Annotated in this window: 48 protein-coding genes and 1 pseudogene (1 of these 49 only partly in view); 25 read left to right on the forward strand and 24 right to left on the reverse strand. The window is 71.5% G+C overall.

Annotation, left to right across the window (positions count from 1 at the left end; genetic code table 11):
• Together ACIBEF_RS22855 and trmB are read right to left on the reverse strand one after the other, a co-directional pair.
• Window positions 1–1,925, reverse strand: partial view of a DEAD/DEAH box helicase gene (locus ACIBEF_RS22855; protein WP_396795194.1) — the 5' portion only. Its footprint begins 589 nt before the window's first position; the window shows 1,925 of its 2,514 coding nt (coding positions 1–1,925); its start codon is at window positions 1,923–1,925; the stop codon falls past the left edge of the window.
• Window positions 1,926–2,060: 135 nt separating this feature from the next.
• Window positions 2,061–2,690: a tRNA (guanosine(46)-N7)-methyltransferase TrmB gene (trmB, locus tag ACIBEF_RS22860; RefSeq protein WP_396795228.1), complete on the reverse strand. Its 630-nt coding sequence runs from the start codon at window positions 2,688–2,690 to the stop codon at window positions 2,061–2,063.
• A gap of 208 nt (window positions 2,691–2,898) precedes the next feature.
• On the opposite strand from trmB, the gene ACIBEF_RS22865 reads away from it, so the two are divergent.
• Window positions 2,899–3,486, forward strand: a complete 588-nt coding sequence (locus tag ACIBEF_RS22865; RefSeq protein ID WP_396795229.1) for a hypothetical protein — start codon at window positions 2,899–2,901, stop codon at window positions 3,484–3,486.
• A gap of 235 nt (window positions 3,487–3,721) precedes the next feature.
• Window positions 3,722–4,387: a class F sortase gene (locus ACIBEF_RS22870; RefSeq protein ID WP_357264054.1), complete on the forward strand. Its 666-nt coding sequence runs from the start codon at window positions 3,722–3,724 to the stop codon at window positions 4,385–4,387.
• 177 nt (window positions 4,388–4,564) lie between these two features.
• Here ACIBEF_RS22870 and ACIBEF_RS22875 read toward each other — a convergent pair whose 3' ends face one another.
• From ACIBEF_RS22875 to ACIBEF_RS22890, 4 genes are all read right to left on the reverse strand, one after another.
• Window positions 4,565–5,572, reverse strand: a complete 1,008-nt coding sequence (locus ACIBEF_RS22875) for an alpha/beta fold hydrolase (RefSeq protein WP_396795195.1) — start codon at window positions 5,570–5,572, stop codon at window positions 4,565–4,567.
• A 116-nt stretch (window positions 5,573–5,688) separates the two neighbouring features.
• Window positions 5,689–6,006 (reverse strand): antibiotic biosynthesis monooxygenase family protein, encoded by a 318-nt coding sequence (locus tag ACIBEF_RS22880; protein ID WP_396795196.1) that lies wholly within the window; start codon window positions 6,004–6,006, stop codon window positions 5,689–5,691.
• Between the two features lie 19 nt (window positions 6,007–6,025).
• A complete protein-coding gene (locus ACIBEF_RS22885) occupies window positions 6,026–6,823 on the reverse strand; it encodes an exodeoxyribonuclease III (RefSeq protein ID WP_396795197.1) in 798 nt (265 codons plus the stop codon).
• A 37-nt stretch (window positions 6,824–6,860) separates the two neighbouring features.
• Window positions 6,861–7,781, reverse strand: coding sequence for a proteasome assembly chaperone family protein (locus ACIBEF_RS22890; protein ID WP_396795198.1), 921 nt, complete (start codon window positions 7,779–7,781; stop codon window positions 6,861–6,863).
• A gap of 420 nt (window positions 7,782–8,201) precedes the next feature.
• Between ACIBEF_RS22890 and ACIBEF_RS22895 the strand changes: the two genes are divergently transcribed.
• The 3 genes from ACIBEF_RS22895 (at window position 8,202) to ACIBEF_RS22905 (ending at window position 10,120) form a co-directional block, all read left to right on the forward strand.
• Complete coding sequence (locus tag ACIBEF_RS22895; RefSeq protein WP_396795199.1) at window positions 8,202–9,062, forward strand: peptidase M23; 861 nt, start codon at window positions 8,202–8,204, stop codon at window positions 9,060–9,062.
• A 106-nt stretch (window positions 9,063–9,168) separates the two neighbouring features.
• Window positions 9,169–9,315 carry a hypothetical protein gene (locus ACIBEF_RS22900; protein ID WP_167457721.1) on the forward strand — a complete coding sequence of 49 codons (147 nt, stop codon included), beginning with the start codon at window positions 9,169–9,171 and terminating at the stop codon, window positions 9,313–9,315.
• Between the two features lie 49 nt (window positions 9,316–9,364).
• Complete coding sequence (locus ACIBEF_RS22905) at window positions 9,365–10,120, forward strand: EcsC family protein (protein WP_396795200.1); 756 nt, start codon at window positions 9,365–9,367, stop codon at window positions 10,118–10,120.
• A gap of 17 nt (window positions 10,121–10,137) precedes the next feature.
• On the opposite strand, the gene ACIBEF_RS22910 is transcribed toward ACIBEF_RS22905, so the two are convergent.
• The gene (locus ACIBEF_RS22910) at window positions 10,138–10,989 is read right to left on the reverse strand and encodes a GDSL-type esterase/lipase family protein (RefSeq protein WP_396795201.1); all 852 of its coding nucleotides are present in this window, start codon (window positions 10,987–10,989) and stop codon (window positions 10,138–10,140) included.
• A gap of 120 nt (window positions 10,990–11,109) precedes the next feature.
• On the reverse strand, window positions 11,110–11,703 hold the full coding sequence (locus tag ACIBEF_RS22915) for an antibiotic biosynthesis monooxygenase (RefSeq protein ID WP_355007186.1): 594 nt from the start codon (window positions 11,701–11,703) through the stop codon (window positions 11,110–11,112).
• Between the two features lie 123 nt (window positions 11,704–11,826).
• On the opposite strand from ACIBEF_RS22915, the gene ACIBEF_RS22920 reads away from it, so the two are divergent.
• The 5 genes from ACIBEF_RS22920 to ACIBEF_RS22940 are packed head-to-tail and all read left to right on the forward strand — an operon-like array spanning window position 11,827 to window position 16,389.
• Window positions 11,827–12,090 (forward strand): DUF6343 family protein, encoded by a 264-nt coding sequence (locus ACIBEF_RS22920; RefSeq protein ID WP_091401582.1) that lies wholly within the window; start codon window positions 11,827–11,829, stop codon window positions 12,088–12,090.
• A 12-nt stretch (window positions 12,091–12,102) separates the two neighbouring features.
• Window positions 12,103–13,518, forward strand: a complete 1,416-nt coding sequence (locus tag ACIBEF_RS22925) for an NADP-dependent succinic semialdehyde dehydrogenase (RefSeq protein WP_396795202.1) — start codon at window positions 12,103–12,105, stop codon at window positions 13,516–13,518.
• A gap of 42 nt (window positions 13,519–13,560) precedes the next feature.
• Window positions 13,561–14,526, forward strand: coding sequence for a TIGR03885 family FMN-dependent LLM class oxidoreductase (locus tag ACIBEF_RS22930; RefSeq protein ID WP_396795203.1), 966 nt, complete (start codon window positions 13,561–13,563; stop codon window positions 14,524–14,526).
• A gap of 37 nt (window positions 14,527–14,563) precedes the next feature.
• Window positions 14,564–16,135, forward strand: coding sequence for a Na+/H+ antiporter (locus tag ACIBEF_RS22935; RefSeq protein WP_396795204.1), 1,572 nt, complete (start codon window positions 14,564–14,566; stop codon window positions 16,133–16,135).
• Window positions 16,132–16,389 carry a UBP-type zinc finger domain-containing protein gene (locus ACIBEF_RS22940; protein WP_091401591.1) on the forward strand — a complete coding sequence of 86 codons (258 nt, stop codon included), beginning with the start codon at window positions 16,132–16,134 and terminating at the stop codon, window positions 16,387–16,389. Before ACIBEF_RS22935 ends, ACIBEF_RS22940 begins: the two co-directional genes overlap by 4 nt.
• A 58-nt stretch (window positions 16,390–16,447) precedes the next feature.
• Here the strand turns inward: ACIBEF_RS22940 and ACIBEF_RS22945 are convergent, their stop codons facing one another.
• Window positions 16,448–17,422 (reverse strand): hypothetical protein, encoded by a 975-nt coding sequence (locus tag ACIBEF_RS22945; RefSeq protein ID WP_396795205.1) that lies wholly within the window; start codon window positions 17,420–17,422, stop codon window positions 16,448–16,450.
• A gap of 244 nt (window positions 17,423–17,666) precedes the next feature.
• Between ACIBEF_RS22945 and ACIBEF_RS22950 the strand changes: the two genes are divergently transcribed.
• Window positions 17,667–18,323, forward strand: coding sequence for an HAD family hydrolase (locus ACIBEF_RS22950; protein ID WP_396795206.1), 657 nt, complete (start codon window positions 17,667–17,669; stop codon window positions 18,321–18,323).
• A 28-nt stretch (window positions 18,324–18,351) separates the two neighbouring features.
• Here ACIBEF_RS22950 and ACIBEF_RS22955 read toward each other — a convergent pair whose 3' ends face one another.
• Complete coding sequence (locus ACIBEF_RS22955) at window positions 18,352–20,961, reverse strand: glycoside hydrolase family 9 protein (RefSeq protein ID WP_396795207.1); 2,610 nt, start codon at window positions 20,959–20,961, stop codon at window positions 18,352–18,354.
• Window positions 20,962–21,232: 271 nt separating this feature from the next.
• Here ACIBEF_RS22955 and ACIBEF_RS22960 point away from each other — a divergent pair, with 271 nt between their 5' ends.
• Window positions 21,233–21,958 carry a protein phosphatase 2C domain-containing protein gene (locus ACIBEF_RS22960; protein WP_357207008.1) on the forward strand — a complete coding sequence of 242 codons (726 nt, stop codon included), beginning with the start codon at window positions 21,233–21,235 and terminating at the stop codon, window positions 21,956–21,958.
• An 8-nt stretch (window positions 21,959–21,966) separates the two neighbouring features.
• Here the strand turns inward: ACIBEF_RS22960 and hrpB are convergent, their stop codons facing one another.
• The 3 genes from hrpB to ACIBEF_RS22975 are packed head-to-tail and all read right to left on the reverse strand — an operon-like array spanning window position 21,967 to window position 25,593.
• Complete coding sequence (gene hrpB / locus ACIBEF_RS22965) at window positions 21,967–24,498, reverse strand: ATP-dependent helicase HrpB (protein ID WP_396795208.1); 2,532 nt, start codon at window positions 24,496–24,498, stop codon at window positions 21,967–21,969.
• A 28-nt stretch (window positions 24,499–24,526) separates the two neighbouring features.
• Window positions 24,527–24,727, reverse strand: a complete 201-nt coding sequence (locus tag ACIBEF_RS22970) for a DUF397 domain-containing protein (protein WP_355007195.1) — start codon at window positions 24,725–24,727, stop codon at window positions 24,527–24,529.
• A gap of 41 nt (window positions 24,728–24,768) precedes the next feature.
• A complete protein-coding gene (locus ACIBEF_RS22975; RefSeq protein ID WP_396795209.1) occupies window positions 24,769–25,593 on the reverse strand; it encodes a helix-turn-helix domain-containing protein in 825 nt (274 codons plus the stop codon).
• Window positions 25,594–25,775: 182 nt separating this feature from the next.
• On the opposite strand from ACIBEF_RS22975, the gene ACIBEF_RS22980 reads away from it, so the two are divergent.
• From ACIBEF_RS22980 to ACIBEF_RS22990, 3 genes are all read left to right on the forward strand, one after another.
• Window positions 25,776–26,402, forward strand: a complete 627-nt coding sequence (locus tag ACIBEF_RS22980; protein ID WP_355007196.1) for a GPP34 family phosphoprotein — start codon at window positions 25,776–25,778, stop codon at window positions 26,400–26,402.
• A gap of 63 nt (window positions 26,403–26,465) precedes the next feature.
• Window positions 26,466–27,977 carry an APC family permease gene (locus ACIBEF_RS22985; RefSeq protein WP_396795210.1) on the forward strand — a complete coding sequence of 504 codons (1,512 nt, stop codon included), beginning with the start codon at window positions 26,466–26,468 and terminating at the stop codon, window positions 27,975–27,977.
• Window positions 27,974–28,564, forward strand: a complete 591-nt coding sequence (locus ACIBEF_RS22990; protein WP_396795211.1) for a GNAT family N-acetyltransferase — start codon at window positions 27,974–27,976, stop codon at window positions 28,562–28,564. The genes ACIBEF_RS22985 and ACIBEF_RS22990 overlap by 4 nt, the downstream gene beginning before the upstream one ends.
• Before the next feature lie 131 nt (window positions 28,565–28,695).
• On the opposite strand, the gene ACIBEF_RS22995 is transcribed toward ACIBEF_RS22990, so the two are convergent.
• A complete protein-coding gene (locus ACIBEF_RS22995) occupies window positions 28,696–29,520 on the reverse strand; it encodes a SigB/SigF/SigG family RNA polymerase sigma factor (RefSeq protein WP_396795212.1) in 825 nt (274 codons plus the stop codon).
• A 377-nt stretch (window positions 29,521–29,897) separates the two neighbouring features.
• Here ACIBEF_RS22995 and ACIBEF_RS23000 point away from each other — a divergent pair, with 377 nt between their 5' ends.
• The gene (locus ACIBEF_RS23000; protein ID WP_396795213.1) at window positions 29,898–30,647 is read left to right on the forward strand and encodes a hypothetical protein; all 750 of its coding nucleotides are present in this window, start codon (window positions 29,898–29,900) and stop codon (window positions 30,645–30,647) included.
• Here ACIBEF_RS23000 and ACIBEF_RS23005 read toward each other — a convergent pair.
• Complete coding sequence (locus ACIBEF_RS23005; protein WP_396795214.1) at window positions 30,596–32,185, reverse strand: phospholipase D family protein; 1,590 nt, start codon at window positions 32,183–32,185, stop codon at window positions 30,596–30,598. The two genes, ACIBEF_RS23000 and ACIBEF_RS23005, sit on opposite strands and share 52 nt — an antisense overlap.
• A 134-nt stretch (window positions 32,186–32,319) precedes the next feature.
• Here ACIBEF_RS23005 and ACIBEF_RS23010 point away from each other — a divergent pair, with 134 nt between their 5' ends.
• Window positions 32,320–32,448 carry a hypothetical protein gene (locus tag ACIBEF_RS23010; protein ID WP_256441970.1) on the forward strand — a complete coding sequence of 43 codons (129 nt, stop codon included), beginning with the start codon at window positions 32,320–32,322 and terminating at the stop codon, window positions 32,446–32,448.
• 64 nt (window positions 32,449–32,512) lie between these two features.
• Here the strand turns inward: ACIBEF_RS23010 and ACIBEF_RS23015 are convergent, their stop codons facing one another.
• Together ACIBEF_RS23015 and ACIBEF_RS23020 are read right to left on the reverse strand one after the other, a co-directional pair.
• Window positions 32,513–33,499: a pirin family protein gene (locus ACIBEF_RS23015; RefSeq protein ID WP_355007202.1), complete on the reverse strand. Its 987-nt coding sequence runs from the start codon at window positions 33,497–33,499 to the stop codon at window positions 32,513–32,515.
• Window positions 33,500–33,509: 10 nt separating this feature from the next.
• Window positions 33,510–33,992: a MarR family winged helix-turn-helix transcriptional regulator gene (locus tag ACIBEF_RS23020; protein ID WP_396795215.1), complete on the reverse strand. Its 483-nt coding sequence runs from the start codon at window positions 33,990–33,992 to the stop codon at window positions 33,510–33,512.
• Between the two features lie 158 nt (window positions 33,993–34,150).
• On the opposite strand from ACIBEF_RS23020, the gene ACIBEF_RS23025 reads away from it, so the two are divergent.
• A complete protein-coding gene (locus ACIBEF_RS23025; protein WP_396795216.1) occupies window positions 34,151–34,684 on the forward strand; it encodes a GNAT family N-acetyltransferase in 534 nt (177 codons plus the stop codon).
• A gap of 62 nt (window positions 34,685–34,746) precedes the next feature.
• On the opposite strand, the gene ACIBEF_RS23030 is transcribed toward ACIBEF_RS23025, so the two are convergent.
• Window positions 34,747–35,235 (reverse strand): FBP domain-containing protein, encoded by a 489-nt coding sequence (locus tag ACIBEF_RS23030; protein ID WP_396795217.1) that lies wholly within the window; start codon window positions 35,233–35,235, stop codon window positions 34,747–34,749.
• Window positions 35,236–35,295: 60 nt separating this feature from the next.
• On the opposite strand from ACIBEF_RS23030, the gene ACIBEF_RS23035 reads away from it, so the two are divergent.
• Window positions 35,296–35,865, forward strand: a complete 570-nt coding sequence (locus tag ACIBEF_RS23035) for a TetR/AcrR family transcriptional regulator (protein ID WP_396795218.1) — start codon at window positions 35,296–35,298, stop codon at window positions 35,863–35,865.
• Window positions 35,866–35,876: 11 nt separating this feature from the next.
• Here the strand turns inward: ACIBEF_RS23035 and ACIBEF_RS23040 are convergent, their stop codons facing one another.
• On the reverse strand, window positions 35,877–36,884 hold the full coding sequence (locus ACIBEF_RS23040; protein ID WP_396795219.1) for a hypothetical protein: 1,008 nt from the start codon (window positions 36,882–36,884) through the stop codon (window positions 35,877–35,879).
• Window positions 36,885–36,912: 28 nt separating this feature from the next.
• Here ACIBEF_RS23040 and ACIBEF_RS23045 point away from each other — a divergent pair, with 28 nt between their 5' ends.
• Window positions 36,913–37,383, forward strand: a complete 471-nt coding sequence (locus tag ACIBEF_RS23045; RefSeq protein ID WP_396795220.1) for a winged helix-turn-helix transcriptional regulator — start codon at window positions 36,913–36,915, stop codon at window positions 37,381–37,383.
• Window positions 37,380–37,967, forward strand: a complete 588-nt coding sequence (locus tag ACIBEF_RS23050; RefSeq protein ID WP_396795230.1) for a DUF1684 domain-containing protein — start codon at window positions 37,380–37,382, stop codon at window positions 37,965–37,967. The genes ACIBEF_RS23045 and ACIBEF_RS23050 overlap by 4 nt, the downstream gene beginning before the upstream one ends.
• Window positions 37,968–38,018: 51 nt before the next feature.
• Here the strand turns inward: ACIBEF_RS23050 and ACIBEF_RS23055 are convergent, their stop codons facing one another.
• Complete coding sequence (locus ACIBEF_RS23055) at window positions 38,019–38,606, reverse strand: general stress protein (protein ID WP_396795221.1); 588 nt, start codon at window positions 38,604–38,606, stop codon at window positions 38,019–38,021.
• A 111-nt stretch (window positions 38,607–38,717) separates the two neighbouring features.
• Between ACIBEF_RS23055 and ACIBEF_RS23060 the strand changes: the two genes are divergently transcribed.
• The 3 genes from ACIBEF_RS23060 (at window position 38,718) to ACIBEF_RS23070 (ending at window position 44,208) form a co-directional block, all read left to right on the forward strand.
• Entirely contained in the window at window positions 38,718–40,547 is a 1,830-nt protein-coding gene (locus ACIBEF_RS23060; RefSeq protein WP_396795222.1) for a glycoside hydrolase family 15 protein, read from the forward strand.
• Between the two features lie 152 nt (window positions 40,548–40,699).
• A complete protein-coding gene (locus ACIBEF_RS23065; protein ID WP_396795223.1) occupies window positions 40,700–43,576 on the forward strand; it encodes a ricin-type beta-trefoil lectin domain protein in 2,877 nt (958 codons plus the stop codon).
• A gap of 131 nt (window positions 43,577–43,707) precedes the next feature.
• Window positions 43,708–44,208: a metallophosphoesterase family protein gene (locus ACIBEF_RS23070; protein WP_396795224.1), complete on the forward strand. Its 501-nt coding sequence runs from the start codon at window positions 43,708–43,710 to the stop codon at window positions 44,206–44,208.
• Between the two features lie 381 nt (window positions 44,209–44,589).
• Here the strand turns inward: ACIBEF_RS23070 and ACIBEF_RS23075 are convergent, their stop codons facing one another.
• On the reverse strand, window positions 44,590–44,820 hold the full coding sequence (locus tag ACIBEF_RS23075; protein ID WP_396795231.1) for a DUF3072 domain-containing protein: 231 nt from the start codon (window positions 44,818–44,820) through the stop codon (window positions 44,590–44,592).
• 105 nt (window positions 44,821–44,925) lie between these two features.
• Here ACIBEF_RS23075 and ACIBEF_RS23080 point away from each other — a divergent pair, with 105 nt between their 5' ends.
• Window positions 44,926–45,864, forward strand: a complete 939-nt coding sequence (locus tag ACIBEF_RS23080; RefSeq protein WP_396795232.1) for an NAD(P)/FAD-dependent oxidoreductase — start codon at window positions 44,926–44,928, stop codon at window positions 45,862–45,864.
• A gap of 10 nt (window positions 45,865–45,874) precedes the next feature.
• Here the strand turns inward: ACIBEF_RS23080 and ACIBEF_RS23085 are convergent, their stop codons facing one another.
• From ACIBEF_RS23085 to ACIBEF_RS23095, 3 genes and pseudogenes are all read right to left on the reverse strand, one after another.
• Window positions 45,875–47,170: a cation:proton antiporter gene (locus tag ACIBEF_RS23085; protein ID WP_396795225.1), complete on the reverse strand. Its 1,296-nt coding sequence runs from the start codon at window positions 47,168–47,170 to the stop codon at window positions 45,875–45,877.
• Window positions 47,171–47,277: 107 nt separating this feature from the next.
• Entirely contained in the window at window positions 47,278–47,955 is a 678-nt protein-coding gene (locus ACIBEF_RS23090) for an HAD family hydrolase (RefSeq protein ID WP_396795226.1), read from the reverse strand.
• A 25-nt stretch (window positions 47,956–47,980) separates the two neighbouring features.
• Window positions 47,981–48,349 (reverse strand): annotated as a pseudogene (locus tag ACIBEF_RS23095) (ATP-binding protein); the annotation flags it as partial.
• Window positions 48,350–48,449: the final 100 nt, after the last annotated feature.

Consider the following 48,449-nt stretch of genomic DNA (forward strand, 5'->3'; position numbering starts at 1 on the left):
CCTTCCGAGCGGGTCAGCCCGTAGAACTGCACGTACTCGGTGAAGGTCATGGCCCGCTCGTACATGTCGCGGACGACGGCCTTGGGGGAGAGCTGGTGATCGGCAACCCACGGGTGCCCCTGCCGGTACATCTCGTACGCGGCCTCCAGCAGCTCGGCCAGGGGCTTCGGGTGGGTCACCTCGTCGAGCAGTTCGAGGCGCGCCTCGTACTCGATGCCCTCGGCCTTCATGGCGGCGACCGCCTCGCCGCGTGCCTTGAACTGCTGCGCGGAGAGGATCTGCCGCGGGTCGTCGAGGATCGACTCGATGACGCTCAGCACGTCGAGCGCGTACGACGGGGACTCGGCGTCGAGCAGCTCGATGGTGGCCAGCGCGAGGGGGGAGAGCGGCTGGTTGAGAGCGAAGTCGAGCTGAAGGTCGACGGTGAGCCGGATCCGCCGGCCGGTCTCGTCGGGCTCGGGCAGCTCCTCGACGACACCGCCGGCCCGCAGCGCCCGGTAGATGGCGATGGCGCGGCGGATGTGCCGGCGCTGCGCGGCGGGCTCCTCGTGGTTGTCGGTGAGCAGGTGCCGCATCGCGGTGAACGCGTCTCCGGGCCGGCCGATGACGTTGAGCAGCATCGAGTGGCTGACCTGGAAGCTGGAGGTCAGCGGCTCCGGCTCCGCGTCGACGAGGCGGTCGAAGGTGGGTTGGCCCCAGCCGATCGAGCCCTCCGGCGGCTTCTTGCGGACCACCTTGCGTCGCTTCTTCGGGTCGTCGCCGGCCTTGGCGAGGGCCTTCTCGTTGTCGATGACGTGCTCGGGGGCCTGCACGACGACCCGGCCGATGGTGTCGTAGCCGGCCCGGCCGGCCCGCCCGGCGATCTGGTGGAACTCCCGGTTCTTCAACAGCCGGGTACGGACCCCGTCGTACTTGGACAGGCCGGTGAACAGCACGGTGCGGATCGGCACGTTGATGCCGACGCCGAGGGTGTCGGTGCCGCAGATGACCTTCAGCAGGCCGGCCTGGGCGAGGGTCTCCACCAGGCGGCGGTACTTGGGCAGCATGCCGGCGTGGTGCACGCCGATGCCGTGCCGGACCAGGCGGGACAGCGTCTTGCCGAAGCCGGCGGTGAACCGGAAACCACCGATCGCCTCCGCGATCATGTCCTTCTCGGCGCGGGTGCAGACGTTGACGCTGGTCAGCGCCTGGGCGCGTTCCAGCGCGGCGGCCTGGGTGAAGTGCACGACGTACACCGGGGCCTGCTTGGTCTCCAGCAGTTCCTCGAGCGTCTCGTGCAGCGGCGTCATCGCGTACGAGAAGATGAGCGGGACCGGCCGCTCCGCCGAGCGCACGACGGCGGTGGGTCGCCCGGTGCGCCGGGTCAGGTCGTCGACGAAGCGGGTGGTGTCTCCGAGCGTGGCGGACATCAGGATGAACTGGGCCTGTGGCAGCTCGATGATCGGCACCTGCCACGCCCAGCCTCGGTCGGGCTCGGCGTAGAAGTGGAACTCATCCATGATCACCTGGCCGACGTCGGCCTTGGTGCCCTCGCGCAGCGCCAGGTTCGCCAGGATCTCCGCGGTGCAGCAGATGATCGGGGCGTCCGCGTTGACACTGGCGTCGCCGGTGAGCATGCCGACGTTCTCGGCGCCGAAGACCTCGCAGAGCGCGAAGAACTTCTCCGACACCAACGCCTTGATCGGCGCGGTGTAGAAGGTCGTCCGGCTGTCGGCGAGGGCCGCGAAGTGCGCGGCGACCGCCACCAGGCTCTTACCCGAGCCGGTGGGCGTGTTCATGATCAGGTTGGCGCCGGAGACGATCTCGATGACCGCCTCTTCCTGATGGGGGTAGAGGTCGAGGCCGCGCTCCTTCGCCCAGCCGGCGAACGCGTCGAAGAGGGTGTCGGGGTCGGCGCTTCTCGGCAGCGCGGCGGTGAGCGTCATAGCCTGTCCATGGTGCCTGGATCATGCCCCGGTACGCCAACCCGGTCCGCACCGGACCCCCGTCCGGGCATCCCGAACGCCCCGCCCCGTTCCGGTTCGGGCGTTTCGTCGGTCACCGTCGGCGCGTTTCGTCGGTCACCGTCGGCGGTACAACAGGTCGGCGACCGGCCGACCGGCAGTGATCGCCCGACGTTCGAACTTCGTCACCGGTCGGTGCGCCGGCCGTGGCGCGAAGCCGCCGTACGCGTCGACCAGCTCCGCGTCCGCGTCGAGGGTCACCCGCATCGCCTCGGCGTACTCGGCCCAGTCGGTCGCGCAGTGCAGCATCCCGCCGGGGCGCAGCCGGGACCGCAGCAGCGCCACGTGCGTCGGCTGGATGATCCGCCGCTTGTGGTGGCGGGACTTCGGCCACGGGTCCGGGAAGAAGACGTGCACGGCGTCCAACACACCCTCGGGCAAGCCGTTGACCAGGGACAACGCGTCGCCCTCCGCCACCCGCACGTTGCGCAGGCCACCGCGCTCCACCAGGTGCAGCAGGTTGGCGATTCCCGGCGTGTGCACCTCGACCGCCAGATAATCTCGATCCGGGTCGGCGGCAGCCATCGCAGCGGTGGTGTCGCCCATGCCCGAGCCGATCTCCAGCACCACGGGCGCCCGGCGACCGAACAGGTCGGCCAGGTCGACGGGCAGCACAGGTCCGTCCGGCACATCCAGGCCGTACGTGGGCCAGAGCCGGCTCAGCGCGTCGGTCTGCCGGTCGCTCATCCGACCCCGGCGGGGGTGGAACGTGCGGATCGTCCGGCTCGCGGGCGGGACGGCGGGGTCATGGTCGATGGCGGTCACAGCGAGACGAGCGTACGCGACGCCGCCAGCGGATCGGATGTGATGTGCGACCGGAAATGAGAGGATCCAACTGGTACGGCAGGTCGGATGCTCCGCTGCCCGACACGGCCGCACGGCGTCGAGAGGGGGCATCGTGACAGTGACCCACGGCGTCATGACGCTGTCGCTGGTGACCGTGCTGGCCGGCCCCCTGCTCGCCGCCGCTCCCGCCCTCGCCGCGCCCGAGCGGGCGGTTGCCGTCGCGCCAGCGCCGCAGCCCGGGGGGCCGCCCGGCGGAGCTCCCCAACCGACTCCGGCGGTGGACATCTTCGTCGAGGTGAGCCCCAGCACGGTGCAGCCCGGATACCTGGTCGGCATCCGGGCCAGTTGTCGGGACAACTCGGTGGGCGCCACCGTGGTCTCCGACGCCTTCGGGGCGGTCGGCGTGCAGCCGCAGCGTGGGGTGCTCACCGCCGCGCCGATGGTCCGCGAGCGCACCCGCCCCGGCAACTACCGGGTCAAGCTGGAGTGCCGCGACGGCGAGACCGCCTCGACCATGCTCCAGGTGGTCAAGAAGGTCCCCGTTCAGCCGAGTCGGGGTCCGGCGACCGGGTTCGGTGGGAGCAGCGGCGGGATCACCGGCAAGCTGCTGCTGCCCGGCGGCGCGGCACTGATCATCACCGGGCTGGTCCTCGCCGTGATGGCCCTGCGTCGTCCCCGAGCCGCCGTGCGTCGCTGAGGCTGCCATGACGATCTTCCGCCCCACGCCGCCACCGGCCGGTTCACGCCCGCCGTCGCCTGGTCGTCCTGCCTCCCCGCCGGCCGCTGCCCGCCAGCCGTTCGCCGGCCGCCCCGCCTCGCCGCCCGATGACGTCCGGCTGCCGTTGGACGACGGTTGGCCGGGCTCCGACCGCCCGCCAGGTCCCGAGCGCTCGTCGCGGCCCCAGCGCCCGCCAGACCCCGACCGCCCGTCGGTGGCCGCGCGTCCGCCGACCGCCGTCGCCCCGCGTCGTAGTCGGCCGTCCGGGCGCAGCCCCTGGTCCATACCGTTGGCTGTGGTGTTGGTGTTGGCCGGCGTCTTCGCCACCGGGGCGGGGCTGGGCCGTTCGGTCGGCCCGTTCGACCTGGCCCCGACCGGCGGTGACCGACCGGCCCGCAGTGAGTCGGTCGGGCTGTCGGCCAGTCGCCCGGTGCGCCTCTCGGTGCCGGCGATCAAGGTGACCGCGCCGGTGGCGCCCGTCGGGCAGGCGCGGGACGGTTCGATCGCCGTACCGCCGTTGGAACGGCACAACGAGACCGGCTGGTACGACCGAGGCCCCACGCCCGGTGAGCCTGGCCCTGCGGTGATCGTCGGGCACGTGGACACGAAGAGCGGCCCGTCGGTCTTCTACGACCTGGGCAAGCTCAAGCCGGGCGACCTGGTCGAGGTCGCCCGTGCGGACCGGTCGACGGTGATCTTCAAAGTCGACACCGTGGAGCACTTCCCGAAGGACCAGTTGCCCGCCGAGCGGATCTACGGCCACGACGGCCCCGCCGGGCTGCGGTTGATCACCTGCGGCGGCCAGTTCATCGGTGGACGCACCGGCTACGCCGACAACGTGATCGCCTTCGCCACCCTCCAGTCCTCCCGCAAGCCCTGAGACGCCCCGGCCAGGGCCGCACGCCCGTGCGCCCCGCCGTGCCGGACGCCCGCGCGGCCACCTGCTCGTGATCGACTCGGGATCATTGACGTCGGGGTGTCGGACCAGCCCGGACACCCCGGTTTCGCTGGACCCAGTTGGATCAAGCCGACGGCGGCGCCCCAGATCAGGCTGGGGTCAGCTCAGGAAGGCCAGGAGCTGGCGGCTGGTCTCGTCGGGGGCTTCCTCCGGGATGAAGTGCCCGACCGGGACCGGCTCGCCGCGTACGTCGTCGGCCCACTCCCGCCAGATCGCGAGCGGGTCGTCGTAGAGCTTCGCGACCTGGCCGTGTCGGCTCCAGAGAAACAGCACCGGGCAGGTGATCCGCCGGTTGCCGCGATCCGCCTCGTCCTGCTGGTAGTCGAGCGTCGCGGCGGCGCGGAACTCCTCGCAGATCGCGTGCACCGTCGCGGGGTCGCTGAACTGCTTGACGTACGCCGCCCGCACCTCGGGCGGGAAGGCGTCCTTCACCTCGGGCCAGGTGTCGAGCATGAAATCGACGAGCACCGTGGGCGCCGCGGCGATGAACCGCTCGGGCACCGGCGCCGGCGCGGCCAGGAAGGACCAGACCCAGTAGGACAGGCTGAACGTCCGGTCGGCGCGGTCGTAGACGTCCCCGATGGGCACCACGTCCATGACGGCCAGTCGGGTGACGACGTCCGGTTCGTCAAGCGCGAGCCGGTACGCGCAGCGGGCCCCCCGATCGTGACCGACGAGCCGGAACCGCTCGTGGCCCAGGCTCCGCATCACCTCGACCTGGTCGCGGGCGATCGAGCGCATGCTGTACGGCTCGTGATCCGCTGTGCTCGGCGGTTTGCCGCTGTCGCCCCAGCCCCGCAGAGAGCGACCGGGAGAGGCGGGACCGTGGCGAATCACAGCAGGTATAGGTCGAAGCGACGAACGCCCCGACTGTGGAGGTCGAACGGGGGTCACGGTGCCGATCGATGAGCCGGTCTCCAAGGCAACCGAGTTGTTCATGGTGCAGCGGATACTCGACGCGCACTGGACTCGGGCACGTGACCAGCTGTGGCGGGTGGGCGGGTGTCTGGAGTGCCGAGGCCGCAATAGCTGTCCGCGGCTTGACTGGGCGATCGAGCTGACCGCGGAAGTGGTTTCAGTCATGTTCCAGAAGCGGTGACTGTCCATCCAGAGCTGTTGCCCGCGGGCTTGATCGACACGGGATCGTTGAAACCGGGGTGTCCCACTGACTCGGACACCCCGATTTCCTTGAAACCGAGTGGATCAAGCGCTGCGAGGGTCGCTCAGGGCTGGGGGACGTGCAGCGCCACCTCGAACTCCAGCAGGCTGGCACCGGTGGAGACCGGGGGACGAGGCTTGTCGCCGGGGGCGGCGGCGTGGGCGGCGCGCGACGGGCCGGCGGCCCACGCCTGGAACGCTTCTTCGCTCTCCCACTTCGTGTAGACGAAGTAGAGGGTCTCGCCGGCCACCGGGCGGAGGAGTTCGAAGCCGAGGAAGCCGGGGGAGTTCTCCACAGCTCCGGCCCGCGCGGCGAACCGCTTCTCCAACTCCGCGCCGCCACCGGGCGGGACGTCGATCGCGTTGATCTTCACGACTGCCATCTGCCCACCCTAGCCAAACTCAGAACGTCTCGACCGCGGGCACCAGATCAGCGTCGACCACGATCGGGGCGTGGTCGGAGGGACCCTTGCCCTTGCGGGCCTCCCGGTCCACGTACGCGGAGCGGACCGCTCGGGCGAACGGCGCGGACGCGTACACCAGGTCGATCCTCATGCCCTTGTTCTGGTGGAACATGCCGGCCCGGTAGTCCCAGTAGGTGTAGGGGTGCGGGCCCTTCATCGGGGTGGGCACGACGTCGCTGAGGCCCAGGTCGCGCAGCGCCGCGAGGGCGGTCCGCTCGGCCGGGGTGACGTGCGTGGAGTGGGTGAAGACCGCCGGGTCCCAGACGTCGGCGTCGGTCGGGGCGACGTTGAAGTCGCCGCAGACAGCCAGCGGCAGCCCGCCGGCCAGCTCGCCGTCCAGCGCGTCGCGTAGTGCCGCGAACCAGGCCAACTTGTACGCGTAGTGCGGGTCTTCCGGCGTCCGGCCGTTGGGCACGTACACCGACCAGACCCGCACCCCGTCGCAGGTGGCCGAGATGGCCCGGGCCTCGGGCTCGGGGAAGCCGGGCTCGTCGGCGAACCCGACCCGGACGTCGTCCAGCCCGACCCGGGACAGGATGGCCACCCCGTTCCACCGGCCGTCGCTGTGGCTGGCCACGGTGTAGCCCAGCGCGCCGACCTCGGCGACCGGGAAGGCGCCGTCGGGGCATTTCGTCTCCTGAAGGCAGACGACGTCCGGCCCGGTGTCGGCCAGCCACTCCAGCAGCCGGGGTAGGCGGGCCTTCACCGAGTTGACGTTCCAGGTCGCCAGGCGCATGCCCCCAGCCTGCCGCATTCGCCGCCGCGACGCCGGGTCAGCCAGTCGGGGTGTCGCCGGGACGGGTCTGTTCGGCCAGGAACCGTTCCAGTTCGGCGCCGAGTTCGTCGGCGGTGGGCAGTGGGCCGGCATCAGGGGCGAGCAGGCTCTTCTCGCCCCGACCTCGGGCGAACGCGTCGTACTGCTCCTCCAGCGCCTGGACCAGGGCTGCGGCGTCCTCGGTCTGCGCCACCTGCCTGTCGATCTCCACCCGGACCACCTCGGCGGCCGAGCGCAGCCCGTCGCCGGGCAGCAGCAGCCCGGTGCTGCGCGACACGGAGGTGAGCAGCACCTCGGCGGCTGCCGGGTATTCGGTCTGCGCTACGTAGTGCGGCACGTGGGCGGCGAAGCCCAGCGCGTCGCGGCCCTGTTCGCCGAGGCGGAACTCCAGCAGGTGACCGACGCTGCCGGGCACCTGGACGCGTTGCAACCACGGCTCGTAGCCGGCGATCAGCTCGGGGCGGGTGGCGTGCGCTGTCACCCCGGTCGGCCGGGTGTGCGGGACCGCCATCGGGATCGAGTTGAGCCCCACTGTGAGCCGGACGTCCAGCCGGGCGGCGAGCCCGGCGACGGCGGCCACGAAACGCTCCCACTGCAGGTCCGGTTCGGGGCCGGTGAGCAGCAGGAACGGGGTCTCGTCGTCGTCCTGCAGCAGGTGCAGCTCCAGCTTGGGCGCGTCGACGCTCTCCCAGTGGTCCTCGACGAAGGTCATCACCGGTCGTCGCGACCGGTAGTCGAAGAGCTGGTCGACGTCGAAGGTGGCGATCGGCCGACCCTCCAGCGAGGTGAGTAGCTGCTCACGCGCCAGTCGGCTGGCGTTTCCGGCGTCCACGAACCCGGTGAGGGCCTGGATCAGGACCGGCTGCCCGAGGTCGGGCAGATCGTCGGTGAGCTGGTAGAGCTCGTGTGGGTCGAGCACCGGTGCGGACCTCCCTGAAATGTGCCTGCGGGGTGCCGTCACGACGGAGGGCACCCGTTCGGGCAACGTACCCGCCATCCTGGCGCATTCCTGCGTCGGGCGATCCGTTGGCCGGGTGGTGGGCGTGACCGGACTAATCGGCTGTTTACGCCACCAGGCCGAGCCTCGTGGCCGATCGGCCGAGGGACGGTTCGGCCCAAAGGCCGAGTTTGTCGATCATGTCAGGCTCAGGGGTGGAATGTTCGCTCCCGTCCTGGCCCGTGCCGGTCCGCGTGCGGCGCCAGCTTCATCCGGTACGCGAGGTCCGTTCCCTGGGCGGGTCACCCCGCCCGGGTCGTCCACCAGTACGGCTCCGATCTGTGTCGAGCGCCACGTGATCACCGTGCGTGATCGGGGTTTCCACCTGCCTAGCCTCGGTTGATGCGTGACGACGGCACCCTCGACGACCCGTGCGCCCCGAGCAGCCCCACTACCGATACGGAGGATGGCACCTCAACCGAACGGACAACCGCCGCGACCCGGCTCCGGGCGTACGCCCGGGACCTGACCGGTCGACGCCGGGCACAGCTGGCGCTGGCCACCGGTGTGGTGTGCTGCCTCGGTCTGACCGCCGTCGTCCAGGTTCGTAACGAGGACGCCGACGCGGCGACCCGGAGTGCATCGCTCTCCAGCTCCGAGCTGGCGCAACGCGCCGAGCAGCAGCGCGCGTCCCGTTCCCTCGACCGCACGGTCGCCCCGAGCGTGTCCGCCTCCGCCCAGCCCGCCCCGGCGAGCCCCGCCGATCCGGACACCAGCGCGCCGGCCCGCAAGGTCGCCCCGGCTCGCCCGACCGACCCGGCGCCGGTCGCCGGGCTGGACGAGGACCAGATGGAGAACGCCGAGGCGATCGTCCGTGCCGGCCGCAAGATGGGGGTGCCGCGCCGGGGTCTGGTGATCGCGGTGGCCACCGCCATGCAGGAGAGCAACCTCTACAACGTGGCCAGTGGCGTGCTGCCCGAGTCGCAGGACTATCCCCACCAGGGCGTCGGCTGGGACCACGACTCGGTCGGGTTGTTCCAGCAGCGTTCCAGCAGCGGCTGGGGCCCGGTGGGGCAGCTGATGGACCCCGAGTTCGCCACCCGGCAGTTCCTCAGCGCGCTGGAGCAGGTGCCCGGCTGGCAGCGGATGCGGCTCACCGACGCCGCCCAGGCGGTGCAGGTCTCCGCGTACCCCGAGCACTACCAGCAGCACGAGTGGCGGGCCACCCGGGTCGTTGACGCCATCGTGCCGGCGGGGCGGTAACCTACCGCCCACTATGGACGGTCAGGGTTGAGGCTGTCGCATCCCGGGTACATGTGTTGCAGGTTCGGGGTACACATGACTACGGGACCATCGACAGGAGGACGCCATGTCACTGATGCAGCGGATCACCACGTTCCTGAGATCGCCGAAGGGGCAGCAGTTGGTGGAGCGAGGTCGTCGGGAGATGGCCAAGCCGGGCAACCAGCAGAAGCTGAAGGGGTTGGCGGCCCGGCTGTCCAACCGCCGCCGCTGACCGTTCCATCGGCCGCCCTGTCCACCGTTTCCACCCCTGGGGAGACCTGGTGACCGACACCCCGCCCGTCGGCGGTCAGCCCGCCGTCCCTACTCCGCAGCCGTCCGTCGACCTGCCGGCCGGGCCGGTGGACGCCCCCGAGGGTCCGCCGGCCCGGCTCTGGGACCGGATGCGTGACGACCCGCAGTACGCGCCGGAGCACCTTGCCCTGGAGGCGGTGCGCCGCCTGGGGCCGGAGGCCGCGCAGTGGGCCGCCCGGGCCCGTGCCGAGCAGCCCGGCGTTTCCGCCGACGCCCTGGCCGACCAGGCGGCCCGCAAGTTCGTCAACCTGGCCCGACTGTCCGGCGCGGTCTCCGGCGCGGCCGGGCTGCCCGGCGCGGTGATCGACGTGGGCGTGCTGGCCTGGACCCAGGCGCGGATGGCCCTGCACATCGCCGCCGCGTACGGCGTCGACCCCCTGCACAGCGACCGGGCCACCGACCTGTTGGTGCTCCAGCGGGTGCACAAGGTCGCCGAGAGCGCCAGGCTGGCGCTCGGCGTGGCCGCCGGGCGGGAACGCGCCGACGCGCTCTTCGGCCTGGGCGGCCAGCGTCCGCTGGGTCGGGTCATGCTGCAACTCGGCGTCCGGCTAGCCCAGATGGCCGGCGTTCGGGCCGCGAAACGGATGGTAGCCAAGATCGTCCCCGGTGCCGCGATCGTGCTCGGCACCTGGGCCAATTCGTCGGCCACGAAGGATCTCGCCCAGCGGTCGCGGACTCTCTACGGCTCCCGCGGCAACGGCGTCCCGGAGCCGCGCCAACCCTGACGGCCCATCCGGGGTCGTCAGCTGGCCAGGCCGGAGGAGCGCCAGGTCACCTCGGCGATCCGGCCCTGGCCGGTGGCGTTGGGGTGGAACCAGTCCAGCGGGTTGAGCAGGTCCAGGGTGAACCGGACCTTGTGCAACGCGCCGCCGTCGTGCCGGCACCGTGATCCGTACGCCCGGCAGGCCGCCTTCAACTCGGCGTTGTAGGCGTCGATCCGGTCCCGGACGGCGGCCCGGCGCGCCCGGTCGGCGGGCGCGGTCGAGGTCGCCTCGGCGAGCAGGGCCGGGCAGATGCCCCGCCGCCACGCGCGGGTGGCCCGTTCGTCGTCGTGCCCGACCTCCCAGAGCCGGTACAGGTCGGGGATGCTCACCACCAGCACCCGGGCCTTGGGCCGGCCGGTCCGCAGGACCTGCAGCCCTTTGTCGACGTCGGCCCGGAACTGCGCCACCGGTGTCATCGCGTCCACCCCGCCCCGACAGACGTCGTTGGCGCCGATCAGCACGGTGACGTAGTCGGCGCGGTCGCGTACCGCCGCCTGGGCCTGACCGACGAGGGCGTCCGCGCGGGCGCCGGGACGGGCATGGTTGTACGTCCGGTCGCGGATCGCCGAATTCTGTTCGAGCAGCCGCCGGTAGTGGCTCTGCACCCGCAGCCCGTCCCCGGTCGACCAGGAGTTGCGCTCGCAGGAGGTGAGCACCAGGCAGGAGGCGAAGCCGGTGCTGATCGAGTCGCCGAGGGCGGCGATGCCGCCGGGCCCGCTCGTCGGCCTGGCGCTCGTGGTGGGGCGGGGTTCCGCGGAGTTGCCGCCCTCGCAGGCCAGTGCGACCAGCGCCGCGAGACAGGCCAGTGCGGCGACCCAGCGTCGAGGCATGACGTCTCCCGTTCCCGCAGCACAGAGCGACAGCGCGGTAACTCTATGCGCAGGATGTGGTTGGCCGGGAAGTTGCTGTCGGGTATGCGGCAGAGTGCCGACGCGGAAGCCGTCGAGGTGCTATGCGTCCCGCCACGGTGCCCGTTGACCGTGCAGCCACCAGTGCAACGCCCGGGTGATCCGAGGCAGCACCAGATAGGTCATCAGCGGGGTCAGGCAGAGCGTCATCAGCAGCACCCGGGCCGCCAGCGGCACCGCGTCGAGGAAGCGGCTCGTCAGCAGGGTGGCGGTCAGGCTCAGGGGGAAGAACGCCAGCCAGATGGTCACCGCCTGCTTCCAGCGGGGCGGCGACGGGGGCGGGGCCAACTCCACCGGGTCCACCGAGTGCTCCAGCGGCCTGTCGAACCAGCCCTCGATCCCGGTACGCCGCTCCACCCGGGTGTGCTCGACGATGCCCTGCGCCGAGCTGAGCCACCAGTGCCGCTGCGGCGACTCCTCCCACCGGCGCAGCGTCTCGGCGTCGGCGAAGCGGTAGAGCATGTGCCACTCCGGCGAACCGGGCCCGCTCTGCACCCAGCCGGCGCCGAGAAACCCGGGGAACGCCTCGGCCAGCGCCGTGCCGGCCCGCATCCAGGCCACCATCTCGCTGGCCCGGCCGGGATCGACGCGGCGGGCGATGGAGACGGTCACCGGCACGGCGAGGGTCATTGACATACGCCCATCCTGCGGTCGACCGGGGCCGCGGCGCGAACGGATGTGCCGCAGCACACCGGCGGGCGCGGGTGTGCAGGCGCGCGGGACAGGTTAATCCGGCCGATCGGGGGTAGCTCCCTGAGCATGACGAGATCGCAGCCCCGGCGCGCCCGTGGCACGGTCGGCCATGCGAACAGCGCGTTGAACCTTCGGCTCACCCTCGCCAGCTTCGGGTTGGTGATCATGGTGCTCTTCGCGGTGCTGGCGTTCTGGGCCGGCATCGCCTGGCTCGGCGTACTCTGCGCGATCTTCGCCGTGGTCGCCGTGGTCGACCTGGTCGTGATCCAGCGCCGCCGCGCCGCCCGCCGCCGCGAGGAGCCGGGCGTACGACACTCGTTGTTCGAGTGACAGGAGGACGGAATGCCCCACATCGCCACCACCAACCCCGCCACCGGACAGGTGCTCAAGACCTATGAGGCGATGTCCACCGAGCAACTCGACGACGCCATCGAGCGCACCGACCTCGCGTTCCACCAGCTGCGGTCGACGACAGTCGACCAGCGCGCCCAGTGGATGAACGCCGCGGCCGACCTGCTGGACGCCGAGCGCGACGAGATCGCCCGGATCATGACCACGGAGATGGGCAAGACGTACGTCGCGGCGCAGGCCGAGGTGACCAAGTGCGCCACCGCCGCCCGCTTCTACGCCGACAAGGCCCCCGCGTTCCTCGCCGACGAGCCGGCCGACGCCGACGCCGTGAAGGCCACCCGGGCGTTCATCCGCTACCAGCCGATCGGCGTGGTGCTCGCGGTGATGCCGTGGAACTTCCCGCTCTGGCAGGTGATGCGCTTCGCCGCCCCGGCGCTGATGGCCGGCAACACCGGCCTGCTCAAGCACGCCTCGAACGTGCCGCAGACCGCGCTGCTGCTGGAGGACGTGTTCCGGCGAGCAGGCTTTCCCGAGGGGGCCTTCACCACGGTGCTGGTCGACTCGGAGGCCGTCGACCACATCCTCAGCGACCCCCGGGTACGCGCCGCGACGCTCACCGGCAGCGAGCCCGCCGGCCGGTCCATCGCCCAGATCGCCGGACGGGAGCTGAAGAAGACCGTCCTCGAACTCGGCGGCAGCGACCCCTTCGTGGTGATGCCCTCGGCCGACGTGGACCGGGCCGCCGAGGTCGCCACCACCGCCCGCTGCCAGAACAACGGCCAGTCCTGCATCGCCGCGAAGCGGTTCATCGTGCACACCGACGTGTTCGACGCCTTCGCCGAGAAGTTCGCCGCCAACATGGCAGCGCTGCGCGTCGGAGACCCGATGGACCCGAACACCGACGTCGGGCCGCTGGCCAGCGAGCGTGGCCGCGACGAGGTGCACGCCCAGGTCAGCGACGCGGTCGACAACGGCGCGACGGTGCTCTGCGGCGGCGAGCGGCCGAACGGCGACGGCTGGTTCTACCCGCCGACGGTGGTCACCGACCTCACCCCGCAGATGCGGATGTGGTCCGAGGAGGTCTTCGGCCCGGTCGCCGGCCTGTTCCGGGTCTCGTCGTACGAGGAGGCGATCGAGGTCGCCAACGGCACCAGCTTCGGGCTCGGCTCGAACGCCTGGACCCGGGACCCGGCCGAGCAGGAGCGCTTCGCCACCGACCTGGACGCCGGCAACGTCTTCATCAACGGGATGACCACCTCGTACCCCGAGTTGCCGTTCGGCGGTGTGAAGAACTCCGGGTACGGGCGGGAGCTGTCGGCGCTGGGCATGCGGGAGTTCTGCAACACCAAGACGGTCTGGGTGGGCGAGGGCGCCGCCTCGGCCGGCGCGGGGGCACACGCGGAATAGGGCACGCATCAGGCGACGCGGACGTGGGTAGGAGGTGTGCCCATGACGTCGTTCGGCTTTCACGCCTCGCATGAGCAGATCGGTCCACGCGCCCTGTTGGAGGCGGTGATGCACGCCGAGCGGGCCGGCTTCGACGCCGCCATGTGCTCCGACCACTTCTCCCCGTGGAGCGCCCGGCAGGGCGAGTCCGGCTTCGCCTGGTCCTGGCTGGGCTCGGCGTTGCAGGCCACCGGCATGCCGTTCGGCGTGGTCAACGCGCCCGGCCAGCGGTACCACCCGGCGATCATCGCGCAGGCCATCGGCACCCTCGGCGCGATGTACCCGGGACGGTTCTGGGCGGCCCTGGGCACCGGCGAGGCCAGCAACGAGCACATCACCGGAGACCCGTGGCCCCGCAAGGACGTGCGCGCCGCCCGGCTGCGGGAGTGCGTCGACGTGATCCGGGCCCTGCTGGCCGGCGAGGAGGTCAGCCACGACGGCCTGGTCCGGGTGGACCGCGCCAAGCTGTGGACCCGCCCCGAGCAGCCGCCCGCGCTGGTCGGCGCCGCCGTCAGCGTGGCCACCGCCCGCTGGTGCGCCGAATGGGCGGACGGGCTGATCACCGTGAACGCCCCGGTGGAGCACCTGCGCGAGATGATCGACGCGTACCGGGACGCGGGTGGGCGGGGGCCGCTGCACCTCCAGGTGCACGTCTCCTGGGCGCCCGAGCAGGCCCAGGCCGAGGCGCTCGCGCACGACCAGTGGCGCAGCAACGTCTTCGCCCCGCCGGTCTGCTGGGACCTGGAGACCGTCGAACACTTCGACGTGGTCTCCGCCGACGTGCCGCCGCAGCGGGTCGCCGAGGTGGTGAACGTGTCGGCGGACCTGGGTCGGCACGTCGGCTGGCTGGAGGAGTACGCGCAGCTCGGCTTCGACCAGATCGCCCTGCACCACGTCGGGCAGGAGCAGCGGGGCTTCATCGACGCGTTCGGCGCGGAGGTACTGCCGAAGTTGCGCCCGGGCGGCTGATCGAGGCCGGAACGGCGTACCCCTAGGCTCGTACCCCATGGAAAGCCTGTTTCCGGTCGTCGTCTTCCTGGCGATCGCCACCCTGGGCGCCGCGTTGGCCCGCCGGCTCGGTCTGCTCGCGCCGATCGTGCTGGTCGTCCTCGGCCTGACGCTCTCGTTCGTGCCGGGCTTCCCGCAGGTGCACCTCGAGCCGGAGTTGGTGCTGGTCGGCATCCTGCCTCCGCTGCTCTACGTGGCCGCGCTGGAGACCTCGGTGCCGGCGTTCAAAAACAACATCCGGCCGATCCTGCTGCTCGCGGTCGGCCTGGTGTTGTTCACCGCGTTCGTGGTCGGGTTGGTGCTGCACCTGCTGTTGCCGCAGCTGCCGTTCGCGATCTGCCTCGCCCTCGGCGCGGTGGTCGCCCCACCGGACGCCGTGGCCGCCACGGCCGTCGCCCGTCGGGTCGGGCTGCCCCGCCAGGTCGTCACCATTCTGGAGGGCGAGAGCCTGGTCAACGACGCGACAGCGCTCGTGCTGCTGCGGGTCGCGACGATGGCCACCATCGGCTCGGCCGTCGGCGCCGACAAGATCGCCATCGAGGTGCTGCGGTCCACCGGCGGCGGCATCCTGATCGGGGCGCTCGGGGCGCTGGTGTTCGGCTTCCTGCACCGGCGGATCACCGACCCGCTGCTGGACAACGCGCTGTCGTTGATCATCCCGTTCGCTGTGGTGTTCACCGCCGAACACCTGCACGCCTCCGGTGTGGTCGCCGTTGTCGTCACCGGCCTGGTGCTCGGGCACAAGCTGCCCCAGTTGCTGTCGGCGGCGTCCCGGTTGCAGATCGGCGCGTTCTGGCGGCTGGTCCGTTTCCTGCTGGAGGGCCTGGTCTTCCTCCTGGTCGGGCTGCAACTGCGGGAGGTGTTGCACGACCTCGACGAGCCGATCGGCTCGCTCATCCTGATCACCTTCGCGGTGCTCGCCACCGTCTTCCTGAGCCGGTTCGTCTGGCTCTTCCCGGCCACCTACCTGGCCCGGTTGGTCCCCCGGGTGCGCCGCCGTGACGCCCGGCCGTCACCGAAGTTCCCGATCATCATCGGCTGGGCCGGCATGCGGGGCGTGGTGACACTGGCCGCCGCGCTGGCCCTGCCGCTGACCCTGGCCGACGACAAGCCGTACCCCAGGGCGTTGTTGATCTGGCTGGCCTTTGCCGTGATCGTCTTCACCCTGGTCGGCCAGGGCGCCACCCTGCCGCTGGTCGCCCGCCGGTTGAAGCTGCCACCGGACGACGCGGTGCAGGACGCGCTCTCCGCGGCCGCCGTGCAGCAGCAGGCCAGCAAGGCCGCTCAGGACCGCCTCGACGAGTTGGCCGACGGCGCACCGGATGCGGTCGTGGACCGGCTACGCCGAGCGGTGGCGGACCGCACCAACATGGCGTGGGAACGACTCGGCGGCGACGAGCGGGAGACCCCGTCGCAGGCGTACGGTCGGCTGCGGCAGGAGATGATCGACGCCGAGCGGGACGTGTTCCGGGCGGCCCGGGACTCCGGTCGGATTCCTGAGGAAGTGTTGGTGCAGGCCTACCGTGACCTGGACCTGGAAGAGTCGCTGCTGCGAGAGGTTGAGAAGTGAGCTGTCAGCACCTGACCGAGGCCGGTGCCGCCGAGCCGCGTACCCCCGACGAGTGCGCGGACTGCGTCGCCATCGGCGACACCTACTGGGTGCACCTGCGCACCTGCCTGAGCTGCGGGCAGGTCGGCTGCTGTGACTCGTCGCCGAACCAGCACGCGAGCAAGCACTTCGCGTCCACCGGCCACCCGGTGATCCGCTCGGCGCAACCGGGTGAGGCCTGGCGCTGGTGCTTCGTCGACGAGGAGATCGGCTGATCGTTCGCCGTCGGCCGGGTTGGGCACGGTGGGCGGGGCGGTCGTCGTCAGGCCCGGTTCAGCGGCTGATGACGTCGACGAGACGTTCGGTGGCGAGGCAGGAGACGAGGCAGCGTTCCTTCGCGTCACCGCTCAGCCGGGCGGTCCAGTCGGTGAGGCCGCCGTCGCCGATCTCCAGGCTGCCGTCCAGGACGGTGATCCGCAGGGCGCAGCCCGTGTAGTAGCCGCGACCGCGAGACCGTTCCGGTTCGTCCACGAGCGGCACCACACCCGCGTCGACTGCCGGTCGGACCGTATCGGCCAGCCGCTCCCCGACGGTCTCGTTGTCGAACGTGGTGACGTGCAGGTGAGGCGCGGCGGCCGGTGCCAGCTCGGCGAGGACGGTCTGCCAGTAGGTGAGGTGCCGGACCAGCAGCCGGGCCTGCGTGTCGCCCGAGCCGGTGTCCCGGGCGCTGGACACCAGGGCGAAGAGCCGGAAGTGCGCCGACGTGGCGCTGCCGAAATCCTGCGCCCGCAGCACCCGGTGGGCGGCGGCGAGGTGCACCTCGCTCTGTCGGCGGCGACGTACGGCCGCCTCGATGGCGAGGGCGTTCGTGGGATCGCTCAGCACTTCGCTGGCGCGCATCGTGGTGACGATCCTGTTCTGGCTGACCGGCGCGACAGCCGAGCAGGCGCCGACCGGTACGACCGGCGACAGCTCCACCCCGGCGACATCGGCGGGCAGCAGTTGCCACATCCGGGCCTCCACCCGCGCGAGCGCGCGCGGGTCGACGTGGGCCGGGCGGACGAAGCGGTCCTCGCGCCACCGTCGTACCACTTCGGACGGGCGCGCTGTCGCCGCCCGGTCGCGGGCCACGCTCAACAGCAGACTGCGCAGGTCCGCGCCGGAGAGCCCGGACAATGCGCTGCGGGACCCGGCCGGCATCGCGGCCCACACCCGACGCTCCGCGCCAGTCAGATCACCGCCGGCCAGATCACCACCGGTCGATCCACCGCCAGCCAGATCATCGTCAACCAGACCGCTGCCATCCATGGCGTCACCATGGCTCACTCGGCGCGTCCGATCCACCGGTTTTGCCGCGTGCCGGTGATTCGTCCAGGTCATCAGCTCGACAGCGCCGGCCGCAGACACCCTGCCGGCGTGCCCCGAACTGTCCTGTGGAGCGCCACACCGCCACCGCTGTGCGGCCACCCATCAAGTGATCATCCAAGCCTGCCGGCTGCGCGTACCCCCGCCTATGCTTCACCGACGGTGTGAGCGTCGACGGGGGACGGACATGATTGACACTGTCATCTTCGATGTGGGTGGGACGATTCTCGACGAGTCCCACGAGTTCGCTGCCTGGGCCGACTGGCTCGGCGTGCCCCGGCACACCTTCTCGGCGGTCTTCGGTGCGGTGATCGCCCGGGGTCTGGACTATCAGGAGACGTTCCGGGTCTTCCGGCCCGACTTCGATCTCGCCATCGAGCTGGAGCGTCGGGCGGCGGCCGGCCAGCCGGAGTCGTTCGCCGAGGAGGATCTCTACCCGGACGCGCGGGGATGCCTGGAGTCCTTGAAGGACCAGGGCCTGTTCGTGGGCCTGGCCGGTAACCAGCCGGCTCACGCGGAGGCGACCCTGCGCGATCTCGAGCTTCCGGTGGACGTGATCGGCACGTCGCACGGGTGGGGTGTGGCGAAGCCGTCACCGGTGTTCTTCGAGCGGGTCGTCGCCGCGGGCGGTGGTGTCGCGTCGTCGATCCTGTACGTCGGCGACCGGCCCGACAACGACGTGCTCCCGGCTTTGGAGGCGGGCATGAAGACGTGCCTGATCCGACGCGGTCCGTGGGGGCACATCCTCGACGCCTCCACGGTGGCCGAGCGGTGCCTGTTCCGGATCGACTCGCTCGACGAACTCCCGAGCCTGGTGACCGAGCACAACGCGGCCGGCGGATGACCCGCCGGCCGCGCGAGACGTGCGTCGGTCAGGTCAGCGAGCAGGCCGCCCCGTTGACGGTCACCAGGCCGGGGCTCGGGTTGGCGCCCCCGGTGGTCGTCGCGTTGAAGCCGAACATCACTGAGCCACCCGGTGCGATCTTGGCGTTGTGCGACTCGTTGCGCGCGGTCACCGTCGCGCCGGACTGAGTGACCTTCGCCAGCCACGCCTCGCGGACCCGCTGGTCACCGGTGAACGCGAAGCGCACGCTCCAGCCGTTGACGGCGGTGGTGCCCGTGTTCTGGATGGTCAGCTGCCCGGTGAACCCGGTGCCGCCCTGCCAGGCGCCGTAGTTGGTGTAGCGCGCCGTGCAGGTGGTGGCCGGCACCGCGCCGGCGTCACCCTGGTCGGCCAGGAACGAGGCGATCCAGGTCAGCGCCGAGTTCCAGTTGATCGCCACCTCGTTCGTCGAGTACGAGTTGATGTCGTCGACGTAGCAGAACATCGGCTCGCAGCCGGCCAGCAACTGTGCCACGAACGGGTCCTGCAGGGCCGCGTTCGGGCCACCGGCGAGGGAGCCGGCGGGCGGTCGGGGAAGGCTCGGGTTGAGCTGGTGGCCGAAGATCCGACTGTGCTGGTTCTCCGCGGCGTGCTCTCCCCACCCGGTGACGTAGGAGATGTTCAGGGCGTTGCGACCGAGGATGTAGTCCATCGCCTGCACGGCACCGTCACGGTAGGCGACGTTGCGGGTCAGGTCGAAGGCCGTGGCCAGCACCACCGCGTTGTTGATGACGTTGCTGTTGCCGCCCCAGAAGTAGCTGTTGGCGTCTCCGGGCATCGGCAGCCCGTACGCCTGCCGGCGCAGCTCGGCGAGGTACGTGTCGGCGGCGGCGGTGACCGAGGCGCGGACCCGGGCCAGATCGGCGGCGGGCAGTCCGTTCGGCACGGTGGCCAGGTCGAGGCGGCCCAGTGCGGCCACGCTCTGCCAGCCGAAGCCCCGGGCGTCGAACACGTTCCCGGTGTGGTGCGGTGAGGCGGTCAGGTCGGCCAGGTAGTTCTGCGCCCCGGTGGTCAGGTACAGCTCGGCCGCCGCCCAGTAGAACTCGTCGGTGACGAAGCTGTCGTCGTACGCGCCGCCGCCGGTGCCGTCGGTCGGGCTGGCGTACACCGCCGGGTGGGCCTTGGCCGCGGCGTAGGCGGTCTTCGCGGCAGTGCCGCAGCGGGTCGCGAACGCCGCGTCGTAGGGGGCGAAGAGTCGGGCGCATTGGGCCGCGGTGGCGGCCATGTTGAGGGTGGCCGCGGTCGACGGCGGGTGCAGCTCGCGAGGCTGCGGGTCGTCCTGCGGGGACAGCGGCAGCCCGGTCCAGTTCTGATCGTGGATCTTGTGGTGGACCATGCCGGCGAGCGGCTTGCCGGCGGGCACCTGCATGCGCAGCAGGAACTCCAGCTCCCAGCGGGCCTCGTCGAGGATGTCCGGCACGGCGTTGCCGCGTTCGGGCACCCGCAGCGTGCTGTCGGCGAGTTCGGCGCCGCCGTTGGCGGTGGCCGCCGTCTTGGTCCGCTCGAAGGTGTTCAACAACTGGTAGGTGGCGATGCCGCCGTTGACCACGTACTTGCCGTGGTCGCCGGCGTCGTACCAGCCGCCGCGCACGTCCAGGGAGTAGTCGCAGACACCCGGCTGGCAGGGCACGTTGGTGTCGCCCTGGTTGGGTGCGACGCCGAGGTGGCCGGCGGGGCGGGCGTACTCGTCGCCGATCAGGTCACCGTCGATGGCGATGCCGCTGCGCTGGGCGTAGAAGAACTGCAGCGAGTCGGAGCGCAGCTGGTCGTAGAGGGCGCCGGAGATGTCGAACGGGTGGCTGGTCTCGCCGTCGACGGTGAGCGTGAGCCCGGTGCCGGGGGTGCGGTAGCTGGAGAAGTCGACGGTCTGCACGTTCTGCCCGGAGGCGGCGTCGACGCCGCGGGCGGTGGTGGTGCCACTGGCCACGACGGTTCCGGTGGCGTTGCGCAGCTGCCAGGGCAGCGCCGTGGTGGCCTCGGTGACGACAGTGGCGTTCTTCGGGCCACCGGGCAGGTAGCCGACCTGGTTGACGCGGACCCGTGGCCCGGTGTCCGGCACGTACGGCTCGGGCGGCTCGCCGCCGCGCAGCGAGACGTCGTCCAGGCAGATGGTCTGCGCCTGGGCGGCGCCACCGACCTGGAAGATCAGTTGAGCGTTGGGGTTGTCGTCCGGGACGGTGAAGGTCTGCTCGACCCGCTGGAGGGTGCCGGTGGCGGTGGCGTCCACGGCCGCGTACGTGGTGTACGGGGCGCTGCCGAGCTGCAACACGGCCTTGACCGCGGCGCCGGGAGTGGCGGAGACCGCGAAGCCGAGGGTGTATTCGGCGCCGGCGATCAGCGGCACGCCGTCCTGGCCGATGCCGGCGTCCCACGGGTTGGCAAGCCCGCCCGCGACAGTGGTGCAGAGCTGGCCGTCGGTGACCGCCAGCGCTCCGGTGCCGAAGGAGAACCAGGGGCTCACACCCTCGCTGAAGTCGCCGTTGTCGATCTGCTCGGGGGCGTCCGGTGGTGGGTCGGCGTGGGCCGCGCCGGCGCCCGCGCCGGTGAGGGCCAGAGAGGTCGCCGCAGCCAGCAGGAGGCGGCGTCGGGATGGCGTCACGGGAGTCCTTCCGGGACGGGAAGTGGGACAGTGGTGGTGGCACGGAGCTGAGAAATCTCTGGGAGCGCTCCCAGGTGTCTGCTCGATGTTTCCAGTGCCAGCACGCCCTGTCAATTGATCTGGTTGGATGGGTTTCGGTGTCCGACGAGGGCGACCAGCCCGAGCGGCGTCCCCGACGCGCCACCACCCGGACGTGAGATTGGCCGCGCCACGCGCCGTCGTCCTGATCTCCTAGAGACAACTGCGCCCTTCGCCTGGCAGGCTGCCACCCATGACCCTGAAGCTGCGTTCCGTGGGAACGAGCGACCGTGGGCTGATCCGCAGCGGAAACCAGGACGCCCTGCACGCCGGCACCTGGCTCGTCGCCGTCGCCGACGGCATGGGCGGAATGGCCGCCGGCGACCTGGCCAGCGCCCTCACCATCGACGCGGTCGCCCCGCTGGACCTGGAGACACCCGAGGACGCCCTGGTGGCCGCGCTCGAGGGCGGCATCGCGCTGGCCACCTCCCGGATCCGACAGGCGGTCGCCGAGGATCCCGAGCGCCAGGGGATGGGCACCACGCTGACCGCCCTGCTCTTCGCCCGTACCGGCAGCTGCCTGGCGCTCGCGCACGTCGGCGACTCCCGGGCCTACCTGTTCCGCGAGGGCGTGCTCAAGCAGGTCACCCGGGACGACACCTTCGTCCAGATGCTGGTGGATCAGGGCGTGATCACCGCCGACCAGGCCAGCAGCCACCCGCGTCGGGCCGTGGTCACCCAGGCGTTACAGGGTGACGAGGTCTCCCCGTCGTACGCGACGATGGTGCCCCGGGCCGGCGACCGGTGGCTGCTGTGCAGCGACGGCCTCTCCAACGTGGTTCGCCCGGACACCCTCACCGAGGTGCTCAGCGGCTATCCGGACCGGGACGCCTGCGCCGCCAAGCTGATCGACCTGGCCCTGCACGCCGGCGCGCCGGACAACGTCACAGTCGTGGTGGCCGACGTCGTCGAGGAGTAGACCGCCGCTCAGCGCCGACGCGGCGTGGCGTGCCGGGTGGGTTTCGCCGTTCCCGGATCCTCCGGCCACGGGTGCCGGGGATAGCGCCCGCGCAGCTCGGAGCGGACCTGCGGATAGCCGGTACGCCAGAACGACGCCAGGTCGGCGGTGACCGCCACCGGCCGGCCGGCGGGGGAGAGCAGGTGCAGCAGCACCGGCACCCGACCGTCGGCGATGCGGGGGGCCGCCGGCCAGCCGAACGTCTCCTGGAGCTTCACGGCGAGCACCGGCGCGGCGGGGTCGCCGTAGTCCAGCCGGATTCGAGAACCACTCGGCACCTCGATCCGCTCCGGGGCCAGCTCGTCGAGTCGGGCGGCCTGCGCCCAGGGCAGCAGTCGACGCAGCGCCGACGGTAGGTCCACTCGTGCCAGGTCGGTCCGCCGTCGCGCGGCGGCCAGCTCCGGGCCCAGCCAGGTCGGCGCGGCGTCGAGCAACGAGTCGTCGCCAACCTCCGGCCACGGCTCGCCCAGGTGGTGCCGGAGGAACGCGAGTCGCTCGCGCAGCGCCCGAGCCGCCGGCGTCCAGGGCAACAGCCCCAGCCCGTCCTGGCGCAGACCGGTCAGCAGCGCGGCGGCCACCTCCGCCCGGTCCGGCCGGTCCAACCGCCGCTGGACCAGCTCGATCGCGCCCAGCCGGGTCACCTCCCGGGCCACCACGTCCCCGTCCGACCAGCCGACCTCGCGGCCGGTGCGCAGCAGCGGACCGGCCGCCTCCCGCGCCGTCGCCTCGTCCACCGGGGAGGCCCGGCGGATGCGGGCCGACGGCGCGCCGGGCGTGCGGTCCGCGACCGCCACCGCCAGCCAGTCGGACCCGGCCAGCCCCGAGCCGGCGGCCAGCTCCGCGGCGGTCCCGCCGGTCATCAGGTACGCCGAGCCGCCCGGCCGCCGCACCCGGGCCAACCGTTCCGGGTACGCCAGACCGACGAGCAGCCCGGCGGCGAGATCGTCGCTCAGTCCACCCCGGCCGGTGGCGTTGGCGCGACCCTTCGCCGGGGAGTCGGCAGGCAGCGCGGCCCGCAGCCGGCGTACCTCGGTGCGCCAACGGGCGGTCGCGCCCGCGTCCACGCCGGCGCGCAGCCGACGCCAACCGGCGACCAGATCGTCACCGGGGCCGGCCGCGCCCTCCTCGGCGAGGAGGGCGACCACCTCGGCGGCCCGGTCGGCGCCGACCCGGCCGGCGCCGTCCAGGAGCGCCCGGGCCAGTCGTGGGTGCGCCCCGGCGGCGGCGATCGACCGCCCCCGCGTCGTGATCCGACCGTCGACGTCGACAGCGCCCAGGGTCTCCAGGGTGTCCCGGGCCACCGTCATCGCGGCGGCCGGCGGCGGGTCGGGCAACGCGAGCCCGACACCGTCCGGTCGGCCCCAGGCGGCCAGCTCCAGCGCGAAGCCGGTCAGGTCGGCGGTGGCGATCTCCGGCTCGGCGCGGGCGGGCAGCCGCTCGTGGGTCGCCGCCGACCAGCAGCGGTAGACGTACCCGGGGGCCTCCCGGCCGGCCCGCCCGGCGCGCTGGGTGGCGGCGGCGCGGGAGACCGGCACGGTGACCAGTGCGCCCAGCCCACGGGCCAGGTCGATCCGGGGTACCCGGGACAGTCCGGCGTCCACCACGATCCGCACACCCGGGACGGTCAGACTGGTCTCGGCCAGCGCGGTGGCCAGCACCACCCGCCGCCGGTCCCCGCGACGCAGCGCGGCGTCCTGCTCGGCGCCGCGTTGACGGCCGTGCAGCGGCAGCAGCGCGACAGCGTCCCGTAGGTCGGCCAGCCGGCCGGTGACCGCGGCGATCTCGCCGGCCCCGGGCAGGAAGACGAGCACGTCGCCGTCGTGCTCGCGCAGCGCCCGCCGGACGGTGACGGCCACGTGGTCGAGCAGGGCCCGGTCCACCGGCCCGGCCCCGGGCGGGGCGATCGGGCGCGCCGGGGGCACCCAGATCCGTTCTACCGGGTGCAACGCCGAGTCGGCCCGCACCACAGGTGCCGGGGTGGGCCCGCCCAGCAGCGCGGCGAACCGGTCGGTGTCCGGGGTCGCCGACATCGCCAGCAGCCACAGGTCCGGCCGGAGGGTGGCGCGCGCCTCGACTGTGAAGGCCAGCGCGAGGTCGGCGTCGAGTTGGCGTTCGTGGCACTCGTCGAGCAGCACGGCACCCGTGCCGGGCAGCTCCGGGTCGTGGTGCAGCCGGCGGACCAGCAGGCCGGTGGTGACCACCTCGATCCGGGTGGCCGGGCCGACCCGGCGCTCGCCGCGTACCGCGTAGCCGACCCGCTCACCGACCCGCTCGCCGAGCAGCTCGGCCATGCGCCGGGCAGCGGCACGGGCCGCCACCCGGCGGGGTTGGGCGATCACCACCCGACCGTTCACCCGGTCGGCCACGGCCAGCGGCGCGAGCGTGGTCTTGCCGGTGCCCGGTGGAGCCACGAGCACACCGGCGCCGGCCGCGTCGAGTGCCGCGACCAGCGCCGGCAGCACCGGGCGGACCGGCAGGTCAAGGGTTACGTCGGAGAGCACGGCCCAGTCTCGCACCGGGACGGGTGCGTCAGGAGCGACGGACCTCGCCGACGCCGAGCACGAAGGCCCGCCAGGCGGTCGCGCCGAAGGCGAGCACCGGGCCGGAGCGGTCCTTGCTGTCCCGGACGGCGACCTGACCCGCGACTGTCGCGACCTCCACGCAGTTGCCGTTGCCGCTGCTGCGCGTGCTGGTGCGCCAGTCCGCTCGGGTCAGGTCGTACGCCGTCATCCGCGGTACCTCTCGTCTGCGTCGGCGTGCCGCAGACGCGGTCACGCAAAGTTACGAGAAGCATGCTCAAGACGGGTCAACGACGCCGTCGGATCGAGCGCCATCCGGCACAGCTCCTCGTGCAGAAGGCTATACCCGAGCACATGATCGGCTTCTTCCAGAGCCAGCCCCATCGTGAGGTTATCCAGGTAAACCACTGACGCGTCGGCGGCATCGGCGAAGTTGAGGATCACGTACGGGGTGCTCATCGCGGGATGCCCGCCAGCGGTGAAGGGCAGTACCTGGATTGTCACGTTGGGTAGCTGCGCGATCCGGCTCATGTGGACCAGTTGCTCGGCCATCACCGCGGTTCCGCCGACCGGGCGCAGGAGCACCGCCTCGTTGAGGACCACCGACAGGACGACCGGGTCCTCGCGGCGCAGCACTTCCTGCCGGCGCAGCCGGGCGGCGACCTTGCGCTCCAGACCGTCCTCGCCAGCGGTGCGCCGGAAGATCTCCCGGGCGTACGCCTCGGTCTGCAGCAGTCCGGGCACCGATTCGGCTTCGTACGTGCGCAGCGCCGCCGCCTCGGCCTCCAGCCCGACGTAGAACTCGAACCACTCGGGGAGCACGTCGCTGTAGTTCTGCCACCAGCCGCGCTGCTGTGCCCCCCGGGCGATCTCGATCAGCGCCTCGGCATCCGAACCGGTCACCTGGTACAGCGCGAGAGCGGCCCGGACGTCGCGCGGTTTGATGCCGATCTGCGCGGTCTCGATCCGGGAGAGGTTGCTCTTCGACATGTCGAGCTGACGGGCGGCCACATCGAGGGTCATGCCCGCGCGTTCCCGTAGCTGGCGGAGCTCCCGGGCGATGCGGCGACGCCGCACGGTCGGGCTGGCGGCGGGTCGGACGGTGGGGGTGGCGGTCACCGTCCGAGTCTGCCACGACAAGATCCGCAGGTCGCAGATGCACGGAGTGCAACTTTCAAATCTGGGAGTTGCGTTGCAGTAGCTGTCGGTGCATCCTTTCCCGGTTGCGAACACTGTGGACACACCTGTCGGGAGGATCGTTGCTCATCGCCGACGAGTTTTTCCTGATCGCCCACAACGACAGTCGTGGTAAGGCGAAACTGCACCCGGCGGCGACCGGGCTCGGGCTGGCCGGCGGGCTCCTCGGCGAACTGATCCTCTACGGACACATAACGGTCGTGGCCGGCCAGGTCACCGTCATCGACAGGCGTCCGCCAGCCGACGCCCTGGCGCACACGGTGCTGGACCAGTTGATCGGCGAGTCCCAGCACCGGGAGTTGCGCACCTGGCTGAGTTTCCTCGCGCAGAGCGCCACGGCGTCGGTGGGAGAACGGCTGGCCCGCGCCGGGGTGCTGCGCCGCCAGGAGAGCCGCCGACTGCTGCGTACCACGGTCAGCTACCTGCCGATCGACCTCAACGCGGTGGCCTGGCCGGCCACCCGCCTCCGGGCCCTGCTGGACCGGCCGGAGCCACCGGGCGTGCCGGACGCCCTGCTTCTCGGCCTGGTCGTGGCCGCCGGGCTGACCCGCGAGGTGCTGTGGAGCGCCGGCCCGCGGGCGCACCACCGGCTGAACGTCCTCATCCCCGCGCTGCCGGCCCCGCTCAAGGAACTCGTCGGGCACACCGAGGCCGCCGTCGGCGCCGCCGTGCTGCGCGGCATCCCCTGATCCGCATCCCCTGGTCCCCCTCCGGTAACCCCCAACCCTCCCCTCGACCATCGGAGTAGTCGTATGCCCCCGACAGCGACAGTCGAACGACCCAGCAACGTCTCCGAAGCCCTGGCCCGAGGTCGCCTCGGCATCCCGTCGGTCATCTTCTTCGTCCTCTCCGCCGCCGCGCCGTTGACCGTGGTGGCAGGCGTCGTCACCACCGGCTACGGCGTCATCGGGGTGACCGGAATCCCGCTGGCCTTCCTGCTGATCGCCGCGGTCCTCGCCCTCTTCTCGGTGGGCTACGTGGCGATGTCCCGCCGGGTGGAGAACGCGGGCGCCTTCTACGCCTACATCTCCCGGGGGCTCGGCCGACCGGCCGGCGTCGGCGCGGCCTGGGTCGCGCTGATCGCGTACAACGCGCTCCAGGTCGGGCTGTACGGCACCATCGGTGCGGCGGCCCAGCCGGTGCTCGACCGGCTCTTCGGCGGACACCCCCACTGGGCCGTCGTGGCCCTGGTGGCGTGGGCGTTGGTCGGCGTGCTCGGCCTGCTCCGGGTCGACCTCAACGGCATGGTCCTGGCCGCGCTGCTGGTCGCCGAGGTCGTGGTGGTCCTCGTCTTCGACCTGGGGCAGCTCGGCAACCCGGCCGACGGTCAGGTCAGCTTCGCCTCGTTCTCGCCGGACAACCTCTTCGTGCCGGGCCTCGGCGCGGTGCTGGTGCTGGCCGTCCTCGGCTTCGTCGGTTTCGAGTCGGCGGTGGTCTTCAGCGAGGAGAGCAAGGACCCGAAGCGGACGGTGCCGCTGGCCACCTACCTCTCGGTGGCGATCATCGCCGGGCTGTACGCGCTGTCGTCCTGGACCATGACGGTCGCCGTCGGGCAGGACAAGATCGTGGCCGAGGCCGGCGCGCAGGGCGTCGAGCTGATCTTCAACCTGGCCGGCGCGCAGCTCGGCGACACGATGGTCACCATCGGGCAGGTGCTCTTCCTGACCTCGGTACTGGCCGCGATGATCTCGTTCCACAACACCACGGCCCGGTACACGTTCGCGCTCGGTCGGGAGCGGGTGCTGCCGGCGGTGTTCGGGAAGACCTCGGCCCGTACCGGGGCGCCGCGGGCCGCCTCGGTGGCGCAGAGCGTCCTCGGGCTGTTCGTCATCGCGCTGTACGCGGTCAACGGCTGGGAGCCGGTGGTGCAGCTGTTCTTCTGGGTCGGCACCACGGGCGGCTTCGGCGTCCTGCTGCTGATCGCCACCACCTCGGTGGCGGTGATCGCCTACTTCGCCCGCTCCGCCAGCGGCGAGAACCTCTGGCGACGGGCCATCGCGCCCGGCCTGGCCACCATCGCGCTCTTCGTGATCATCTGGTTGGCCGTGTCGAACTTCGCCAACCTGCTCGGCGTCGCGCCGGACTCCCCGTTGCGGTGGGCGCTGCCCGGCGCGTACCCGGTGGCTGCCCTGCTGGGCATCGGTTGGGCCCTGCTGCTGCGCAGCAGCCGCCCGGACACGTACGCCCGGATCGGCCTGGGCGCGGCGAGCGCCGCCGTCGTCACCAGGCTGGAGGCGCCGGCCGCCGTGGAGGTGACCCGATGAGCGTGGTCATCGAGCGGCTCGGGCCGGAGGAGACGTCTCTCGTGGCGGCCCGGATCGCCGAGGCGTTCACCGTCCTGGAGGTGACGTACTGGCTGGTCCCCGACGCGAGCAAGCGGGAGGCCGTGCTGGCCGGGGACTTCGAGATCCTGGTCGAGCACGCGATGCGGCACGGCATGGTCCACGCCAGCGAGGACCGGGCCTCGGTAGCGGTCTGGTTTCCGTCGGTCGGTGAGCCGGTGCCGCCGCCGGCGGAGTACGACGCCCGACTGGCCGCCGCCTGCGGCGAGTGGACCGACCGGTTCCAGCACCTCGACGAGCTGTTCGCGGCGAACCACCCGCATCCGGACCATCACCACCTCGCCTTCCTGGCGACCCGGCCCGACCGGCAGGGGCAGGGGTTGGGGAGCGCGCTGATGCGTCACCACCACGCCTGGCTGGACGCCAACGGCATGCCGGCGTACCTGGAGGCGAGCAGCCCGCGCAGCCGGGACCTGTACGCGAAGCACGGCTATCTGGCCGGTGAGCCGTTCCGGGTGCCCGACGGCACGCCGTTCTGGCCGATGTGGCGGGAGCCGGCCGGGCAGTGAGCCGGTCGGGTACCGAGCTGGTCAGGTCGACGTGACCAGCACGTCCCGTGGTCGTGCTGTCACGCTCGCGTGACAGCACGGACAAAACGGAGGGCCGGGTCCCAGGACCCGGCCCTCCGCTCGTCAACCGGTCAGTAGGTGCCGTCGAGCTGGCCGCGCAGCTTGGTCAGCGCCCGGGTCAGCAGCCGCGAGACATGCATCTGCGAGACACCGATCTGGTCGGCGATCTGCGACTGGGTCAGGTTGCCGTAGAAGCGCAGCGTGAGGATCTTCTGCTCGCGCTCGTCGAGGGTGGCCAGCGCCGGGCCGAGGGCGACCCGCAGCTCCGCCAGCTCGAACTCGTTGTCCTCGCCGCCGAGCATGTCGCCCAGCTCGGTGGCGCGCTCGCCGTCACCGGTGGGGGTGGACAGCGACACCGCGTTGTACGCGCGGGCGCCTTCCAGGCCCTCCAGCACCTCTTCCTCGGTGAGCTTGAGGTGCGCGGCGATGTCGGCGACCGTCGGCGAGCGGCCGAGGGTCTGCAGGAGCGAGCTGTTGGCGTCGGAGATGGCCAGCCGCAGCTCCTGGAGCCGGCGAGGCACCCGGATGTCCCAGGTGCGGTCCCGGAAGTGCCGCTTGAGCTCGCCGATGATGGTGGGGATCGCGTAACCGGCGAAGTCGACACCGCGCTCGGGGTCGAACTTGTCGATGGCCTTGATCAGGCCGATCGCGGCGGTCTGCGCCAGGTCGTCGTTCGGCTCGCCGCGCCCGCTGTAGCGGTGGGCCAGGTGGTTGGCGAGCGGCAGCCAGGCCTCGATCGCCCGGTCCCGCAGCGCGGCGCGCGACGGGTGGTTGGCGGGCAGCGCCGCCATCGCGTTGAGCAGGTCGGCAGCGCTGTCGGTGAGAGCGCGCGGGTCGAGCTTGGTGGTGGTCTTGACGGCGGCGCTCGGCTGCTCGGTGATCGTTGGCGCGGTCATGGGTGGTCCTCCCTGCACCTCGTCCGCGGACAAAAAGGTGTGACGCTTTGGTTTAGCTTCCAATAGGCCGTTCGGGAGTCACCTTAACCTGATCGTCTCCCGGAAATCTAGCCGAAAGGTTGATGTACTTAAGGTGTGTCCAATGACAAAGCCGGCAAATGACGCGGAAGTCAGGGTGCTGGTGGTGGATCCTTACCCGTTGCTGTGGCTGTCGACCGCTGACCGGTCGGCCGATCGGTCCGGCCGATCGGCCCACGGGTCGCGTCGACTGGTCAACATGAAATCCGACAAGTTGCCAGGAGTGTCGACTATCTGTCGTTGTTCCGCTGACGGGACCGGCCGTAGCGTCGCGTGTACACACCCGGTTCGGAGGCACCGTGCTCGATCCAGCCGCTCCCCAGCTTGTCGTGAACAGTCGCACCCTCTACTTCAGCTGGCTGCCGGCCGATCCTGACGCGGTCGCCGCGCTGGTCCCTCCGGGGCTTAGTCCCCGCCCCGACCGGCAGGTCTTCCTCAACCAGTACGTCGTCGACGACGAGACACAGACCTCCGGCTTCGGCGCCTACTCGCTGACCTACCTCGGCGTCTCGCTGCTGGGCGTCGACGCCCCCGGCGGCCTCAACGCCGGCGGCTGGTGGACCCACTACGTGGCCTCCAGCCGGCGGGTCCGCGAGTACGCCGTCGCTCGCGGCGCCCCGGTGCTCGCCGGGCGCACCCACATCGACGTGAACGGCGAGGACCTGCTCTCCGAGACGGAGATCGACGGCACGCCGTTGATCCGGGCCCGGTGTCGGGTGGGGGAGACCGGGCACGCGATCAGCAGCGGGCACCACCGCTACTTCACCCGGCGCGACGGCCAGCTGGTCAGCTCGGCCTACCCGTTCGTCGCCGAGCCGGTCGCCCCGTTCGAGATCGAGTCGGTGGAGTTCCTCCAGCCCGGCCACCCGATGTACGCGCTGCGCCCGGACAACCCACTGACCATCGGCTTCGGCTACTACTCACCACGCTCGTCGTTCGCCTACCCGGGCGGGCTGCACGTGCACGCGGTGGCCGCGCCGGAGCCGGCCCGACCGTTTCACCAGGTGCCGGCCAACCTCGCCCGCAGCGGCCTGCCGTCCGGGTCGTAGACCAGCCGGTACACCGGCAGCGCCCAGGCCCGCGTGTACCACGGCAGCCGCTCGGGGCGGTGCGGGCGCAGCCGACCCGGTGGGCGTTCGCCGACCTGGCCGTCGTCGTACCACCGTTGCAGCGCATCGGCGGCTCCCGTGACGGCCGCGACGGCGTCCGCCGGGTCGAGCAGGTCGGCGTCGTCCGCGCCATCCGGGTCACGGTCCAGGTGCTCGCGCCACAACCGCAGTCGCAGGTCCCGGGCGAAGCTGCGCGCGCCGTCACCCCGCCCGGCCGGGTCGGTGGGCTCCCGTTCGTCCGGTGTCTCGTCGAGCACCGCGCAGGACAACTCGCTGTCGTGCGTCCAGGACCGCCGGTTGAAGTTGTCGCTGCCCACGCTGGCCCAGACGTCGTCGACCACACAGACCTTGGCGTGCACGTAGACCGGGCCACCGGCGTGGTTCTCCACGTCGAAGACGTGCACCCGGTCCGGTGCGGCCCGCTCACACAGTGACAGCGCCTGCTCGCGCCCCACCATGTTCGGCGGCAACGCCAGCTTGCCGTCCACGTCCGGGTGGCGGGGGACGACGGCGACCAGGTGCAGGTCCGGGTTGTCCCGCAGCGCGTGCGCGAACAGGTCAGCGACCTCGGCCGACCAGAGGTACTGGTCCTCCAGGTAGATCAGCCGGCGGGCCCGGCGTACCGCCTTGGTGTAACCCCGGGCCACGGTCCGCTCCCCGTCCGGTGCGAACGAGTAGCGCGGACGGACGGCGGGGTAGGTGCGTAGCACCTGGATCTGGTGCGGACCACAGGGCGGCGGATCGGCCGGTTGCTCGGGCAGCGGGTCGGGGCGCAGGTCCGAGCCGCGCAGCCGGTCCCGCAGGTAGGCCATCGGGTTCTCCGAGTCCAGCGGCATCGGGTCGGTCCAGCGTTCCCGGAACAGGGTGTCCAACGCGCCGACCACCGGACCGCGCACCGCGAGCTGTACGTCGTGCCAGGGCGGATTGGGTCCGTACCGGGGGGACATCTGCACCGGTTGCGGATCGCCGTGGTGCGCGGCGTCGTCGCGGCGGCTGTGGCACAGGTCGATCCCGCCGGCAAAGGCGACGTCCCGCTCGGGTGCGTCCAGGTGCCGCAGCACCACGAGCTTCTGGTGGTGCGAGCCGCCGCGCCGGACCCGTTGGTCCAGCAGCACCTCGCCACCGGCGGCCGAGATCGTCTCGCTGAGGTCGCGGTTCTCCGCCTCGCTGTACGCCAGCACGTCGAGGTGCGAGCGCCAGATCAACCCCTTGACCACCACACCGCGCTGCGCGGCCTGCGCGAAGAGCTGGGCGACTGTCGGACCGTCCGGTCGCAGCCGCTGGTCCGGGTCACCCCGCCAGTCGGTGAAGAACAGGTGGTCGCCGGCGCCCAGGGCCTCGACCTCGTCGACCAGTCGGTCGAAGTACGCCGCACCGTGAATCAACGGCTCGGCGAGGTTTCCCGTGGTCCACACGGGTATGCCAGAGACCGGGTTGGCGCGTTCCTCAGCAGTGAGAAACCAGTCCTGCAACGGCACCGTCCAGCCCCCCTGGAGGTCGGCAACGTCCTCACCGTAGGACCCCCGACGCGGGTCCGCACGTCAGGCACCCGGACCGGTGACCTGGCCAACGCCATCGACAGCGACGCGACAACAGCCGAGGAGGCCACACCATGCCCCGCGACACGACGAATCCCGTGACCGAGAACCGCGAGCCGGCGGTGGAGAGCGAGCGGGGCGCGCTGGTAGCGGTGTTGGTGATGGTGATTCTGGGCGTTGCCGGGATATTTGCGGTCTCCTGAGGTGGCGCCGACGCCCCCGGGCTGAACCGGAGGCGTCGGCGCCGACCTCAGCGGTCGACGGTGGTCAGGGTCGGGTGCCCTGGCCGCCGGTGTGCGGGAGCCGCTCGGTGGGGATCACGCCGAGGCGGCCGGCCTGGAAGTCCTCGAACGCCTTGAGCAGTTCGTCCCGGGTGTTCATCACGAACGGGCCGTACTGTGCCACCGGCTCCCGGATCGGCTGGCCACCCATGATGTAGAGGTCCAGTGCCGGCGTGTTGCTGTCCTGCGAGGTGTCGGCGCTGAACCGCAGCGCGTCACCCGGGCCGTGCACCGCGAGCTGGCCGGTACGCACCGGCCGCCGGTCGGTGCCGACCGTGCCGCGACCGCCCAGCACGTACACCAGGGCGTTGAAGTCGGGCCGCCAGGGCAGGTCGACCTGCGCGCCCGGCTGCACGGTGACGTGCGTGATGGTGATCGGGGTGAAGGTCGAACCCGGGCCGCGGTGCCCGGCGACCTCGCCGGCGATGACCCGGATCAGCGCGCCGCCGTCGGGCGTGGTGAGCAGCGCCGACTCCCGACCCCGGATGTCCTGGTAGCGGGGCGGGTTCATCTTGGCCGAGCGGGGCAGGTTGACCCACAGCTGGGTGCCGTGGAAGAGCCCGCCGCTCACCACCAGGTGCTCCGGCGGCGCCTCGATGTGCAGCAGGCCGCTGCCCGCCGTCATCCACTGGGTGTCGCCGTCGGTGATGGTGCCGCCACCGCCGTTGGAGTCCTGGTGGTCGAAGACGCCGTCGATGATGTACGTGACGGTCTCGAAGCCGCGGTGCGGGTGCCACGGGGTGCCCTTGGGCTCGCCCGGCGCGTAGTCGACCTCGCCCATCTGGTCGAGGTGGATGAACGGGTCCAGGTCGGTGGTCGACACCCCGGCGAAGGCGCGACGGACCGGGAAGCCCTCACCTTCGAAGCCGCTGGGCGCCGTGGTCACCGTGCGGACCGGGCGGATCGTGGTGGCCTCGTCGAGCTGGGGCAGGCGGGGAAGGACGAGGACGTTGTCGACGGTGATCGCGGGCATGTCGAGGCTCCTAGCGTGAGGCGGGGGTGGTCGAGCTGGCCCGGGATGCCCGCAGGCGCTCGCCGAGCCGGTCGAAGACCCGGGTGAGGCAGGCGACCTCGGCATCGTCGAGGTCGTCCATGAGATGGGTACGCACCGACGCCAGATGGTGGGGTGCGGCTTCTCGCAGGGCGAGCAGCCCGGCGGCGGTGAGGACCGCCTCGCTGCCGCGCCGGTCGTCCGGGCAGGGTTCCTTGCTGACCAGGCCGCGACGCTGCATGGAGGAGACCTGGTAGGTGAGGCGGCTGGGCGAGAAGATCAACCGGCCGGCCAGCTCGCCCATCCGTAGCCGCTGCCCGGGTGCCTCGGAGAGCAGGACCAGCACGTGGTAGTCGGCGAAGCTGAGATCGCTGGCGACCCGCAGATCCTCTTCCAACTGTGTGTAGAGACGCTGGCTGGCCTCGATGTAGGCGCGCCAGGCGGCCTCTCGGGTGCTGTCCAGGCTCTCGGTCATGCCCACGACGGTAGCACTCTTTCAAAATTTAAATAACTCCGTTTGAGCGTTGCATCGGTCACTTCCGTAGCCGCCGACCGTCAGTTCGTGCAGCTTTGAAATAAACCCGTGTGAAACGAGCGGCGCCCAGGCCGTGGGTTGTGCCAGACTCCGGCCTCGTGGAACACGTGGAACTCTCCGCCGCCGACCTGTTGCTACGCCCGTGGCGGGACGATGACGCCCCGGCGGTGCGCGACGCCCTCCGTGATCCGGCGATCGCCCAGTGGAACCCGCAGGGTGGCGGCCCGATCGACGACGAGGTCGCGCTGCTCTGGGTGCGTCGCCGAGCCGACTGGTCCACCGGCGGCCACGCCTCGATGGCGGTCACCGCGGCGGCCGGCGGCGAACTGCTCGGCTCGGTGTCGCTGCACAATATCCGCGACGGCGACGCGTCCATCGGTTACTGGACGATGCCCGCGGCGCGGGGGCGTCGGGTGGCGGCGCGCGCCGTCGTCCGGCTCACCGAGTGGGCGTTCGCGGATCTCGGACTGCACCGGGTGGAGTTGTGTCACGCGGTGGCCAACCCGGCGTCCTGCCGGGTCGCCGAGCGCGCCGGCTACCCGGCCGAGGGCACCCTGCGCGAGTCCTACCGCTACGGCGACGGCCGCCGCTACGACGAGCACCTGCACGCCCGCCTGGCCACCGACCGCTGACCGCAGGCGGGGCCGGGGTCCGAACACGCCTCAGCCCCGACCGCGCCGTTCGCCTCGATCCGTCACTCGGTGACCTTGCGGAGGAACGTCGCGAGGGCGCTCCTGACGCGGTCGATCCTCTCCGGCAGGGGCAGCGGCTCGGGCGCGGGAGGTCCGGCGTGCTTCTTGCCCCGCAGGTAGAGCGAGCAGGCCAGGTCGGAGCACAGGTAGGTGCCCACGGAGTCGCCCTGCCGCCCGCTCGGGCCGGCCTTGGGGGCGGTCATCAACGAGACGCCTCCGCCCAGGTGCGTGGTCAGGCAGAACGAGCACATGCTGTGCCGCACGCGCCCCGTCTGGTGCGTCGCGGCCCGCAGCACCACCCCGGCCAGCTTGCCGTCAATTTCGGCGACCAGGTAGGCCCGCTGTGGCGCGGACGGGTCCCGCCAGCCGAGGAAGTCGAGGTCGTCCCACGGACGCATTTCAAGATCGTTGGGTACGGTCAGCCGCTTCGCCTCGCCACGACTGCAATTGACGAAGGACGCGCGGATGACGGATTCGGTCAGGGCCAACATAGGTAGTAGCCTAGCTCTCCTAGGCAAGTGATTATTTGAGATAGGTTGGGAGTGTGCTGCATGGCACGTGCCGGGGTGACCGCCGAACGTCTGACGCTGGCCGCGGCCGAGCTGGCCGACGAGGTGGGCCTGGAGAACGTCACAGTCGCCGCCCTCGCACGCCACTTCGGGGTGAAGGACGCCAGCCTGTACTTCCACCTCAGGAACGCGCACGAACTACGGGTCAGGATGGCCCTGCTGGCGCTGGCGGAGCTGGCCGACCGGGTCGCCGCCGCGCTCGCCGGCCGGGCCGGCAAGGACGCGCTCGTCGCGTTCGCCAACGCGTACCGCGACTACGCGCGAGAGCACCCGGGCCGATACGCGGCCATGCAGATCGACCTCGACCCGGAGACGGCCGCCGCGAGCGCGGGCGTCCGGCACGCCGAGATGACCCGGGCGATCCTGCGCGGCTACCAGCTCTCCGAACCGGACCAGACCGACGCGGTGCGGATGATGCACAGCACGTTCCACGGGTTCGTCAGCCTGGAGAAGACCGGCGGCTTCCGGCACACCCCGCGCCCCACCGACGACTCCTGGTCGCGCACCCTGGACGCCCTCGACGCCGTCCTCACCAACTGGCCGTCGCGCTGACGGCCGAGCGGTCACCGTCCCACCTCGGCGCCGAGCGGGCGGCGTGTGACGGTCCGCTGCCGGAGCAGGACGAACCCGAGGCCCGCCAGGAACCAGGTGGCGAGGATGGCGAGGGGTGCCACGGTGTGAGCGCCGTCGAAGTAGCCGAAGTTGTTGACGGCCCGTACGGCCGCGCCCGGCGGGAGTTTCGCCGAGATGGCCTGCGCCCACGCCGGCAGTAGGTCGATCCCGATCGTCGCTCCGCTCGTGGCGTTGCCGATTGTGGTGAGGGTGAGGACGGCCAGGGCGATTCCGGCCGGGCCGAGCCAGGCCCCCAGGGCCTTCGTCGTGAAGGCGCTGGCGGCGGAAAGGAGGATGAGTGAGAGCGCGAGCAGCGGGAATGGAGCCGTCAGTGACCCGTAGATCGGGCCGGCGACGGTTGCCGCGATCACACCGATCGCGACGGCGAAGCCGCCCATCGCGTAGAGCCGGTGGCGGAGGCGAACCTTCGCGGTCGCCGCGGTGAGCCCCTGCGCGAGGACGAACGACGAGAGGGTGACGCCGAACACCACGTAGAAGGCGGACAGTCCTCGGCTGTCATAGATCGCCAGCGGGACGATGTCGTTCTCCTGAATGGTCGCCCCGGCCTTCTCGGCGAAACCGGCAGCGAGCTGACGTGCCGCTCCGCTCTCGCTGAATCCGCTCGCGCCGGCGTAGTCGAGTGTCAGCGTGCTAGGGGAGGTCGCGCCGAGCACGGCGACCGCGTCGCCGTGTCGCACCATCCTCTCGCCGTCCGTGATGCTCGCGACCTCGGTGACGGCCACGGAGTTGCCGAACCCGGCCTGCGCGGTGTTCGCCAGTCGCTCGCTGACCACGGCGATCGGCAGTCGGCTCGGCTGCGGGCTGCGTTGGAGCCCGACATAGACCGCGATGAAGGCCGTGCCGATGATCAACCCGGTGATGACGAGTGTCGTCCAGGCTCGGCGCTGGGTGACGGCAGGCGATGCTGCGTCGGTACGTGGAGCGGACGGTGATGTCATGAGTGATTCCTCGGGTAGGGTGGTTTGAATGTCCAACCAGCCGAACCGTAGCACTGACGGTTTGAAAACCAAACCGCAGCAGGATTCTCTCGCTGTGGCGCTCGACGCAGTCAACGACAGGTGGTCGCTGCACATCGTGCGGGCGCTCGCATTCGGCGCTTCCCGGTACACCGAGATCCTCCGGGCCGTCGGTGCGCCAAGGGACGTCCTCGCCGCCCGACTGCGCAAACTCACCGAAACCGGCATCCTTCAAGCCCGTGACACCGAGAACGGCAAGGTCGCGGGCTACGAACTCACCCAGAAGGGCAAGGACCTCGGGCAGGTGATCCTCGTGCTCAAGCGCTGGGGTGACACCTACAGCGAGGACGACGTGCCCAGGGTCGACTTCATCCACAACGTCTGCGGCCAGGTCTTTGTCGCCGACGTGCGCTGCCAGGCGTGTGGCAGGCCCGCCCGGTCCGGCGAGTTCTCCTTCGATCAGGAGTCCCCGGCATGCTGAGCGATCTGGAGTTGGCCGACTGGCGGGAGCGGGTGGCCCGGCTGTACCTGTCCGACGTCGACCTGGCCGGCTTCCGCGCCGGCCGCGACGCACTCTTCGCCAACCACCCGCAGAGCCCGATCCCGGTGGCGGAGCGACCCGACTTCGCCGGGGTGCGCTACTTCCCGCCCAATCCCGAGGCCATTGTCGAAGCGCCCCTGCGCTCGGCCAGCGGTGAGCTGCGCATCGACACCGGGGGCCCGGACGGGGTGGTCGCGTACCGGCGGGTCGCGGTGGCCGAGACGCCGTGGGGGCCGCTGACCCTGTGGTGGATCGAGGCGTACGGGGGCGGGCTGTTCGTTCCGCTGCGCGACGGCACCTGCGGGCGGGACAGCTACGGGGGAGGGCGGTACCTCACCGACACGGTGAAGGGCACCTTCGGTCGGGGCGTCGAGGTGCTGCCCGGTAATCGGGTCCGGTTGGACGCCAACTACCTCTACAACCCGAGCTGCGCGTACGACGACCGCTGGGCCTGCCCGCTGGCACCTCCGGAGAACCGGGTCGACGTGCCGCTGCGGGCCGGCGAGCTGGCGTACCACGACTGAACGACGAAACGGCCGTCCCGGTGTGTGCCGGGACGGCCGATCGAACGTCACTCAATGGGCGTTCGTCGCCGAGCTGGGCATCTGCATCCGACCGAGGAGTTGTCGCGCCTGGTCGGCGAGCTGCGCGTCGACGGTCACGGCGTACTGCCCGGCGCGCAGTGAGCTTGCCGAGGTGAAGTCGCGCTGCCCGCCCGTCATGGCGTGCGCCACCGCGCCGAAGACGGCACCCCAGATCGCGCCGATGACCAGCCCGACCAGGATCACCGCCAGCCAGTTGCCGACCGTGAAGATGCCGAACAACAGGCCGATGAAGAGCCCGAACCAGGCGCCGGTACCGGCGCCGAGCAGGCCGGCTCGACCGGTGGTCATTCGCCCGAGCACCGTCTCCACCAGGGTGAGGTTGGTGCCGACGATGGCGCTGTGCTCCACCGGGAAGCGGTTGTCGGCCAGGTAGTCGACGACCCGTTGCGCGGTCGGATAGTCCGGGTACGAGCCGATTGTCACGGTTGGCGGCCCGCCCTCGGGCCCGTTGCCGTTCCCGCTCGGCGTCGACAGCCGGCCGGCAGGTCCGGATGGAAGCAGGTCGCCACCCTGTGTGCCGGGCCGCCAGTTGCCGGTCGGCCCCGAAGCTGACGTCATGAGCATCCTCCCTCGTCAGCTCCCCGGGTTCCCGCCCAGGCCGACCGGTAACGCGGTGTCCGTCGCCGGGCGGGAGGGGAATGGGCGGCGACTGCCCGGGTAGCCAGTCGGGTGGAGAGCGGACAGATCAGCGACTACGGTTTCCTCGCCGACGGCCGCAGCGCGGCGCTGGTGGACGCCTCGGGCTCGGTCAACTGGTGGTGCCCGGGCCGCTTCGACGCCCCGTCGGTGTTCGGGCGGCTGCTCGATGACAACGCCGGGCACTGGTCCATCCAGCCCGAGGGCGACTACCGGGTCGAGCGCTCCTACCTTGAGGACACGCTGGTGCTGCGGACGGTCTTCCACACCGCGCACGGGGACGTCGCGCTGACCGACGCGCTCGCCTTCGAGCCCGGCTCACGTGGTCACGACATCGGTCTGCACTCGCCGCAGGTGCTGGTCCGTTCGGTGGAGGGCCTGTCCGGTTCGGTGTCGATGCGGGTGCACTACCGACCGCGTTTCGAGTACGGCCGCGCCATCGCGTACCTGATCGAGCGGGAGGACATGCTGGAGGCCATCGCCGGGGCCGCGCGACTCACCCTGCGCGGCAGCGAGCGGTTGACCGCCGGCGACGGCGAGGCCACCGGGACGTTCACCGCCGGCGCCGGCACGAGGCACACCTTCACCCTCGGGTACGCCCCGACGTACGACGCCCCGCTGCCCGAGGTGCCGGACGCCGATCAGACCATCGCCGACACCGTCGCCGGTTGGCGATCCTGGTCGACCGAGCACCCCTACGACGGGCTCTATCCCGAGCAGGTGCGACGCAGCCGGCTGGTGGTGCAGGGCATGACGTACCGGCCCAGCGGAGCGGTGGTGGCCTCGGTGACCACCTCGCTGCCGGAGAAGCTCGGCGGTGACCGCAACTACGACTACCGCTACGTCTGGGTACGCGACTTCAGCCTGACCCTGCGGGCGCTGTGGCGGACGGCGTGCCTGGACGAGGTGCAGCGGCAGTTCGCGTGGTTGGGCCGGGCGATGGGCCGCATCGACAACAGGCCGGTGCCCATCATGTACGGCGTGCTGGGGGAGCGGGACCTCACCGAGCACCGCCTGGACCAGCTCGGTGGTTACCGGGACAGCCCTCCGGTGGTGATCGGCAACGACGCGTGGCAGCAGCGGCAGACCGACATCTTCGGCGAGGCGATGGACGCGGCCTGGTTGATGCGCGACAAGCTGGAGCCGCTGGAACCGGAGGTGCACCACGTGCTCCGGGTGCTCGCCGACCAGGCCGAGCGGGACTGGGAGTTGCCGGACGCGGGCATGTGGGAGGAGCGTGGCATCCAGCACCACCACGTCTCCTCGAAGGTGCAGTGCTGGGTCGCCCTGGATCGGGCGGTCCGCTTCGGTGACCGGCTCGGCGAGCCGCCGGACGTGGCCCGCTGGGCGGCCGCCCGCGACGCGGTGCGCGCGGAGGTGTTCGAGCGGGGCTGGAACGAGCGGCTCCAGGCGTACACAGGGAGTTTCGAATCCGACGAGCTGGACGCGTCGGTGCTGGTGATGCCGCTGGTGGGGTTCCTGCGGGCCGACGATCCGCGGATGCGCTCGACGATCCGCGCGGTGGAGCAGCGGCTCTCCCACGACGGCCTGCTGCGGCGCTGGGACGGTGACCCGGCGGGTTTCCTCATCTGCTCGTTCTGGCTGGTGTGCTGCCTGGCGCTGGCCGGTGAGCGGGACCGGGCGCACGAGTTGTTCCGGGGGTTGGCGGAGCGGGTCAACGACCTCGGCCTGTTCGCCGAGCAGATCGACCCGCTGACCGGGGAACAGCTGGGCAACTTCCCGCAGGCGTTCTCCCACATCGGCCTGATCAACGCCGCCGGTGTGCTCACCGACGTCGAGCGGGACCCGACGCTGCGTCAGTGCGGAATGCCCCCGGCGTACTTCTCTCCGGTGGACCGCTGAGCCGGACTTTCGCGGAGATCGTGACAACTTTCTATCTGGCAACGCAAAGTTCTATCGCTTTCCAGTGAAAGGCGTTAATGTCCGGGACACCCTGCGGTGCTCCTCCAGTCGGCGGGAGCGGCACCGAGATCCCCCGGACAGTTGGAGGTCTCGTGTCCCGCACACCGCGCCGACGTCTCGTCAGCGCCACCACCCTGCTCACCGTCCTGGTCACCCTCTGCCTCGTCCCGCAGGCAAGCGTTCTGCCGGCCGCCGCGTCCCCGGCCCAGGCCGCCGCCCTCGCTCCGCCCGCCACCACCGGTTTCGAGAAGGTCGCCCTGGACGGCGGCCTGTCCATGGGCGAACCGATCGAACTGGCCGTGGCACCCGACGGCAAGGTCTTCTACATCAACCGGGGCACCAGCAGCGCCGGTGGTCAGGTCCGCCTCTACAACCCGGCGACCCGGTCCACCACCGTGGCCCTCACCCTGGCGCTGGACGCCCGCTTCGAGGACGGCCTGATCGGCATCACCCTGCACCCGAGCTTCGCGAGCAACCGCTGGGTCTACCTCTTCTACTCGCCGAAGGTCACCCCCCTGGTCAACCGGATCAGTCGGTTCACCTTCAACCCGTCCACGCTGCTGCTCGACCCGGGCAGCGAGGACATGCTGATCGAGTGGCCCACCGAACGCGACCTGTGCTGCCACTCGGCCGGCTCGATGAGCTGGGACACCGCCGGCAACCTGTACTTCGCCGTCGGCGACAACACCAACTCCGGCGGCGACTCCGCCGGGATGGCCCCGATCGACGAGCGGACGAACCGCAACGCCCAGTACGACGCCCAGCGCACCTCCGGCAACACGAACGACCTGCGCGGCAAGATCAACCGGATCCACCCGGAGAACGACGGCAGCTACACCGTCCCCGCCGGCAACCTCTTCGCCGCCGGCACCGCGGGGACGCGCCCGGAGATCTACGTGATGGGTGTGCGCAACCCGTACCGGATCTGGGTGGATCGCAAGGCGAACAACACCCTCTACTGGGGAGAGGTCGGGCCCGATGCCGGCACCGACCTCGCCAACCGTGGCCCGGCGGCCTACGACGAGTTCAACCGGGCCAACGGGCCCGGCAACTACGGCTGGCCGTACTGCGGCGGCCCCAACGTCGCCTACAACGACTGGGACTTCGCCACCGCCACACCACGTGGCTGGTTCCCCTGCGGCGGCACGACAGGACCGGTGAACAACTCACCCCGCAACACCGGCGTCCAACAGCTCCCGCCGACGAAACCGGCACTTGTCTGGGAGCAGCACGGCGGCAGCGAGGACTGGCCGGCGCTGGACAACCCCGGCGGGTGCGGATCGCCCAACCACGTCGAGGTCTACCACTACGACCCGAACCTCGTCTCCGACGTGAAGTGGCCGGCCTACTACGACAACAAGTGGCTGATCTCCGAGTACTGCCGCAACTGGATCAAGGAGGTCCAGTTCGACAACGGCAACCCGTCCACCGGGGCACCGACAGTCATCGAGCCGGTGCTCGCCGGCATGAAACTCGTCCACCCCATCGACTGGCAGTTCGGCCCGGACGGCTCGCTCTACCTGCTGGAGTACGGCAGCGGCTACTTCTCCGGCGCGGCCGACGCCGGTCTCTACAAAATCAACTACGTCCAGGGTGGCCGGTCGCCGGTGGCCAGGGCCACCGTCAACCGGGACAACGGCCTGGCACCCCTCGCGGTGACCTTCTCCAGCGCCGGCAGCTCGGACCCGGACGGCGACCCGCTGACGTACGCGTGGGACTTCACGAACAACGGCAGCACCGACTCGACCGCCGCGAACCCGTCGTTCACGTACTCCGCGAACGGCAGCTACAGCGCCCGGCTCACCGTCAACGACGGCACCGGCCGCAGCGCCACCACAGTGGTGTCGGTGGTGGTCGGTAACAACCGGCCCGCTGTCACGTTGACCGGACTGCCCGCCGGTGGACTCTTCGACTGGGAGCAGGACCTGACGGTGGGCGCCACGGCCAGTGACCCGCAGGACGGCACGCCGGCCTGCTCGGCGGTGGTCGTCCGGGCGGCGCTGGGCCACCAGGAGCACGCCCACGAGGAGGGGGAGGGGACCGGCTGCGGCGCGACCTTCAACACCGGCCCGGTGCACGCCGGCCCCGACTCGGTGTTGTTCTTCGTCCTGCGGGGCAGCTACACCGATCGCGGCGCGACCGGTTCGGTCGCACTCACCGGTGAGCAGGAGATCAGCCTCTACCCGAAACAGTGGCAGGCCGAGCACTTCGTCCAGCTCAACGGCCCCAAGGTGATCGACCAGGCGGCGGCCGAGGGTGGCAAGCGGCTGGGTGACGTCCAGAGTGGCGAGAGCGTCCGGCACCACGCGGTGAGCCTCAAGGGGATCACCGGCGTCCGGGCCCGGGTCTCCTCCGGCGGCCCCGGCGGCACCCTCTCCTTCCGGTACGACTCACCGACCGGCACCGAGGTCGCCCGGATCGCGGTGCCGAACACCGGTGGCTGGGACAACTACACCGAGCTGAGCGCCACCGTGACCAAGCCGGACGACGGCACCCACGACCTGTACCTGGTCGTCACCGGCGGAAGCGGGGCGTTGCTGGACGTGGACAGCTACACCTTCACCGGCCCGGGCGTCGGCACCGGCGGGGCGCGCACCGGTGAGGTCAAGGCCCTCGGCAAGTGCGCGGACATCGCCTCCAGCCAGACCGCGAACGGCACCAAGGTGCAGACCTGGACCTGCAACGGCACCGCCGCCCAGCGCTGGACCCTGCCCGGCGACGGCACGGTGCGGGGGCTCGCCAAGTGCCTGGACGTGAAGGCGAGCGGCACCACCGACGGCACCCTCGTGCAGCTCTACGACTGCAACGGCACCGGGGCCCAGCAGTGGGCCGCCCAGTCGGACGGCAGCCTGCGCAACCCCCAGTCCGGGCGTTGCCTGGACATCCCCAACTCGGATCTCACCGACGGTCGGCAACTGCGGATCTGGACCTGCAACGGCACCGGGGCGCAACGCTGGACCCTGCCCTGACCGCCCCCTGACCGGCTCGGTACCCGTACCCGAGCGTCGATGACGCACGGGGCCGGGCGGCGGAGGCGGAGCCCGGCCGTCCACCCACGTCCCCCGGGTGGACGGCCGGGACTCGGGGGACAATGCCGGGTATGCGGCTCGTGCTCACGGCGGACACCCACCTACCCAAGCGGGCCCGGGACCTACCCGGGCCCCTCTGGGCGGCCATCGACGCGGCCGACGTGGTGGTGCACGCCGGCGACTGGGTGGACGAGGCCCTGCTCGACGTCATGACGGCGCGATCGCGCCGACTGATCGGGGTGTACGGCAACAACGACGGCCCGGCGCTGCGCGCCCGGCTGCCAGAGGTGGCCCGGGTCGAACTCGACGGCCTGCGGATCGCGGTGGTGCACGAGACGGGTCCCCGGACCGGCCGGGAGAAGCGGTGCGCGGCCCTCTTTCCCGACGTCGACCTGCTGGTGTTCGGGCATTCGCACATCCCCTGGGACACCGAGGCGCCCGGTGGGCTACGCCTGCTCAACCCCGGGTCACCCACCGACCGCCGCTCCCAACCCCACGCCACCTACCTCACCGCCAAGGTGCACGAGGGCAGCCTGACCGAGGTGAAGCTGCACCCCCTGCCCCGCCCCTAACCCGCCCCTCACCCCTAGCCCCTCGCCCCTGCTCCCGCGATCTTGCACTTGCTGTCGCTGTTCTGCGCCTTGCGCGCCTTTTGTCGCGACAGCAAGTGCAAGATCGCGTGGAGGGGGGCGAGCGACGCCTCGCCGATCATGGAGTTGTGGTGGGTGACAAAGCGCCCGTAAAACATTGCCCCTGCTCCGCGATCTTGCACTTTGTGTCCCGACACAAGGGGCATACCGGCCCAGGTCGACAACAGAAACCGCAAGATCGGCGCGGGTCTTTCGCTCGACAACACGTTGATCTTTGACACGTCCCGTGTCGAACACGGGGCTGGCCCGGCGGCCCACGGGCCCGACGCAACGGCGTTGGGGTGCGGGGTGTGGGGTGCCGGGTTACTGGCCTCGGCCGGTTTTGGCTTGGAGTTCGTCGATGCGCTTGGACGCCTCGGCCTTGGTCAGGTCGTCCGGGAGGTCGGCATGGGCCTCCCGGGCCAGCGTGCTCAGGTAGGACTCCTGAGCGGCGGTCGGCGGCTCGTCCCCGGTGACCCACTCGTCCGGGTCCTTGATCGCGGCGTTCTGGTCGGCCTGCTGGTCGGCCTGCTCGGTGCTGCGGTCCGTCATCATCATCACCCTTCCTTTTCGAACAGGTGTGCCAGTACCCCGATCGTCGGTGGTTCATGCCCCAACGCCGCCACATACGATCATCGGATGACGAAGGACCGGTCGAGCGTGGTGGTGGTCGGGGCGGGCATAGCCGGGGTGGCCTGTGCGGTCGAGTTGACCCGGGCCGGGGTGCCGGTGCAGGTCCGGGAGCGGGGGCACGTCTGCGGTGGCCGGATGGCCAGCAAACGCTTCCAGGGCCGGCCCGCGGACATCGGAGCCGCCTACTTCACCGCCACCGACCCGGACTTCGCCGCACTGGTCGAGCAGTGGCGCGCCGCCGGGCTGGTCCACGAATGGACCGACACCTTCCAGGCGTACGACCGCAGTGGAAACCACGAGGTGTCCGGGCCGATGCGGTACGCCGCCCCCCGTGGGCTGCGCTCGTTGGTCGAGCACCTGGCCGGCGCGGTACCGGTGACCGTCGACCGGCTGGTGCTCACAGTGGAACCCGGCCCGGTCGTCGACGGGCAGTCGTGCGCGGCGGTGGCCCTGGCCATGCCGGGTCCGCAGGCCGCGCTGCTGCTCGACCCGGCCCTGACCGAGGCCACCCGGGTCGTACAGGAGCAACGCTGGTCGCCGTCGCTGGCCGCGGTGCTGCGCTTCCCGACGCGGCGGTGGCCGGACTTCCGGGGCGCGTTCGTCAACGAGCACCCGGTGCTCAACCTCGTCTGCGACGACGGCGACCGGCGCGGTGACGGCGCGCCGGTGCTGGTCGCGCACACCGTGCCGGAGTTCGCGGCCGGGCACCTGGCTCAACCCACCGGGGCCGGCCCGGCGATCGAACAGGCCGTCCGGGACCTGCTCGGGCTGCCTGAGCCGGCCGTCGACGTGCACGTGCACCGTTGGACGTACGCGAAGCCGACCAGCGACACCGGCGGCGTCACCCACCACCTCGACGCAGACGGGATCGGCCTGGCCGGCGACGCGTTCGGCAAGCCCCGGGTGCAGAGCGCCTGGCGCTCCGGCCGGGACCTGGGCCGTGCGCTGGCCGCCCGCCTGGCCTGAGCCACCCCCCTCAGGCGTGCCCGGCTGCCGCGACGGGGCGAGCGTCGGCGTCCCGTTCGGCCGGGTCGGAGGTTCGCTCTCCCTCCCGGTCCAGCAGTTGCATGACCGGGGTCGCCGTGATGCCGTGCACCACGACGGAGACGAGTACCACCAGCCCGACGGTCGCCCAGAGCAGCTCGGCCTGCGGGAAGTCGGCCTTGGTGGTGGCGTACGCGAGGTAGTAGAACGAGCCGACGCCGCGGATGCCGAACAACGAGATGACCCAGTGCTCGGCCGGTCGCCCGGGAGCGCCGCGCAACGACAACCAGCCGACCAGCGGCCGCACCAGGAAGACCAGCGTCAGCCCGACGGCGGCCGCCGGCCAGGTCAGCGGGCCCAGCAGGCCACCCACGATCGCGCCGCCGAGCAGCAGCAACAGCACCAGGGTGAGCAGCCGTTCGACCTGCTCGGCGAAGTCGTGCAGCACCGAGTGGAACTCACTGGTTCGCTCGGCGGCCCGGATGGCCCGGGCGGCCACGAACACCGCCAGGAAGCCGTATCCGCCGACCACCTCCACCAGCCCGTACGCCAGGAACGTGGCGGCCAGCGCCAGGAAGCCCTCGGCGTGCCGGGCCAGCCGCAGCTCGCTGGGGGCGCGGAAGAACAGCTTGCCGAGCAACCAGCCGATGAGCAGGCCACCGCCGACGCCGATGCTGATCTTCCAGAGCACGTCCACCGTGAACCACTCGGCCAACCAGTCGCTGGGGGCGAGGCTGGTCGAGGCGATCGCGATGGCCGCGTAGACGAACGGGAACGCCAGCCCGTCGTTCAGGCCGGCCTCGGAGGTCAACGCGAAGCGGACCTCGTCCTCGGAATCCTCCACGTCGGTGGGCTCGCCGACCTGCACGTCGGCGGCGAGCACCGGATCGGTGGGCGCCAGCGCGGCACCCAACAACAGCGCGGCGGCCGGCACCAGCCCCGCCCACCACCAGCCGAGCAGGGCCACCGCCGCGATGCACAGGGGCATCGCGATCGCCAGCAGCCGCCAGGTGGACGACCACCGCCGCCAGCTCAACGGCCGGTCGATCTTGAGCCCGGCACCCATCAGCGCGACGATCACCCCGATCTCGGTGAGGTGGGTGGTCAGCTCCGGGTGGGCCAGGGGATCCGGTGACGGCAGCCCGACCGGCAGCAGGAACACCAGCATGCCGAGGGCGAGGAAGGCGATCGGCATGGACAGCGGGCGCCGCTCCAGCACCCGCGGCAGGATGCCCGCGAGCAGCGCTCCCAGGCCCACCAGCGCGAACGCCACATCTACCGGCTCCACGGCACCACCCTTCTGCCCGCACCCGCAAGGTGCGGGCAGGTGGTGACAGTCCTTGCCCCGCAAGGGCTCCGGCTATGCGCGTCCGTGCCGGTGGACCCGAGTGATCCTCAGCGGGGTCGGGTGAGCGGCGAGTCCGCCAACTCGTGCAACAGCGCGGCCGGGTCGTCGTACACCGCCACGGCGCCCGCGCCGGCGAGCTCGCCGCGGCTGGTGCCACCGCAGGTCAGGCCTACACACGCGATGTTCAACGTGCCGGCCGCGACGACGTCCCACACCGAGTCGCCGACGAAGACCACCCGCTCGGCGGTCAGCCCGGACTGCTCCAACGCGGCGATGAGGATGTCCGGTGCCGGCTTGCTCTGCTCGGCGTCCGCGGAGGAGGTGATCGTGTCGATCACGTCTTCGGCGTCCAGCGCCCGACGAAGCGCGCCCACCTCGGGTTGCGAGGCGGAGGTGGCCAGCACGACACGCAAACCCCGCTCGGCGCAGGCGCGCAACAGGTCGGCCGCCCGGGGTAGCGGCGTGAGTCGTTCCCAGTACTCGGCGTAGAGGGTGTCGTGCGCGTCGCGCAGCTTGGAGTCGGCGTCGCGGTCCCGCTCCGGGCCGAGGAGATGGTCCAGGAGTTTGTCCGACCCCATCCCGATCGAGCGGTGCACCACCGCCATCGGCACCGGCTGATCGGTCTGGCGTAACGCCTCCCACCAGCTCACCGTGTGCAGGTAGGTGGTGTCGACCAGGGTGCCGTCGACATCGAAGAGGACCCCGGCGGGCCGGCTGGTGGCCATTGGCGTCCTCCTGCCATGGGGCGGTTCAGGGATGCGCGGCCGGCGGCGTGAGGATCTCGAACCAGACCGTGGAGCCCCGGACCGACGGGTCGGTGCCCCAGGCGTCGCTGAGCTCCTCGATCAGGCCGAGGCCGCGCCCGCGACTGCTCAACGTGTCGGTGCGGGCCCGGGTCACGGTCCCCCGGGTGCCGGAATCCGCTACCGAGACGAGCAGCCGCTCGGCGCTGAGGTCGATCTCCACCCGGGCAGCCGTGCCGGCGTGCAGCAACGCGTTGGTGGTCAGCTCGCTGGTGCAGAGCACCGCCGCTCCGATCACCGATTCGGGCACCTGCCACTCGGTGAGCTGGCCGGTCAGCCAGTGCCGGACCCGGCTGGGCGCGGTCGGGGGGGGGGGGGGCCGCCCCCCCCCCCCCCCCCAGCGGGGGGCCCCCCCCCCCCCCCCCCCCCCCCCCCCCCCCACCCCACGCCCCCCCGGCCCCCCCCCGGGGGCCCCC

It is taken from the genome of Micromonospora sp. NPDC050795 (genome assembly GCF_044456785.1).
Classification (GTDB): Bacteria; Actinomycetota; Actinomycetes; order Mycobacteriales; family Micromonosporaceae; genus Micromonospora.

Bases quoted from the DNA above. Each gene is read 5' to 3' on its own strand.
- trmB (WP_396795228.1), bottom strand. From the start codon at position 2,690: ATGAGCGACCGGCAGACCGACGCGCTGAGCCGGCTCTGGCCCACGTAC.
- ACIBEF_RS22875 (WP_396795195.1), bottom strand. From the start codon at position 5,572: ATGGACAGTCACCGCTTCTGGAACATGACTGAAACCACTTCCGCGGTC.
- ACIBEF_RS22880 (WP_396795196.1), bottom strand. From the start codon at position 6,006: ATGGCAGTCGTGAAGATCAACGCGATCGACGTCCCGCCCGGTGGCGGC.
- ACIBEF_RS22885 (WP_396795197.1), bottom strand. From the start codon at position 6,823: ATGCGCCTGGCGACCTGGAACGTCAACTCGGTGAAGGCCCGCCTACCC.
- ACIBEF_RS22895 (WP_396795199.1), top strand. From the start codon at position 8,202: ATGCGTGACGACGGCACCCTCGACGACCCGTGCGCCCCGAGCAGCCCC.
- ACIBEF_RS22900 (WP_167457721.1), top strand. From the start codon at position 9,169: ATGTCACTGATGCAGCGGATCACCACGTTCCTGAGATCGCCGAAGGGG.
- ACIBEF_RS22910 (WP_396795201.1), bottom strand. From the start codon at position 10,989: ATGCCTCGACGCTGGGTCGCCGCACTGGCCTGTCTCGCGGCGCTGGTC.
- ACIBEF_RS22915 (WP_355007186.1), bottom strand. From the start codon at position 11,703: ATGTCAATGACCCTCGCCGTGCCGGTGACCGTCTCCATCGCCCGCCGC.
- ACIBEF_RS22920 (WP_091401582.1), top strand. From the start codon at position 11,827: ATGACGAGATCGCAGCCCCGGCGCGCCCGTGGCACGGTCGGCCATGCG.
- ACIBEF_RS22925 (WP_396795202.1), top strand. From the start codon at position 12,103: ATGCCCCACATCGCCACCACCAACCCCGCCACCGGACAGGTGCTCAAG.
- ACIBEF_RS22930 (WP_396795203.1), top strand. From the start codon at position 13,561: ATGACGTCGTTCGGCTTTCACGCCTCGCATGAGCAGATCGGTCCACGC.
- ACIBEF_RS22935 (WP_396795204.1), top strand. From the start codon at position 14,564: ATGGAAAGCCTGTTTCCGGTCGTCGTCTTCCTGGCGATCGCCACCCTG.
- ACIBEF_RS22945 (WP_396795205.1), bottom strand. From the start codon at position 17,422: ATGGATGGCAGCGGTCTGGTTGACGATGATCTGGCTGGCGGTGGATCG.
- ACIBEF_RS22950 (WP_396795206.1), top strand. From the start codon at position 17,667: ATGATTGACACTGTCATCTTCGATGTGGGTGGGACGATTCTCGACGAG.
- ACIBEF_RS22960 (WP_357207008.1), top strand. From the start codon at position 21,233: ATGACCCTGAAGCTGCGTTCCGTGGGAACGAGCGACCGTGGGCTGATC.
- ACIBEF_RS22970 (WP_355007195.1), bottom strand. From the start codon at position 24,727: ATGACGGCGTACGACCTGACCCGAGCGGACTGGCGCACCAGCACGCGC.
- ACIBEF_RS22985 (WP_396795210.1), top strand. From the start codon at position 26,466: ATGCCCCCGACAGCGACAGTCGAACGACCCAGCAACGTCTCCGAAGCC.
- ACIBEF_RS22990 (WP_396795211.1), top strand. From the start codon at position 27,974: ATGAGCGTGGTCATCGAGCGGCTCGGGCCGGAGGAGACGTCTCTCGTG.
- ACIBEF_RS22995 (WP_396795212.1), bottom strand. From the start codon at position 29,520: ATGACCGCGCCAACGATCACCGAGCAGCCGAGCGCCGCCGTCAAGACC.
- ACIBEF_RS23010 (WP_256441970.1), top strand. From the start codon at position 32,320: ATGCCCCGCGACACGACGAATCCCGTGACCGAGAACCGCGAGCCGGCG.
- ACIBEF_RS23015 (WP_355007202.1), bottom strand. From the start codon at position 33,499: ATGCCCGCGATCACCGTCGACAACGTCCTCGTCCTTCCCCGCCTGCCC.
- ACIBEF_RS23020 (WP_396795215.1), bottom strand. From the start codon at position 33,992: ATGACCGAGAGCCTGGACAGCACCCGAGAGGCCGCCTGGCGCGCCTAC.
- ACIBEF_RS23030 (WP_396795217.1), bottom strand. From the start codon at position 35,235: ATGTTGGCCCTGACCGAATCCGTCATCCGCGCGTCCTTCGTCAATTGC.
- ACIBEF_RS23035 (WP_396795218.1), top strand. From the start codon at position 35,296: ATGGCACGTGCCGGGGTGACCGCCGAACGTCTGACGCTGGCCGCGGCC.
- ACIBEF_RS23040 (WP_396795219.1), bottom strand. From the start codon at position 36,884: ATGACATCACCGTCCGCTCCACGTACCGACGCAGCATCGCCTGCCGTC.
- ACIBEF_RS23045 (WP_396795220.1), top strand. From the start codon at position 36,913: ATGTCCAACCAGCCGAACCGTAGCACTGACGGTTTGAAAACCAAACCG.
- ACIBEF_RS23055 (WP_396795221.1), bottom strand. From the start codon at position 38,606: ATGACGTCAGCTTCGGGGCCGACCGGCAACTGGCGGCCCGGCACACAG.
- ACIBEF_RS23070 (WP_396795224.1), top strand. From the start codon at position 43,708: ATGCGGCTCGTGCTCACGGCGGACACCCACCTACCCAAGCGGGCCCGG.
- ACIBEF_RS23075 (WP_396795231.1), bottom strand. From the start codon at position 44,820: ATGATGACGGACCGCAGCACCGAGCAGGCCGACCAGCAGGCCGACCAG.
- ACIBEF_RS23090 (WP_396795226.1), bottom strand. From the start codon at position 47,955: ATGGCCACCAGCCGGCCCGCCGGGGTCCTCTTCGATGTCGACGGCACC.